This is a genomic window from Achromobacter sp. FW305-C-30-7 (assembly GCF_058783105.1).
In genome coordinates this window covers 1-57671 of sequence record NZ_JBYSYI010000016.1, presented here as the reverse complement: position 1 = coordinate 57671, position 57671 = coordinate 1, and the positions used below count along the sequence as shown (strand labels likewise).

The following is a 57671-nucleotide window of genomic DNA, read 5'->3' as shown; positions in this document are numbered from 1 at the left end:
GCGCCGCTTCACCGGCTTGAGCTGCGTGAATTCCTGTTCCCAATACCGCAAGACATGGGGCTTGACGCCACACAGGTCGCTGACTTCACCGATGGTGAAGTAACGCTTGGCGGGAATGGGCGGTAAGGTAACGGTGGATTCGGTACGTGTCATAAGGGGATTTTATGCCGCGATGCGTCAGGTGCCGATAACAATTGCCGACAAAGCGTATCACTCCTCGGCGTCGGATGCTTCGGGTGCTGCGGGCGTTGCCTGCTCCACCACGCTCTTGAGCTTCTGGCTCGCATGGAAGGTAACCACGCGGCGCGCGGCGATGGGGATGGTCTCGCCGGTCTTGGGGTTGCGGCCAGGGCGCGGCGGTTTGTCGCGCACCTGGAAATTGCCAAAACCGGAGAGCTTGACGGAATCACCGCGCGCCAGGGCGTCGCGGATTTCCTCGAAGAAGGTATCGACGATGTCCTTGGCTTCGCGCTTGTTCAGGCCGACCCGCTCGAAGAGCAGTTCGGCCAGTTCAGCCTTGGTCAACGTGCGCGGCTCGGCAGCAAGCATACTGTTCCCCATGGTTCATGCGCGTTGGCGAGCGCCATGCGCAGCCACCAAGGCTTCCTTGATGCGTGCCAGGCAATCGGCCACGCGGGCTTCGTCCAGAGTGACCTCAGTGTCCTGTAGCCAGAATCGGAAAGCAAGGCTTTTCTCGGTGACGGGCTCGCTGCCTTGGGACTTCTCGCGCCACACGTCGAACAGGCGCGCGTCCTGCACCACGGCCAGTTGAGGATCTGCCTTGACGGTCGCGAAGACGGTGTCGAGCATCGACTGCGCAGACACGTCGGCATCAACCCACAGCGCCAGATCGCGCACCACCACGGGCTGGCGCGAGAGCTCGCGCACTTGCGGCAGTTCGCCTTCGGACAAGGCTGCGGCGTCCAGTTCGAACACGACCGGCGCATGCGCCAGGTCGGCTTGCTGGGCCCAACGCGGATGCAGTTCACCGACCCAGCCTACGTGCTTGCCGTCCAGTTCGATGCGCGCGCCGCGGCCCGGATGCAGTGCGGGATGCGTTGCGGCCTCGAAACGCAGACGGCTGCCGCGCGCGCCGAACAGCGCCTCGACATCCATCTTCACGTCGTAGAAGTCCACCTGGCGCGTCGCCACGCCCCACTGCTCTTCCACGGCCGGCCCCCAGGCCGCGCCCGCCAGTTTCATGGGCTGGCGCACGCCCGCCACTTCCAGCGGACCGTCCTGAACAGACGCATCGCGCGTGAACACGCGGCCCAATTCGAACAGGCGCACGCGCGTCTGCTTGCGATTGGCGTTGTGACGGATATTGGCGACGAGGCTGGCGATCAGGCTGGAGCGCATCACCGACAAATGGCTGGCGATGGGGTTGACCAGACGCACGGGCGTTTCGTTGCCGGCGTAGTCGCGTTCCCACTCGGCTTCGACGAAGCTGTAGTTCACGACTTCCTGGTAGTCCTGCGCAGCGGCCAGGCGGCGCAGCGCATGCGCGCCGCGGCGGATTTCCGGCTGCGAGAACATCTTGGCGCGCGCCATGGGCGGCTCCACGGGGATGTTCTCGAAACCGTAGATGCGGGCCACTTCTTCGATCAGGTCTTCTTCAAGCTCCAGGTCGAAGCGATAGGAAGGCGGCGTGACGATGAAGTCATCGCCTTCGATCCTGAAGTCCAGGCCCAGGCTGCCGAAGATCTTGGCGACCTCGGCCTGCGTGACCGGCACGCCCAGCACGCGATGGCAGCGCGGCAGGCGCATGCGCACGGGTTCGCGCTTGGGCAAGTTGACGATCTGGTCGTCCAGCGGACCGGCTTCGCCGCCGCAGATGTCGACGATCAGGCGCGTGATGAATTCGATGTGCTCGGGAATGGTGGCGAAGTCCACGCCACGCTCGCCGCGGTGGCTGGCTTCCGAGCTGAACTTGTAGCGGCGCGCGCGGCCAGCGAGCGACTGCGGCCACCAGAATGCGGCTTCCAGATAGATGTTGCGGGTGTCGAGCGTGACCGAGGTCGCTTCGCCGCCCATGATGCCGGCCAGGCTTTCCACCTGATCGCCCGCAACCACCACGCCTACCGTGGAATCCAGCGTCACGGTCTGGCCGTTCAGCAGCTCGAGCGTTTCGCCTTCGCGGGCCCAACGCACGCTGAGATCGCCGCGGATCTTGTCCAGGTCGAACACGTGCGACGGACGGCCCAGTTCGAGCATGACGTAGTTGGAGATGTCCACCAGCGCCGATACCGAGCGTTGGCCGGCGCGCTCCAGACGCGTCTTCATCCAGTCGGGCGTCGCGGCGCGAGCGTTGACGCCGCGAATCACGCGGCCGCCGAAACGGCCGCACAGATCGGGCGCCTCGACCTTGACCGGCAGGCGCTCGTCCAGCGTGACGGGCACGGCAACGGCGGTGGGCACGGACAACGGCGCGCCAGTCAGGGCAGCCACTTCGCGCGCCACGCCCAGGATGGACAGGCAGTCGGCGCGGTTGGGCGTCATCTTCAGGGTGAAGAGCGTGTCGTCCAGGTCCAGCACTTCGCGGATCGACTGGCCGGGCGTCATGCCGGCGGGCAGTTCCAGCAAGCCGGCGTGATCCTGCGACAGGCCCAGTTCGCGGGCCGAGCACAACATGCCCGACGATTGCACGCCGCGCATCTTGGCCACGCCGATCTTCATGCCGCCAGGCAGCTCGGCGCCGACGCGCGCGAGCGGCACCGTCAGGCCGGCGGCAGCGTTGGGCGCGCCGCACACGATCTGCAGCAGCTCGCCGGAGCCATCATCCACCTTGCAGACGCGCAGCTTGTCGGCGTCCGGGTGCGGCGCGATTTCGACGATGTGGCCCACGACCACGCCGCTGAAGGCGGGCGCGGCAGGCACGGTGTCTTCGACTTCCAGGCCGGCCATGGTGAGCCGGTGCGCAAGTTCATCGGTGGCGATCGCGGGGTTGACCAGCGTACGCAGCCAGGATTCGGGAAATTGCATGATCAGCCGTCTGTTATTCGTTGAACTGGCGCAGGAAGCGCAAATCGCCTTCGTAGAACTGGCGCAGATCGTTGACGCCGTAGCGCAACATGGTCAGGCGCTCGAGCCCGGAACCGAAGGCGAAGCCGATGTAGCGCTCGGGATCGAGGCCGAAGTTGCGCACCACTTGCGGGTGCACCTGGCCCGAGCCGGAGATCTCCAGCCAGCGGCCGCGGTTCGGACCCGAGGTGAACATCATGTCGATTTCGGCGGACGGTTCCGTGAACGGGAAGAACGACGGGCGGAAACGCACGGCCAGGTCGTCGGTTTCAAAGAAGCAGCGCAGGAAATCGGTGTACACGCCCTTCAGGTCGGCGAACGAGATGTCCTCGGCGATCCAGAGCCCTTCCACTTGGTGGAACATGGGCGAGTGCGTGGCGTCGCTGTCGACGCGGTAGGTGCGCCCAGGCGCGATGACCTTGATGGGCGGCTTGTGCATGCGCGCGTAACGCACCTGCATGGGGCTGGTGTGCGTGCGCAGCAACAGCGGCTGACCGTCGGCGTCGTTCATGTCGACGTAGAACGTGTCGTGCATGGAACGCGCGGGATGGTCCAGCGGGCTGTTCAAAGCGGTGAAATTGGTCCAGTCGTTTTCCACTTCGGGGCCGTCGGCCACGTCGAAGCCTATGGAACGGAAAATCTCTTCCACGCGTTCCCAGGTCCGGATCACCGGATGGATGCCGCCCGGCGCGCGGCCGCGGCCCGGGAGGGTGACGTCAATGGTTTCGGATGCCAGGCGGGCGTCCAGTTCGGCCTGTGCCAGCGCGGCGCGGCGCAGGTTCAGAAGCTCTTCGACCTTTTGCTTGGCCTGATTGATCCGGGCGCCCATCTCGCGCTTCTGCTCGGGTTCGAGCTTGCCTAGGGCTTTGAGCAGCACCGTCAGTGCGCCTTCCTTGCCCAGGAACCGAGCCTTTGCATTTTCCAGCGCAGCAGCATCCGTGGCGGCGGCGAAGCGTTCTTGCGCCTGGGAGACCAGGTCGTCAACCGTTTGAGTCATGAAATCCAGCCTTCAAAACGCAAACGGGGCCATTACAGCCCCGTTTGCAGCGATGCGCGATGAGTTAAAGCGCGATCAGGCAGCCAAGGCAGCCTTGGCTTGCTGCACGATGGCGGCAAAGCCGGCCTTGTCGCGCACGGCCAGGTCGGCCAGAACCTTGCGGTCGAGTTCGATCGAAGCCTTCTTCAGGCCAGCGATGAACACGCTGTAGCTGACGCCATGTTCGCGGACGGCGGCGTTGATACGCGTGATCCACAGAGCACGGAACGTGCGCTTCTTGTTACGACGGTCGCGGTAGGCGTATTGGCCAGCGCGCATGACTGCTTGCTTGGCAATACGGAACACATTACCGCGGCGGCCACGGTAACCCTTGGCGGCGGCAATGACTTTCTTGTGACGTGCGCGGGCAGTTACGCCGCGTTTGACGCGAGGCATAGTAGATCTCCCTTAGATCAAGCGAAAGGCATCATGGCCTTGACGGAGGCCACGTTGGATTCATGAACCGCCGTCGAGCCGCGCAGTTGACGCTTGGCCTTGGTGGTCTTCTTGGTCAGGATGTGACGCTTGAACGCCTGACCACGCTTGATGGAGCCGCTGCCGCGAACCTTAAAGCGCTTGGAGGCGCTTTTCTTGGTTTTCATCTTGGGCATGTTGATTCCCTAAACTAAACACTCATTGTTGATTTACATGACGCCAGGTGCTTGACGCATGAAGGGCCGATGTAGCCTTCCATGGCGGCAAAACTTGGGGACCTGTTGCCACTTCTGGGGGTACTTCTTGGGGGTACATCTTGGGTACTTCCCGCCAGCATTGCTGCCCGGCGGCTTCTCCCCTGGACGGGTCAAATCTGACTCGGATCCAGGAAAGCCTTTGATTATATGGTGATTTCCCGTATTTTGTCGAGTCGACCGGCATGGCGTGCGCCTGACCCACATGGGATAGATGCCGGCAATCATACGCCCGGCCGCCGGTACTGCACCGCCTGGGCAATGTGGCGGGCGCCGAGGGCGTCCTCCCCCTCTAGGTCGGCGACCGTGCGCGCCACCCGCAGCGCCCGGTGCATGGCCCGGGCCGAGCCAGCCAGACGGCGCATGGCCTGCAGCAGCAAGGCCTGACCCTCGTTATCCAGACGGCAATGCTCGTCCAGTTCCGCCCCCGCCAACGCGGCATTGGGCTTGCCCTGGCGGGCCAACTGGCGCTCGCGGCAGCGCGCCACGCGCTCCCGGACCGGGCCGGACGCCTCTCCCGGCGGCTTGCCCATCCACTCGGGGTCGGATGGCGGCAAAGCCACATGCAGATCGATGCGGTCCAGCAAGGGGCCCGATATCTTGCCCGCGTAACGCGCCACCTGGTCCGGCGTGCAGGCGCAGGCGCGCCCGGGATGCCCGCGCCAGCCGCAGGGGCACGGGTTCATGGCCGCCACCAGCTGGAAGCGGGCGGGAAATTGCGCCGCCCGCAGGGCGCGCGCGATGACCACCCTGCCCGTCTCCAGCGGCTCGCGAAGGGCCTCCAGCGTGCGCCGGCTGAATTCCGGCAGCTCATCCAGGAACAGCACGCCATGATGCGCCAGGCTGATCTCGCCCGGACGTGGACGGCTGCCCCCGCCCACCAGGGCCGCCGCCGTGGCGGAATGGTGCGGCGCCCGGAACGGCGGCTGCCCCGCTGGCACGTCCGACAGGCCTGCCAGCGCAGCCACCGCAGCCACTTCCAGCGCCTGGCTGCGCGCCAGCGGCGGCAGCAGGCCCGGCAAGCGCGCAGCCAGCATGCTCTTGCCCGCCCCCGGCGGCCCTATCATCAAGAGGCTATGGCCGCCCGCCGCAGCCACCTCCAAGGCCCGCCGCGCGCCCGGCTGCCCGCGGACGTCCGACAGGCACGGCCCGGGCGCCGCGGCCGGCCAGGGCCTGGGCACGGCATCGGGCAGCAGGCAGGCGCCGGTCGCGTGCGCTGCCACGTCGGCCAGGGTGCGAGCCGACAGCGCCCGCAAGCCCGGTACCCAGGCGGCCTCCTCGGCGCTGCCCGCGGGCAGGATGAGCGTGGCGCCGGGCGCTTCCCGGGCAACGCTCAGCGCGATGACCAGCGGGGCCGCGACAGGCACCAGCGCGCCGGTCAGGGACAGCTCCCCGGCCAGCACCAGGCCGGCCAGGGATGGTTCCTGGACCGGCGATTCCGGGTCGCGGGCATCGACCGGCGCGGCCAACTGGCCAGAGGCCAACAGCAGCCCCAGGGCGATGGGCAGATCGAAGCGCCCGGACTCCTTGGGGATGTCGGCGGGCGAAAGATTGACGGTGATCCTGCCCGGTGGAAACTCGAAACCACTGTTGAGGATGGCCGCGCGCACGCGCTCGCGGCTTTCGCGCACCTCGGTGTCCGGCAGGCCGACCACGTTGAAACTGGGCAGGCCCGGACCCAGATGCGTTTCCACGCGCACCGCATGGGCGTCCAGGCCGCACAGGGCCCGGCTGGCAAGAACGGCTAGCGTCACGGCGGTCTCCGAGAAAAGGCGGGACCCGCCAGTATCCGTAAACGCGAGGCCGCCGCGGCGCGGCCGTGACAAAAGCATCCTGCCAGCCTGCCTCAAGCCCACGCCCAAAATGCAAACGGCCGCGGAATCGCGGCCGTTCGAGGGCAATATCCAGGCCGGCCGCGGCGCGGCCGCCGCGAGCTTACTTGTCCAGTGCGGACAGGCGCGACTCCAGCTGCTGCACCTGCGCAGCCAATTGATCCACCCGGGCGCGAGTGCGCGCCAGTAAATCGGATTGGACGTCGAATTCCTCGCGCGTGACAAGATCCAGCTTCGAGAACGCCTGCGTCATCATCGCGCGCACGTTGCGTTCGACATCCGCGGCCGGACTGCGGGCGATCAGGTCGGAGATATTCTTCTGGATGTCTTCCATCCACTGGGTGCGATTGTTCATGACGGCCTCACTGTGTTCTTGATACCTCAAGTGTAGTGCGTCGGCGCACGGTTTCCGGGCCAGCGGCGAAAAAAGGGCCACCCTCACCCCAAAAAAAGAGGGCGGGCCGCATGCGGTGACCGCCCTTCAAAGCACAGGAGAAAACCGGGCTGCCATGGCGGCAACCCCCTACCAACATCGTTACGGGCAACCCATCTGGCTTGCCGACTGCGTGAACGTATCCGACGACTGCTTGCATTGCGTCGCCAACTGCGTCTTGTCGCTGACCGCCCCCCATTGCGCCCTGGCCGCGTCCAGCTGCTCCTTGATCGCGGCGGCAGCCGGATTGCCGCTGCCCAGCTTGTCCATGCAAGCATTGACCTTGGCGATGTAGGCCTCGCACTCGGCCGGAATGGACGCCGCAGCGCCCGCTGCGGGGGCAGCCGTGGAAGGTGTGGTCGCGGGTGGAGGCGGCGCCGCAGGAGTCGTAGCAGCAGGCGCAGGAGCGGAGGCGGCCGGCGCGGCGGCCTTGTCTTCCTTGTTGCAGCCGGCCAGCGCGGCGAGCGACGCGGCCAGGACCAGAGTGTAGAAAGCCTTGCGGTGGATCTTCATGACTGCCCCTTCCCGTTCCTGCTTTCTTTTGGGAGATCCTTCAATACAGAACTCCGCCTGCGGCACAGCCTGTTCGGGGACAGGCTTGAACTGATATTGATTCTTCTGCAGGCGCCCCTGGACAACAAGCTGGCCGGTGTAAACCCTCGTATCACGAACCTGCGTCCATTTCGCCGATTTCGGCATCTTCCCGCATTGCTTCAATGCCTCCGCCAATTTGAGCCAGAGGCCCGCTCCGCATGGCTTTGCGGGGAGCGCCAGGCTCGCTGACGGCTCGACAAAATCATTCATATGCCAACATAAAACGCAATAAAACTCGCATCAATTTGCTACAAATATCGGGCTGAAAACATATTTGGTTGCTTGCCCCAAGGACTGGCGCTGCGCACCAACTTGAAGCCGTCCATCGGTGCGCGAAGCACCAGATTGGTGCATCTCGGCACAACTTGGGCGCCCCCGCCTTCTCTGCGTGGCGATCCCCGACATGGCATGGAATTTGCTTGATAGACGAAGCCAACGTGCAACCATGAGAGGAAATGCCATGAAACTCATCATCGCCATCATCAAGCCCTTCAAGCTCGACGAAGTGCGGGTGGCTCTATCCGGGATCGGCGTCCAGGGCCTGACTGTCACCGAAGTAAAGGGATTTGGCCGCCAGAAAGGCCATACCGAGCTGTATCGCGGCGCCGAGTACGCCGTCGATTTCCTGCCCAAGCTGCGCGTCGAGGCCGCGGTGCCCGATCACCTGGTCGATCAGGTCATCGAAGCGATCGAACAGGCGGCCCGCACCGGCAAGATCGGCGACGGCAAGATCTTCGCCGCGCCGCTGGAACAAGTGATCCGCATCAGGACGGGTGAAGCCGGCGAAGCCGCGCTGTAAATAAATAAAGACTCAATGGAGCCTGAAAATGGATAAAGCGGATATTTCCTGGTTGCTCGTCTCTACCCTGCTTGTATTGATGATGGCCGTACCTGGTCTGGCGATGTTCTATGGCGGCCTGGTACGCAGCAAGAACGTGCTGTCCGTGTTGCTGCAAGTGCTGTGCACGTTCGTGCTGGGCCTGGTGCTCTGGTTCATCTACGGATATTCCCTCGCGTTCACCGAGGGCAACGCCTTCTTCGGCGGCCTGTCGCGCGCCTTCTTCTCCGGCATGTTCACCCCGTCCGACGGCAAGTACGCCATGTCGAACTCGCTGACCGAACTGCTGTTCGCCTCGTTCCAGGCCACCTTCGCCGGCATTACCTGCGCGCTGATCGTCGGCAGCTTTGCCGAACGCGCCCGCTTCTCGGCAGTGCTGGTGTTCACGGTGATCTGGTTCACGTTCGCCTACGTGCCGATCGCCCATATGGTCTGGTTCGCGTCTGAAACGGCGCCGGGCCTGCTCAACGCCAAGGGCGCGCTGGACTTCGCCGGCGGCACCGTGGTGCACATCAATGCCGGCGTGGCTGGCCTGGTGGGCGCCTATGTGGTGGGCAAGCGCGTGGGCTACGGCCGCGAAGCCATGCAGCCGCACAACCTGCCGATGACCTTCGTGGGCGCGGCGCTGCTGTGGGTGGGCTGGTTCGGGTTCAACGCCGGTTCGGCGCTAGCCGCCAATGAAAATGCCACGCTGGCCTTTTTCAACACGATGATCGCAACTGCGGGCGCCGTGCTGTCCTGGCTGTTCACCGAGTGGGCCGTCAAGGGCAAGCCCTCGATGCTGGGCGCCGCTTCAGGCGCCGTCGCCGGCCTGGTCGGTATCACCCCGGCCGCCGGCCTGGTGGGTCCGGTGGGCGCGCTGGTCATCGGTGTCATCGCCGGCATCGTCTGCGTCTGGGGCGTCAATGGCCTGAAGCGCCTGCTGCGCGCCGATGACGCGCTGGACGTATTCGGCGTGCACGGCGTAGGCGGCATCGTCGGCGCCCTGCTGACGGGCGTGTTCAATGCGCAGATCCTGGGCGGACCCGGCCTGGCCGAGCCCGGCATGATCGGCCACCAACTGTGGGTCCAGCTGGAAGGCGTGTTGCTGACCATCGTATGGTCCGGCGTAGTGGCTTGGATCGCCTACAAGATCGCCAACGCCCTGTGCGGCATGCGGGTGCCGGAAGACCAGGAGCGCGAAGGCCTGGACGTCACCAGCCACGGCGAATCCGCCTACCACAGCTAAACGCGAGTCTCATGCCCGCCGCACGACAGCGGCGAGCATGAACGAAAAAATGGCGCCGGGGCGTATCGCCCCGGCGCCATTTTTCTTGTAGCGGCGAACCGCCTAGGCCAGGTCCAGCGTATCCAGGTCTACCGGCAAGGCGCGGTTCAAGGCGCTAGCCACCTTCACGCGCAAGGCGTTGGAGTGCGCGCGCCGGACCTCGCGCTTGACGTCCAGCAATTGCTGCGGATGCATGGAGAACTCGGTCAGCCCCAGGCCCAGCAACAGCCGGGTCATGCGCGAATCCCCTGCCATCTCGCCGCACACCGCAACAGGTTTGCCGGCCCGCTCGCCGGCGTTGATGGTGTGCGCGACCAGGCGCAGCACCGCCGGATGCAACGGATCGTACAGGGATGCCACGTCGTGGTCGCCGCGATCGATCGCCAGCGTGTACTGGATCAGGTCATTGGTGCCGATGGACAGGAAATCCAGCGCCTGCGCGAAAGGTTCGATGGCGATGGCGATGGCGGGCACCTCGACCATCGCGCCCACTTCCATATGGGGCGCGTAGGCCTGGCCACGCGCATCGAGCTCGCGGCGGGCGGATTCGATGGCTGCCTTGGTCGCCACCACCTCGTGCATATGGGCGATCATGGGAATCAGCAGGCGTACCGGCCCATGGGCCGACGCCCGCAAAATGGCGCGCAGCTGCGTCGCGAACATCTCCGGGCGCGCCAGGCAATAGCGGATGGCGCGCTGCCCCAGCGCGGGATTGGTGGCCACGGTGGCCTCGCCGTCCAGCGTCTTGTCCGAGCCTATGTCCAGCGTGCGGATGGTGACGGGCCGGCCGGCCATCACCCTGACCACCGACGAGTAGGCTTCGTACTGCTCTTCCTCGCCCGGCAGGTCCGGACGTCCCATGAAGAGGAACTCGCTGCGGAACAAGCCGATGCCATGCGCACCGGACGCCAGCGCCAGCGCGGCTTCCTCCGGCAGTTCGATATTGGCGTGCAGCACCACGTCGATGCCGTCCAGCGTGACCGAGGGCTCGTCGCGCAGCAGGCTCAACTCGGCGCGCTCGTCGGCATAGGCCGATTGGCGGCGCCGGTATTCCTCGAGGATGCGGTTGGACGGGTTGACGATCACCGCGCCGGCCGCGCCGTCGATGATCAGCATGTCGCCGTCGCGGACCAGTTCGCGCACATTGCCCATGGCCACCACGGCGGGCACGGCCATGCTGCGCGCCACGATGGCGGTATGCGAAGTGGGGCCGCCCAGGTCCGTCACGAAGGCGGCGAATCGGCCGCCGCGCAGACGCAGCATGTCGGCGGGCGAAATGTCGTGAGCCACCACCACCAGCGCGTCGTCGCCGCCCATGTGGGACATGTCGGGCAGGATGGCCGAGGTGCCGGCCAGCACATGCAGCACCCGTTCGATGACCTGACGCACGTCGGCCCCGCGCTCGCGCAGGTACTCGTCTTCCATGGCGTCGAACTGCTGGCCCAGGATCTGCCCCTGCGTCGTCAAGGCCCATTCGGCGTTGTAGTGACGCTCGGCGATCAGCGCCAGGGTCTGTTCGGCCAGCAGCGGATCGCCCAGCAGCAGGCTGTGCACGTTGAGCATGGCGCCGAGCTCGCGCGGCGCATCTGCCGGCAAGGTGTCGGCCAGCTGCAGCAGTTCCTGCTGCGCCGAAGCCAGCGCATCGGTGAGCCGGCTGCTTTCCGCAGGCACGTCTTCGGGCGAAATGCGGTAGTGCGCGACTTCCAGCGCCGCCGCGCCCATGACGACCGCGCGACCAATCGCATAGCCCTTGGCGACGCCTTTGCCGTACAGACACACAACGGGGCTGGCAAAGCCAGCCCCGTTGTTGGGTGCATCATTGAGGGTCGTAGACGAGCCGGCCCGAGCAGCGCTCAGGCCGGCGGATCCGGAAGAAATTCTATTCCTGCTCACCGAATTTACTGTCGAACAATGATTGAATTTCAGAAAGGGCCTGATCGGCGTCGTTGCCGGAGGCCTCCAGCTTAACCGTCACGCCCAGCCCGGCCGCCAGCATCATGACGCCCATGATGCTCTTGGCGTTCACGCGCTGCGCGCCGCGCGAGATAAAAATCTCGCTGGAAAACTTGCTGGCCAGCTGCGTCAGCTTGGCAGCCGCCCGGGCATGCAAGCCCAGTTTATTGCTGATGACGATGTCTGTATTAGGCATAGGAAATATGGTGGCTGCGGCATGACGCCGCAGTGTTGTTCACAGCAAAACGTCGAACCGCCCTTCGGCCAGAATCGATAGCCGACATAATAGGGCAAATTTCCGCCCGTCAGTCTACACGCAAGACACCCTGAAGCCCCCCGGCCAACGCCTTCTCGCGGGTTTCGGCCAAAGGCAGATTGCGATAGGTCAGGGCCCGCAGCAGCATCGGCGTGTTCAAGCCGGCCAGCACGCAGCACTGGATGCCCTGGGCCTGGGCATCGGAGACGGCGCGCTTGGCAATGTTGGCAGGCGTGGCGCCGATCAGGTCGGTCAGCACCAGCACGCCCGCGCCGTGCTCCTGCTCCAGAATGTCCTTGAGGACTTCCGGCGCCAGGTCGTCCGGGCGGTCTTCAGGCTGGATGTCGTGTATGGCCAGCATGCCGTCCAGGTTGCCCATGACGTGGCTGGCGCAATCGCGTATCGCCGCGCCCAGGGGCGCGTGCACGACGATGACTATACCTGTGGTCATGACGGAAATCCCGGCGGGTCAAACTGCCGCGGCAGAGGTCGCCACGGCCTTTTCCAGCGCCTGGACGAACATGCCCGCGACATCGAAACCGGTTTGCTCCGCGATTTCCACGAAACAGGTGGGACTGGTGACGTTGACTTCAGTGACGTAATCGCCAATGACGTCCAGGCCGACCAGCAGCAGGCCGCGGGCGGCGAGCTTGGGAGCCACGGCCTCGGCGATCTCGCGGTCGCGCGGGGAGAGTTCCTGCGCCACCCCGCGGCCGCCGGCCGCCAGATTGCCGCGAGTTTCGCCGGCCAGCGGAATACGGGCCAGGGAATACGGCACCGGCACGCCGCCGATCAGCAGGATGCGCTTGTCGCCCTTGACGATGTCGGGAATGTAGCGCTGCGCCATGATGGTGCGCGCGCCATTGTCCGTCAGCGTTTCCAGAATGGCGTTGAGGTTGGGATCCTTGGGCTGCAGCCGGAACACGCCGGTGCCGCCCATGCCGTCCAGCGGCTTGACGATGACATCGTGATGCTCGTCGTGGAACGCCTTCAGGCGCGCCATGCTGCGGGTCACCAGCGTGGGCGCGGTGAACTCGCTGATTTCGGTAATGGCCAGCTTTTCGGGATGGTTGCGGATCGACGCGCCGGTGTTGAACACACGGGCGCCCTGCGCCTCGGCGTATTCCAGCAGATGCGTGGAATACACGTATTCCATGTCGAACGGCGGGTCCTTGCGCATGACCACCGCGCCGAATTCCGCCAGCGGCAGATCCTGGGCGGAAGATTCGCGCCACCAGTCATGGCCATGCAGATCGGCGTCCGCGACCAGTTCGATGGGGGTGGCCGCGGCCTTGACCGTGCCCGCCTCGATATAAAGATCGCCCTGCATGGCCACGCTGAGCGTATGGCCGCGCGCCACCAGGGCGCGCATCATGGCGACAGAGCTGTCCTTGTACGCCTTAAGCAGCGGCAAGGGATCCAAAACGAACAATACATGCATCGCGACACCCTGAACGGACGCCGCCTTCCCTCGCGGGAAGGCGGCTTTATGACATCGTAGCGCAGAGCCGCCCAATTAGCGAACCCGCCGGCGCAACAGCAGACGGCGGGCTGCAAAAGCGGCGTAGCCTCCCTGGAGAGGCTACGGCAGGAGCTCAGGCAGCCGATTCAGGCTTGCCCGCAGGCACGGCCTTTTTCTTCGGCGCCAGCACCATGACCATCTGACGGCCTTCGAGCTTCGGCATGGCTTCGACCTGGGCAAGTTCCAGCAGATCGTCGCGCACACGTTCAAGCACCCGCATACCGAGTTCCTGGTGGGCCATTTCGCGGCCACGGAAACGCAGCGTCACCTTGGCCTTGTCGCCTTCTTCGAGGAAGCGGCGCAGATTGCGCAGCTTGACCTGGTAGTCGCCCTCGTCGGTGGCCGGACGGAATTTGACTTCCTTGACCTGGATGACCTTCTGCTTGGAACGAGCTTCGGCTTGGCGCTTCTGCTCTTGGTACTTGAATTTGCCGTAGTCCATCAAACGGCAGACCGGCGGCTCGGCGTTCGGCGCGATTTCCACCAGATCCACGTCGCTTTGCTCGGAAAGACGGAACGCGTCGGCGATCTTGACGATGCCCAGCTGTTCTCCGTCCAGACCTATCAGGCGCACCTCGGGGACGCGGATTTCACCGTTGATGCGATTGGCTTTTTCAGTGGCGATGTTGAAAGCTCCTAGAAATGTTAAGCAGCGCTGCTACCAGGTTGGTTGACGTCGCGACGGGTGGACACGTCCTCGGACAAGCGCGCGACGAATTCGTCGTATGCGATGGCCCCGAGGTCCAGTCCGCCCAGTCCGCGTACGGCTACGGTGCCGTTTTGCTTTTCCTTGTCGCCGACGACGAGGATGTACGGCACCTTTTGCAGGCTGTGCTCCCGAATTTTACGAGTGATTTTTTCACCGCGCAAATCGGACTCTACTCTAAAGCCTTGTTTTTTCAGGCTTTGCGTGATTTCAGCCGCATAATCGGCCGAAGGTTCGGAAATGCAGCATACGACAGCCTGCACCGGAGCCAGCCAGGGAGGCATCGCGCCGGCGTGGTTTTCGATCAGCATGCCGATAAAACGCTCCAGCGAACCGAGGATTGCACGGTGCAGCATGACCGGCGGGCGGCGCTGGTCGTTCTGGTCCACGTACTCGGCGCCCAGGCGCACGGGCATGGAAAAGTCGACCTGGATCGTGCCGCACTGCCAGTGGCGACCGATGGCGTCCTTCAGGGTGTATTCCACCTTGGGACCGTAAAAGGCACCCTCGCCCGGCGACACTTCGAACTCGCAGCCGGTGCGGCGCAGGCTCTCCATCAGGGCCGCTTCGGCCGTATCCCAGACTTCGTCCGAGCCGATGCGCTTTTCAGGACGCGTGGCGACCTTGTACAACACCTCGGTGAAGCCGAAATCGCGGTAAACCTTTTGCAGCAACGCCGTGAAGTCGGCGCACTCGTCCTGCAGCTGTTCTTCGGTACAGAAGATGTGGCCGTCGTCCTGCGTAAAGCCGCGCACGCGCATCATGCCATGCAGCGAACCCGAGGGTTCGTTGCGGTGGCACTGGCCGAATTCGCCGTAGCGCAGGGGCAGTTCGCGATAGGAATGCAGGCCGGCATTGAAGATCTGCACGTGGCCCGGGCAGTTCATCGGCTTCAGGCCGTAGACGCGGTTTTCGGACTCCGTGGTGAACATGTTTTCACGGTAGTTGTCCCAGTGCCCCGTCTTCTTCCAGAGCGAAATGTCCAGGATCTGCGGCGCCTTCACTTCCTGGTAGCCGTTGTCGCGGTAGACGGAGCGCATGTACTGCTCCACCTGCTGCCACAGCGCCCAACCCTTGGGATGCCAGAAGATCAGCCCGGGAGCCTCGTCCTGGAAATGGAACAGTTCCAGTTCGCGGCCGATCTTGCGATGGTCGCGGCGCTCGGCCTCTTCCAGCATGTGCAGATAGGCTTCCTGCTCTTCCTTGGTCGCCCAGGCAGTGCCGTAGATGCGCTGGAGCATCTCGTTCTTGCTGTCGCCGCGCCAGTAGGCGCCGGCCACCTTCATGAGCTTGAAGACCTTCAGCTTGCCCGTGGACGGCACGTGGGGGCCGCGGCACAGGTCGATGAAGTCGCCTTCGCGGTACAGGCTGAGCGGTTCGTTCGACGGAATCGAGGCGATGATCTCGGCCTTGTACTTTTCGCCGATGCCCTTGAAGAATTCGACCGCGTCGTCGCGCGACCATTCCTCGCGCGTGACGACTTCGTCCTTCTTGGCAAGTTCAGCCATCTTCTTCTCGATGGCGGCCAGGTCTTCCGGCGTGAACGGGCGCTTGTACGAGAAGTCGTAGTAGAAGCCGTTGTCGATCACCGGACCGATGGTGACTTGAGCGTCCGGAAACAGCTCCTTGACGGCATAAGCCAGCAAGTGCGCCGTGGAGTGGCGGATCAGGTCCAGGCCGTCGGCGTCCTTTGCCGTCACGATGGCCAGACGGGCGTCGCCCTCGATGCGGAAGCTGGTATCGACCAGCTTGGAATCCGAGCCCTCGAACGTCACGCGGCCGCCCAAGGCGGCCTTCGCCAGGCCCGTACCGATCGATTGCGCCACTTCGGCAACCGTTACCGGCCCCGGATATTGGCGCTGCGAACCATCGGGCAATGTGATCTGTACCATCGGGAGTGCTTCCTGGGGGGGGTTCTGGGAACTAAAAAAACAAAATACGGAAACGAAAAACGCGGCCTGAGAGCCGCGTTTCCTGGATTGTCTTGCTGAGTCCTACCGCTGACCTGACACGGTGAAACCCGACGCACGAAAACTTAACGCGACATAGGGCGAAAGTTCCGGGTCGTAGTTCGTGCCAGCGGGAAAAACATGGTGTCTGGACCTATTGGTGCGCGCCGCAGCGGCATGGATCAAAACCAGCAAACAATGCACTGCGCAACAGAAGCTGTGCTTATCGTCCACGATTGTATCACTACTTGCGCTCTTTCCGTGGCAAAAGCGCCACAGCGCGTCCGAGCGTTCCAGCCGGTTGCGCCTGCGCTGCGCGCCACTGCGCCATAACCCAAAACCTCACCCGTTGTCACGGCCTAAATCCAGAATGTTGCGGGCGTGCTTCTCGCATATATGACAGGTAGATGGTGCAACAGTCTGATTTTGGCGAGATTCATGTCCCGCAGGGCATGCGAAAACGTAATCTGCCTTCGCAAATTCAGGACTATCCGCGACCTGCGCAATCGACCGCCGGCGTTCCCCCATCCTGCATGTGGAGCATCGATGAAAACTGTCTCAGCGCTCACTCTCAAAGCGCCCCCACACCTCAGCCCCGAGCCCGCCGAAACCGGCGACCGCCCGGGTACACGCCGGCACCTGCTCCTGTCCCGGCCGCCGCCCCTCATCAAGGTGGCCATCCTGGACGACCACCCCGTGGTGGCCGTGGGCGTGGGCGCCTACCTGGAGAGCCGCCCGGGCTTCCGGGTGGTCCACCGCGAAACCTCGGCGCGCTCCTTGCTGGAAAAGCTGTCCCACTCCCCCTGCGAAGTCGCCCTCGTCGATTTCTACCTGCCGCTGGAACCCTGGGACGGCGTGAATTACCTGCGCCGCCTGCGCCGCTATCACCCCGCAATGGCGCTCATTACCTTCTCGGCGGGCAGCCGCCAGGAAACCCAGTACGCCGCGTACCGAGCGGGCGCGAACGGCTACTTCGCCAAGGAATGCGGCATGGTGCTGCTGCCGGAAATGATCCGTGGCGTGCTGGCGGGCAGGGAGGAATTCCTCACGGTGCAGGACGGCAAGATCCGCCCGCAACAGCCGACGCACCCCCACGCGGCCTTGACGACTTCGGAAGTCGAAATACTGCGCCATATCAGCCAGGGCCTGTCCGTCACGCAGATTTCAGCGCGGCTGATGCGCAGCAAGAAGACCATCAGCACCCACAAGCGCCGGGCCATGCGCAAGTTGCAACTGTCCGACGATCTGTCGCTGGCGCTCTACCTGCGCGAGAAGTTCGCCGAATGAACACCGCCCGGCGTCAGGCCCCACCCAAAGCCGCGGCTCAAATGATCCGGGAGTAACTGGCCACGGTGCCTGGCGCCTGCAGGTAGCCGTCGAACGCCATGGCGACGGCCCGCACGAAGTACCAGCCCAGGCCGGTTACCTGCAGCTCGCCCGCGCGCAGGTTGACCAGGCCCAGCTCGGCCAGATTCGCCATCTGCTGCAGTTCCTGGCCAAAACTGTCGGCGAACCTCAAACCGTGGCGCGCCTCGATCTGGCCAAAGTCCACACGGCCCTGGCACATGATGTCCATGATGATCTCGCGCCGCACCAGGTCGTCCGCGCTCAGCGTCAGCCCTCTTTCGATGGCGAAGCGCCCTGCTTCGATCGCCGCGTAGTACTCGTCCAGAACCTTGGCGTTCTGGCTGTAGGTGTTGCCGATGCGGCCGATCGCCGACACGCCCAGGGCAACCAGATCGCGGTCCGGCTGCGTGCTGTAGCCTTGGAAATTGCGGTGCAACTCCCCCTTCTGCTTGGCGACCGCCAGTGCATCGCCTTCCAGCGCGAAATGGTCCATGCCAATGTAGGCGTAGCCCTGCTTCAGGAAACCGTCGATCGCGGCGCTGAGCAGTCCCACCCGCGTTTCCCGGTCGGGCAGGTCCGCCTCGTTGATGCGGCGTTGCGGCTTGAAACGGGTCGGCAGATGCGCATAGGCATAGAGCGCGATGCGGTCCGGCCGCAACGCGATGACCTGGGCGATGGTGCGGGCAAAGGATTCCGTGGTCTGCAGCGGCAGGCCGTAGATGAGGTCCATGTTGACCGAGACATAGCCCAATGCCCGCGCGCTCTGCATCAACGCCCGCACGTCCTCGAATGATTGCACGCGATGCACCGCCGCCTGCACCCGCGGATCGAAATCCTGCACGCCGAAGCTCAGGCGGTTGAAGCCCAGTTCGCGCATGTGGGCCAGGCGCTCGGGCGTGGCGGTGCGGGGGTCCACCTCGATCGAGATTTCCGCATCGGTTTCGAAGCGGAACGCGCGGCGCAGATTCGCCATCAGGCCCGACAGTTCCTCGTCCGACAGGAAGGTCGGCGTGCCGCCTCCGAAATGCAATTGCGACACAGGCACGCCTTCGCCCAGCTCGCGCACATGCAGCTCGATCTCGGCAGCCAGGGCGTCCAGATAACGGGCGGCGCGGCCGTGATGGCGGGTCACCACCTTGTTACAGGCGCAGTAATAACAGACCGACTCGCAGAACGGGATGTGCACGTAGAGCGACAGAGGTTCCGCAGGCGCCGCCGCGCGGCGTTGCTGCAACGCCTGCCGGTAATCCTGCTCGCCGAAGCCGCCGTGATACCGGTCCGCCGTGGGATATGAGGTGTAGCGAGGGCCGTTTTTGTCCAGCCGCGCCAGCAATTGGGGCGGGAACAAGGGGCTGGCGGCGGAGGGCTCGCGGGATTCAGTTTGTAATGGGCGTAGGGCGGCTTGCATACCTGGAATTATTCGCCTGTGCCGGCCTCTGCGGCTTGATCTTGCGCAAACCCCGGCGATCTTCCCGCCGGACCAATCCCCACGTCCCGCATCAACCCGTGGAACGCGCACGCGGCCTCGCCCCCGTAAAATGCGGCCTTGTTAAAGATGCACAACACGGAAACCACCATGGACACTGAACTGGACGGCCGCCTGCTCGCCATGCGCCAGGCGCTGGCGATCGCCATCGCCCTCTCGACCCGCAGCAGCCCCCAGGCCACCGACATGGCGCTGGAACTGCTCAATGACCTGAAGGCGGGCATGGACAGCACACCCTCGGACAGCCCGTTCGAGAAAGCGGAATGGGTGGTGGGAGCGCAAGACGAGCTGGACGGCATCGCGCGCCTGGTGCGCGCCTTCACGCAGACGCCGGAGCCGGACGGCGAGGCGCAGTAGCCTGCCCTAGCCAGGCGGCGCGCCTGCCGCCATGCCGCAAGGCGCGGTGGGCGGCGTCGCGCGCCAGTACAGGCCAGGAAAGTCCCGTCCGACGGCGACGAATCCCGGACCGGGCGCCTGCACTTCCAGTTCCAGCGCGCCGCATGCCTGCACCATGTCCTTCGGCACCCAGGGACTGAAACGGAGTTGCCCGTCTATCAACACCAAAGGCTGCTCCGGCAGGCGTAGCGCCAGCGCCCCTGCTTCGTCGGGCGGCCCCGATATCAGCCTGACCGGCCCGCCCAGCACGACCTTGGCGGGTTCATGCAGGGCATCGGCCAGCGCCTGGGCATCGAAGTAGCGCCAGTCCGACGTCTTGCGCGCCAGTCCTGCCCCGCCCGGCGAGGTCAGCACGACCCGCGCCATCAACAGCGCCTGGACCAGCACAAAGACCAGTACGGCATCGCGCCGCCGCACGGCCCCCCAAGCGCCGCCGCGCATCAGTTCCATCGCCGCTGGCACCACGAACAGCAGATAAGGCGTGCCCCAGTGCAATTGCACCTGCGAGCCGCTGGCAAGCGTCATGACGCTGACGAAGGCGAGCGGCGTGAAGCCGAACGACAGCAGAATGGCGCGGCCCGCATCGCCCGGTTGCGGCTCCGCTTCCACGCTGGCCATGGCTGCGCCGCGGCGTGACAACCACCACAAGACACCCAGCAGGACCCAAGCCGGCATCGCGCGGTTCAGCAACTGGTCGCCCCACCATCGCGCCACCTCCGCCGCGCGGCTGCTCCAAGGCAGACCCGCGGCCAGCGACGAGGCCATCGCGTAATTCAGGGGCTCGAAATCGTTGTAGGCCAGCCAGCACAGATGGGGGGCAAAGACCGCCAACGCCGTCAGCGCCGCCACCTGCAGGCCGAAGCGGTGCATGGGGTCGCGCCAGCCGCGCTGGCTCAACCAGAACACCAGCACGGCGGCGCCCGCCACCGCGCTCTGGTACTTGGACAAGGCTCCCAGGCCCAGGCAGGCGCCCAGCACGATCCACCACCCGATCCGGCGCGTGGTCCAGGCCTTCCAGCACGCGGCGGCGCAGCCCACCGCCAGCGGGATCAACACGATCTCGTGGTTGTAGAAATACAGGCGGCCGTTGTAGAAGGTGACGCACAGGCCCGCCAGCAACGCCGCCCGCGCGTAGCCGCTGCCACGCATGTCCCGCAGCCAGCGCCACAGCAGCGCGAAGGCGCCCAGGGTGCAGAGCGCGCCGACGATGTAGCTCGTCCAGGCCGACCAGCCCAGCAATCGCACCGCGGGCCACAGCAGCCAGGTCGGCAACGGCGGATGCTTGTAGTAACCCCATTCCAGGCTGCGCACCCAGGTGAGCTGCTCGATGTTGTCGGTGGGAGGCGCCAGGGCCGCCCGGTCCAGCAGCGTCAGCCATGCCAGCGCGAACACCGCCATGCCAGCGCCGATCCGCCAGCCCTCGGACCCGGATGCCCGCTCCGCAACTTCCTTCACTTCCCTCTCCCTTGCTGCCGGCGCCGCGCGCTGCTTCATGCCCTTCATGGGGCGGGACGGAGTATGGGATGGCCCCTGCCCGCAACAGAGGCGATTCTGTTCGGGATTTGTCGGGAAACTGTAAAGCGCGCAAGGTCTTCCTAACTGGCCTGACCACTCTAAATAAAGAGGTGAAATCCCTGTGATCGTTTTCCCTTGAAATGGAAAATTCTCCTTCTTATTCAAGGATGAGATGCCTATATTTGGTGGCCTGACCACTAGAGCCGAAGTCCCCGCCTCACGCGCCGATGAACACCTTCCAAGCCGCTGCCGTCACCCGCCTGTACCGCGTCATCGCCGACCAGATCGCCGGCCGGATCCGGGCCGGCGAATTCCCTCGCGGCGGGCGCCTGCCATCTGAGCGGGAACTGGCCGAACAGCTGCAAGTCAGCCGCGCGTCGATCCGCGAAGCCCTGATCGCACTGGAAATCGAAGGCTATGTCGAGGTGCGCGTAGGTACGGGAGTCTTCGTCACCGCCGCCCGGGAAGCGGCCACGCCCGCCGCCGGCTACTCCGCGCCTGGACAGGACGGCATCGGCCCCTTCGACCTGCTGGAAGCGCGCATGCTGATCGAACCCGAATGCGCCGGCATGGCCGCGCAGCATGGGTCGCCCGCCCAGATCGCAGCCATCCGCGATGCTCACGTGGGTATGTCGCTAGGCAATTCGCCCGGCCGCCACGACCGCGAATTCCACAACGCCATCGCCGCCGCTTGCGGCAACGCCGCGGTCGCGGCCTCGGTGGCTCATTTGTGGGAATTGACGCAGACCAGCCCGGTGTACAGCCGCATGGAGGATTACTTCGTCGACACCAAGGTCTGGGCGATCGCCCATGCCGAGCACCAGCGCATCCTGATTGCCATTCAGGCGCGCGACCCGATCCGCGCGCGGCACGCCATGCATGCGCATCTGCTGGGCATCCTGGCACGCCTGCGAGAGGACTTTGGCGACGACAACGGCGCGCCGCAATGGTGCGCGGCACGCTGAAGAGCACCCATACGAAGCATTGTTGTAGCGGCTCCACCCGTAGTACCCCTGAAAACACAGGTGGCATGAGGTTTGCTTGCCAGAGCACGGCATCCGCGACGCGGACACCTGTCAGATCCTTTCCAGCCCGGAGGCTCGCAGTGAAATCGAAAAAATGGTTCTCCCTAAGCATCGGCGCACTGGTCCTCGCGGCCGCGCTGCCCGCCACGCAGGCCCTGGCCCAGACCAAGGGCGGCACGCTGAACATGATCGTCCAGCCCGAACCGCCGGTGATCGTCACGGCCATCAACCAGCAGGGCCCCACGCAATTCGTCGCTGGCAAGATCTACGAGAGCCTGCTGACCTACTCCACCGAATTGAAGCCGCAGCCCGGCCTGGCGAAATCGTGGGACGCCTCGGCCGACGGCCTCACCTACACCTTCCACCTGCAGGACAACGTCAAGTGGCACGACGGCAAGCCCTTCACGTCCGAGGACGTGGTGTTCTCGCTGGCGGACATGCTGCCCAAGACCCATGCGCGCGCCCGCGTGATCCTCAACAAGTTCGTGGAATCGGTGCAGGCACCGGACGCCAAAACGGTGGTCATCAAACTGAAGACCCCCTTCCCCGCCTTCATGCTGATGTTCGAGCCGGGCTTTGCACCCATGATGCCCAAGCACATTTACGCGGGCACCGACTACATGACCAATCCGGCCAACCAGAAGCCAGTCGGCACCGGCCCGTTCATGTTCAAGGAATGGAAGCGCGGCGAATACATCAAGCTGACCCGCAACCCCGACTACTGGAAGCCGGGCAAGCCCTATCTGGATGAGCTGGTGTTCAACGTCATCCCCGATTCGGCCTCGCGCGCGGTGGCCTTCGAGCGCGGCAGCGTGGACGTGCTGCGCGGCGGCGACGTCGACAACGTCGACATCAAGCGCCTGCGCGCCCTGCCCAAGGTCGAATACACCACGGCAGGCTGGGAGATGTTCTCGCCGCAGGCCTACCTGATCTTCAACATGCGCAAGCCGCCCTTCGACAACCTGAAGGTGCGTCAGGCGGTGATGGCGGCGATCAACCGCAACATGGTGGTCAACAACATCTTCTTCGGCCTGGGCAAGGTCTCCACCAGCCCCTTCGTCACCACCGAGATGTTCTACGACAAGAACATGCCGCCGCTGGCGTTCGACATGAAGAAGGCGCGCGCGCTGATCAAGGAATCCGGCATCAAGCCCGAGGACTACACGATCCGCCAGCTGAGCTTCCCCTACGGTTCCACCTGGGATCGCCTGGGCGAGTACACCAAGCAGGCGCTGGAACAGCTGGGCTTCAAGGTCAACCTGGAAGCCACCGACGCGGGCGGCTGGGCCAGCCGCACGGGCAACTGGGACTTCGACATGACCACCACCTTCACCTACCAGTACGGCGACCCCGCGCTGGGCGTGCAGCGGCTCTATGTCTCGTCGAACATCGTCAAAGGATCGCCGTTCGCCAATGTGCAGGGCTACAGCAATCCCGAGACCGACAAGCAGTGGGAAACCGCCGCATCCGAGGTGGATCCCGCCAAGCGCCAGGAGATCTACACCAAGCTGCAGACCACGCTGGTCAATGAGATTGCCAACGGCTTCCTGGTGGACATGGAGTTCCCCACGCTCTACCGCGGCAATGTGAAGAACCTGGTCAAGACCGCCATCGGCCTGAACGAGAGCTTCGACGACGTGTACATCGAGAAATAAGCGCCGCAGGACGCCGCCGCGGCAGGCCTGCCGCGGCGGCGGATGCCGGCCGGACAACGGCTGCCCAAGGCAGGCCGCGCCCGACCAGAGAGGACCCCGAGCATGAAATTCCTGTCTTTCCTCGTTTCCCGCATCGGCAAGGCCCTGGTGGTCGTGCTGGGCGTGGTGATCATCAATTTCTTCCTCATCCGCCTGGCCCCTGGCGACCCCGCCGCCGTGCTGGCGGGCCAGGCCGGCGCGGGCGATGCCGCCTACGTCGAACAACTGCGCGTGGCCTTCGGCCTGGACAAGCCCATCCTGACCCAGCTGATGCTGTACCTGAAGGGCGTGGTGCAGCTGGACCTGGGGTTCTCGTACCGCAACCATGTGCCGGTGCTGGACCTGATCCTGGAGCGCCTGCCGGCCACTTTCCTGCTGATGTCCTGCGCATTCGTGTTCTCCATCGTGCTGGGCGTCTTCCTGGGCGTGGTGGCGGCCAAGGCCCGCTACCGCAACAAGCGCCGCTGGATCGATAGTTCCGTCATGACGGGCGCCCTGGTGCTGTATGCCACGCCGCTGTTCTGGCTGTCGCTGATGGGCATCCTGCTGTTCTCTGTGGTGCTGGGCTGGCTGCCGGCCTTCGGCATGGAGACCGTGGGCGCGAACCTGAGCGGTTGGGCGCGCGCGGGCGACATCGCCCAGCACCTGATCCTGCCCACCGTGACGTTGGGCTGCTTCTTCATGGCGGTCTACGTGCGGCTGACGCGCGCCTCCATGCTGGAAGTGATAGGCATGGATTTCGTCAAGACGGCGCGCGCCAAGGGGGTGAGCCCCAGCCGCGTGATCCGCGCCCACGTGCTGCGCAATGCGCTGCTGCCGGTCATCACCTTCGCCGGCATCCAGCTGGGGCAGATGGCGGGCGGCGCGGTGCTGACCGAAACCGTGTTCGCCTGGCCCGGCATCGGCCGGCTGATGTTCGACGCGCTGCTGCAGCGCGACTACCAGCTGCTGCTGGGCATCTTCCTGGTCACCTCCATCATGGTGGTGGTGTTCAACCTGCTGACCGACGTGCTGTACCGACTCATCGATCCGCGCATCGGCGCGGGCGCGCAGCAAGGAGCCGCCGCATGAAGTCCTTTGCCCGGCGCTACATGCGCAATTACGGAGCGGTGGCCGGACTGGCCATCATGCTGATCGTGGTCCTGGTGGCCCTGGCCGCGCCGCTGCTGTACGAAGAATCGCCCTGGATGATGGTGGCCGACCCCCTGATTCCGCCGTTCACCAACGCCGACTATCCCTTCGGCACGGACATGCTGGGCCGCGACATCACGGCCGGACTGGTCTGGGGCGCCCGGGTTTCGCTGATGGTCGGCCTCCTGTCCACCGCCGTGGCGCTGGTCTTCGGCATCGTGGTCGGCTCGGTGGCGGGCTATTGCGGCGGCCGGGTGGACGATGCGCTGATGCGCTTCACCGAGTTCTTCCAGACCATTCCGCAATTGGCCATGGCCGTGGTGCTGGTGGCGATCCTGAGCCCCTCGGTCTATTCCATCATGGGCGCCATTGCCGTGGTGTCTTGGCCGCCGGCCGCGCGCCTGGTGCGTTCGGAGTTCATGACGCTCAAGCAGCGCGAGTTCGTGCAGGCCGCCATCGTCATCGGACAGACGCCAGCCCGCATCGTCGGCACCCAGATCCTGCCCAATGCCATGTCGCCCATCATCGTGTCGGCGTCCTTCATGGTCGCCACCGCCATCCTGACGGAATCCTCGCTGTCGTTCCTTGGATTGGGCGACCGCAACCTGATGAGCTGGGGCTTCATGATCGGCGCCGCGCGCACCATGATCCGCGAGGCCTGGTGGATGAGCGTCTGGCCCGGCGTGGCGATCCTGCTGACCGTGCTGGCCATCAACCTGATCGGCGAAGGCTTGAACGACGCCCTCAACCCGCAGCTGCGCAAGCGCGGCGAATAGGAGGACGCCATGAACGCATCCCCACCGCTGCTGTCCATCCAGAACCTGAGCATCGCCCTGCCCAAGGGCGGCGACCGCCCCTATGCCGTGCAGGACGTGTCCTACGACATCCGCGCCGGCGAAATCCTGTGCATCGTCGGAGAGTCGGGTTCGGGCAAGTCCATGAGCGCCAACGCCATCATGGGGCTCCTGCCCGATTACCTGACGCCGCAGCAGGGCCGCATCCTGTTCCGCGGCCAGGACCTGCTGCGGCAGGACGAAGCCGCCCTGCAAGCTATGCGCGGCAAGGACATGGCGATGATCTTCCAGGAGCCCCTGTCGGCGCTGAATCCGCTGATGACGGTGGGCGAACAGATCAGCGAAGTCATGCGCGTGCACAACGCCTATCCCGGCGCCCAGCGCCTGGCCCGCACGCTGGAACTGCTGGCTTTCGTGGGCCTGCCCGACCCCGCCACGCTCTACCACGTCTATCCTTTCCGCCTGTCCGGCGGCCAGCGACAGCGCGTGATGATCGCCATGGCCCTGGCGCTCGAGCCCGCGCTCCTGATCGCCGATGAGCCCACCACCGCGCTGGACGTCACCACCCAGGCGCAGATCCTGGCGCTGATCGCCCGCATCCAGAAAGAGAAAGGCATGGGCGTCATGTTCGTCACGCATGACTTCGGCGTGGTGGCCGAGATCGCGCACCGGGTCGCCGTCATGGAAAAAGGCATTCTGGTGGAACAGGGGCCGGCCGAAGAGGTGCTGAACCGCCCCCGCCACCCCTACACGCAGCGCCTGATCGCGGCCGTGCCGCACCGCCGCGGCGAAGAGCGCCCGGCCGCCTCGGACGACCCGCCCGTGCTGGACGTGCGGGACTTGAAGAAGACCTACGTGGTGGGGCGCGGCTGGCTGGGCGGCAAGCGCGAGGTTCATGCCGTGAACGGCGTCAGCTTCAGCGTGCGGCGCGGCGAAACCCTGGGCATCGTGGGCGAGTCGGGCTCCGGCAAGTCCACCATCGGCAAGTGCCTGCTCAAGCTGGTGGGCATCAATGGCGGCCAGCTGATCTTCAACGGCCAGGACATCGCCGCCATGCCGGAATCGCGCTTCCGGCCGCTGCGCCACGACATCCAGATGATCTTCCAGGATCCGTTCGCCTCGCTCAACCCGCGCCATACCGTGGGCCGCATCATCAGCGATGGCCCTGTCGCAAACGGCGTGCCGCGGGCCCAGGCCGAGGCTCGGGTGCGGGAACTGCTGTCGCTGGTCGGGCTGGACCCATCCGCCTTCGACCGCTACCCCAACCAGTTTTCGGGCGGCCAACGCCAACGCATCGGCATCGCGCGCGCGCTGGCGCTGGAGCCCAAGGTGCTGGTGGCCGACGAATCGGTGTCGGCGCTGGACGTGTCCGTCCAGGCTCAGGTGCTGCAGCTATTGCATGACTTGCAGCAACGTCTGAAGATTGCGCTGGTCTTTATCACCCACGATTTGCGCGTAGCGGCCCAGATCTGCAATTCCGTTCTGGTCATGCATCGCGGCAAGGTGGTCGAGTACGGTTCGCCCGCGCAGATCTTCGACAACCCGCAGCACGCCTACACGCGGCAGCTGATCGCCGCGGTCCCCGGCCAGCATTGGGACCCGACCAAGGCGCAAGCGGCCTGAACCGCACAAGAATATCCATACCCACCAAGGAGACACCCCATGCAACGCCCCGCCGCCATACCGACCGTGCAGATCGACAATGACATGGTTACCGTCACCGAATGGCGCTTCCCGCCCGGCGGCGAAACAGGTTGGCACCGCCACGGCATGAATTACGTGGTGGTGCCGCAGACCACCGGCCCGCTACTGCTGGAAACGCCTGACGGCGAGATCGCCAGCCAGCTCACCACAGGCGTGGCCTATTACCGGCCCGTGGGCGTGGAGCACAACGTCATCAATCCCAGCGACACCGAATTCGTGTTCGTCGAAATCGAACTCAAGCACGCCTGACGCTGATCATCGCCTCGGACCTGTCCCTGGCGCTGCGCCGGACCTGAACCTCGTCTTCAGCTGGTTTCGCGCTGCACCAGCCTGAAGCCCAGGTCCACATGGCGTTCTGCGACGGGCTCGCCCGCCAAGTGCCGCATCAGCAAACCCGCTGCCGATACGCCGATCTGGTAGCGCGGCGTGGCGATCGTCGACAGCGGCGGCGTGGTCCAGGCCGTGCCGGCCACGTCGTGGAAGCCGATGATGGCCATGCGCTCGGGTACCGGCACGCCCAGGCGTCCACACTGGAACACCGCGCCCTGGGCCAAATCGTCATTGCAGAAGAAAAGCGCGTCGCAATCGGGATGGCGCGCGCGCAACTGCTCCAGCAGGGACGCCCCCAGGCCGATGGATGATTTCTCGGGCGTCATGATTTCCAGGGCCGGATCGTACAGGCCCGCATCCCGCAAGGCCTGGCGGCAGCCCTCGCAGCGGCGCAGCGAACGCGGATCCAGCTGCGCGCCCACGATGCCGATGCGGCGGTAGCCCCGTTCCACCAGATGGCGGCCGGCGGCATAGCCGGAATCGAATTGCGAAAACCCCACGCTCATGTGTTCGCCGCCGTCCAGCGTCTCGATCGTGTGCACGGTCGGAATGCGCTGCGTGTCCAGCAAATCCCATACGCCCGGATTGTGATCGACGCCCGTCAGGATCAGGCCGTCGGGGGCGTGCTGCAGGTACTTGCGCAGCAGGGCTTCTTCCTCGTCCGGCGAATAGCCGGTCACGCCGATCAGCATGTGATAGCCGTGACGGTCCAGCTCTTCCTTGATCCCCGCGATGATGTCCACGAACACCACGTTGCTCAGCGACGGAATCAGCGCCACGATGGTCTGCGAGCGCGCCGACGCCAAGGCGCTGGCAGCATGGTTGGGCACATAACCCAGTTCCTGGCACACCCGCGCGATGCGGTGGCGCAATTCCTCCGCCACCTTGTCCGGCGTGCGCAGTGCGCGCGATACCGTGATCGCGCTGACGCCCACGCGGCGCGCGACCTCCTGCATGGTAACGCGGCCGGCGCGTGAACTGCGGGGTTTACGGATGGACATCGGTCCTCGGCATGGGTTGGTGAGCGCGTAGTCTGACGCAAAAAACTGGGGCTTGCCAAACGCAAAATGTTAGCGCTAACATTCCTCACAGCATAACCCTAAAAAAATTCCGGGAAACGGATAGGAGACAAGCATGCAAGCTTCCCCACCGGGGCGGCCCGGCGGTACGCCGCTGGCCCGCGCCGCCGATTGGTGCTTTGCGCTGCAGACCTGGCTGATGGTGGCCTGTCTGGCCGTCATGGTGGTGCTGCTGTTCGGCAACGTCGCGCTGCGCTACCTGTTCAACTCCGGCATCAATGTGTCCGACGAGATCTCCCGGCTGGCGTTCGTCTGGATGATCTTCCTGGGCTCGGTGATTGCGCTGCGCTCACACCAGCACATCGGCGTCTCCATGCTGGTCGAACGTTTCGGCCCGGCCGCCCGCCGCGTCTCGCATGTGTTCTGCCAGTTGCTGATTCTGTGGGTGCTGTGGCTGATGGCAGAAGGCAGCTGGACGCAGACCATCATCGGCCTGGACACCGTGCTGCCCGTCACCGGCATGTCGCTGGCGGTGTTCAATGCCGCGGCGCTGTATGCGGCCGCCGCCATGGGCATCCTGACACTGATCGATCTGGTGCGCGTCCTTGCGGGCGGGCCCTTGCCGGCGGAATCCAGCCCCGAAGACCCGCTGGTCTGACGGCTCCGCCCCCAACTTCCTTCCCCCGCCCGGACGCCCGCAATGATCCTGACCGTCTTCCTGCTCGTGCTGCTGGGGCTGATCGCCCTGGGCATGCCTATCGCTTTCGCGCTGCTGCTCAGTGCGATCGCCATGATGTTTCAGCTGGACTTTTTCGATACCCAGATCCTGGCGCAGAACATGCTGTCGGGCGCCAACAGCTTCACGCTCATGGCGGTGCCGCTGTTCATGCTGGCCGGCGAACTGATGAACGCCGGCGGCATTTCGCGCCGCATCGTGAATCTGGCCAGCACCTTCGTGGGCCACATCCAGGGCGGCCTGGGTTATGTGGCCATCTTCGCCAGCGTGCTGCTGGCGGCGCTATCCGGCTCCGCCGTGGCCGACGCGGCGGCGCTGGGCTCGCTGCTCATCCCCATGCTGCGCGAAAAAGGCTACGACGCGGGCCAGGCCTCCGGGCTGATCGCGGCCGGCGGCATCATCGCGCCCATCATCCCGCCCTCGATCTCATTCATCATTTTCGGCGTCGCCACCAATGTGTCGATCACCAAGCTGTTCTTCGCCGGCATCGCGCCGGGCCTGATGATGGGCCTGACGCTGGTCGCGGTGTGGACCTGGGTGGCGCGCAAGCACGGCAGCATCAAGCCCTCGCCGCGCGTGCCCTGGAGCAAGCGCTGGAAGGCGCTGCGCGAATCGCTGTGGGCCCTGATGCTGCCGGTCATCATCATCGGCGGCTTGCGCGGCGGCATCTTCACGCCCACCGAGGCGGCCGTCGTCGCCGCGGTCTACGCGCTGCTGGTCAGCCTGTTCGTCTACCGCGAAATCAGCGTGCGCGACCTGGGGCCGCTCTTCATCAACGCCGCCAGCACCACCGCCATCGTCATGTTCCTGGTGGCCGCCGCCATGGTCTCGTCCTACATGATCACCCTGGCCGACATGCCGCAGGACCTGATCGCGCTGCTTGAGCCGGTCCTGGACCAGCCCAAGCTGCTGATGTTCGCCTTGCTGGTGCTGCTGACCCTGGTAGGCACGGTGATGGACCTGACCCCCACCATCCTGATCCTGGCGCCGGTGCTGATGCCGGTGGTCACCAAGGCTGGCATCGACCCCGTCTACTTCGGCGTGATGTTCGTCATGGTGGGCTGCGTCGGCCTGCTGACGCCGCCGGTGGGAACCGTCCTCAATGTGGTCTGCGGCGTCGCCCGCATCAATATGGAAACCATCTGCAGAGGCGTGTGGCGCTACGTCGTCGCCTACACCCTGCTGCTGGTCCTGCTGGTGATCTTCCCCGAGCTGATCACCGTACCCGCACGCTGGATGCATTAGAAAAACCCCAAGGAGGAGCACCATGATGAACCGTTTCAAGACCCGCATTCTCGTCCTGGCGACGGCGCTGTCCTGCGCCGTCGCTGGCGTCGCGTCCGCCGCCGACCTCAAACCGCGCCTGATCCGTTTCGGCTACGGCCTGAACGAGGAAAGCGTCCAGGGCCGCGCCGCGCGCCATCTGGCGCAGGAGCTGGAAAAGATCAGCGGCGGCAAGCTCAAGATGAAGACCTTCGGCTCGGCCAACCTGGGCTCGGACGAACAGATGCAAAGCGCGCTGGTGGGCGGCGTGCAGGAAATGATGGTGGGCTCCACCGCGCCGCTGGCCGGCATGGTCAAGGAGTTCGGCGTATTCGACCTGCCCTTCCTCTTCAATAGCGAAAAGGAAGCGGACGCCGTGCTGGACGGTCCCGTGGGACAGGACATGCTGAAGAAGCTGGAAGCCAAGGGCATCATCGGCCTGGTCTACTGGGAAAACGGCTTTCGCAACATGACCAACTCCAAGCGTCCCATCGCGCGCGCGGAAGACCTGCAGGGCATCAAGCTGCGCGTCATGCAGAACCAGATCGCGCTAGGCGTCTTCAACACGCTGGGCGCGAATGCCGTGCCCATGCCGTTCTCGGAGTTATTCACCGCGCTGGAGACGCGCACCGTGGACGGCCAGGAGAACCCCATCACCACCATCCAGAGCAGCAAGTTCTACGAGGTGCAGCCCTACCTGACCATCACCCGGCACGTCTACACGCCCTGGGTCGTGCTGGCGTCCAAGAAATGGTGGGACACCCTGTCGCCCGAAGAACAAAAACTCATCCGCCAGGCAGCCGCGGCCTCGCGCGACTTTGAGCGCCAGGACAGCCGGGCCGATTCCCAGAAGGCCATGACCACGCTGGAGAAGGCCGGCATGAAGATCAACACGGTCTCGCCCGAAGAGGTCGCGCGCATGCGCCAGAAGGTGCAGCCGGTGGTCGACAAGTACACGCAGGAGCTCGGCCCCGACCTGGTCAAGCAACTCAACGACGAAATCCAGAAGGCCCGCAACTAGCCTTCGCGGCCCGGACGCGCGCCGGGCCGCCACGCAACCGCTGTAAACGAGAATCCCATGTCACAGACTCCCCACAAGCTGCGCAGCCAGAAATGGTTCGACGACCCGGCGCACGCCGACATGACGGCCATCTATGTCGAACGCTATCTCAACTACGGCCTGACGCGCCAGGAACTGCAATCGGGTAGGCCGATCATCGGCATCGCCCAGACAGGCAGCGACTTGGCACCCTGCAACCGCCATCACCTGGCGCTGGCCGAGCGCATCAAGGCCGGCATCCGCGATGCGGGCGGCATCCCCATGGAGTTTCCCGTGCACCCGCTGGCCGAACAAGGCCGGCGGCCCACCGCCGCGCTGGACCGCAACCTGGCCTACCTGGGCCTGGTCGAGATCCTGCATGGCTATCCGCTGGACGGCGTGGTGCTCACCACCGGTTGCGACAAGACCACGCCCGCCTGCCTCATGGCCGCGGCCACCGTCGATATCCCCGCCATCGTCTTGTCCGGCGGGCCGATGCTGGACGGCTGGCACGACGGCCAACGCGTCGGCTCGGGCACGGTCATCTGGCATGCGCGCAACCTGATGGCCGCGGGCAAGCTGGACTACGAAGGCTTCATGACGCTGGCCACGGCATCGTCGCCATCCATCGGCCACTGCAACACCATGGGCACGGCGCTGTCGATGAACTCGCTGGCCGAGGCGCTGGGCATGTCGCTGCCCACCTGCGCCAGCATCCCCGCGCCCTACCGCGAACGCGGCCAGATGGCCTATGCCACCGGCCTGCGCATCTGCGACATGGTGCGCGAGGACTTGCGGCCGTCGCACATCCTGACCCGTGAGGCCTTCGAAAACGCCATCGTGGTGGCCTCGGCGCTAGGCGCCTCCAGCAACTGTCCGCCCCACCTCATCGCCATGGCGCGCCATGCCGGCATCGACCTGAGCCTGGACGACTGGCAGCGCTTGGGCGAAGACGTGCCGCTGCTGGTCAACTGCGTGCCCGCGGGCGAACATCTGGGCGAAGGCTTCCACCGCGCGGGCGGCGTCCCTGCCGTGCTGCATGAACTGGCGGCAGCCGGCCGCCTGCACACGGACTGCGCCACCGTATCCGGCAAGACCATCGGCGAGATCGCGGCCGCGGCCAAGACCAACAACGCCGACGTCATCCGCAGTTGCGAGGCGCCGCTCAAGCACCGCGCGGGATTCATCGTCCTGTCGGGCAATTTCTTCGACAGCGCGATCATCAAGATGTCGGTGGTGGGCGAGGCCTTCCGCCGCGCCTATCTGTCGGAGCCTGGATCGGAGAATGCCTTCGAGGCGCGCGCCATCGTGTTCGAAGGTCCGGAGGACTACCATGCCCGCATCGAAGACCCCACCCTGAACATCGACGAGCATTGCATCCTGGTGATCCGCGGCGCCGGCACCGTGGGCTACCCGGGCAGCGCGGAGGTGGTCAACATGGCGCCGCCCTCGCACCTGCTCAAGCGCGGCATAGACTCGCTGCCCTGCCTGGGCGACGGCCGCCAGAGCGGAACCTCGGCCAGCCCGTCCATCTTGAACATGTCGCCGGAGGCGGCGGTGGGCGGCGGCTTGGCGCTGCTACGCACGGGCGACCGCATCCGCGTCGACCTGAACCAGCGCTCGGTCATCGCCCTGGTGGACCAAACCGAAATGGAACGCCGCAAGCTGGAGCCTCCTTACCAGGCACCCGAATCGCAGACGCCCTGGCAGGAGCTGTACCGGCAGCTGGTCGGCCAGCTTTCAACCGGCGGCTGCCTGGAACCCGCCACCTTGTACCTGAAGGTCGTGGAAACACGGGGCGATCCCCGGCATTCGCATTGACGGCGACAGCTATCGGGAGGCTTGGCCATCGCCAGCGCCCGGCTCCTGCGGCGCCGGGCGCGTGACGACATAGGCGGCGCTGGCCACGAAAAACACGGCAACGGCCGCGGCCAGCAGCCACGACGGGTGCGCGCCCCACCAGAACAGCACGTAGCCGACGGCCATGCCCAGGCAGGCATAGGTCTTGCCCTTGCGCGACACGGCCCCCTGGTCCCGCCAGGCACGCAGCGCGGGACCGTAGGTCGGACTATCCAGCAGCCATTTTTCCAGCCGCGGCGAAGAGCGCGAAAAACAGGCCACCGCCAGGATCAGGAATATGGTCGTCGGCATGACGGGCAGAAACGCGCCAATCACACCCAACGCCAGCATCAGGCAACCCAGGCAGAGCCACAGTACTCTCATCATGATGGGCAGCAGGATATCCCAGGTTTTCCAGTCGCTTCAAACGCGCCGCGCCAAGCACCCATTTCCAGGTCCACAGCTACCGGACGGACCGCCTGGTAGCGTCGCAGCAACAGGAAAGAATAATTTGGAATATATATTCACAAATTGGAATTATTGAATAAAAATCGAGCGTGCGCGGGGTTCCGCGCTTCCGTCGCAAGGAAATGCCATGCGCAACGCAAGCGATTTGCTGGAAGACTCGTACCGCCGGACCGACCGGGCGATGCTACCTCTGCTCTGGCTGCTGTTTGCGGTCGGGCTGTGCATGGCTCCTCAATACGGACGATGGGGCGCCGCCATCGGCGTCGGCCTGGCCGGCGCAGGCATACCCTCGCTGCTGATCCTCTGGCGGCCTGGCCGGCTGAGCACCCGCCTGACCGTGGCCTGTGGCCTGATGGTGCTGGCCGCGCTCCATATCCATCTGATGTCCGGCATGGCCGAAATCCATTTCGGCATCTTCGTTCTGCTCTCACTGCTGCTGGCTTATCGAGACTGGCGCACCATCCTGTGCGCGGCCGTAGTCATCGCGCTGCATCACCTCTCCTTCAATTTCCTGCAGCAATGGGGCTACGGCACGATTTGCTTCACGGAGCCCAGCTTGCCCATGGTTCTGCTACATGCGGCCTATGTCGTGGTGCAGGCTGCCGCCCTGGGCTGGCTGGCCTGGAAAATGGAAAGGGCCGCAGTGGCGGCCGAGGAACTGGCCCAGCTCAGCGCCCACATCGGCCGCGAGGCCGGCGTGTTCGACCTGCGCTTTGCCGGCCTGGACCTGGACAGCAGCCTGGGCCGCAGCTTCAAGGCCACCATGGACGCCGTGCACCGGACCATGAGCGGCGTCCGGACCACGGCCACCGCCCTGTCGGCCGCAACGCGCGACATCATGCAGGACAACCAACAGCTGGAGGAGCGCACCCGGACTCAGGCCGATTCGCTGGAGCGGACAGTCACATCGATGCGCGACCTGGCCGCAAACGTCCACGACAACGCCACCAACGCGCTGCGCGCCCAGGAACTGGCTGACGAAACGCGGCGCATCGTGGATACAGGCAGCACGGCGGTGGCAGGCGTCGCCGCCGTGATGGGAGAAATCCAGCAGGAGTCCAGAAAGATCTCCGAGATCACCGGCTTGATCGACAGCATCGCCTTCCAGACCAACATCCTTGCATTGAACGCCGCGGTGGAAGCGGCCCGGGCCGGCGAAAGCGGACGCGGCTTCGCGGTCGTGGCCACCGAGGTCCGCGCGCTGGCGCAACGCAGCGCCAGCGCCGCGCGCGAAATCCGCGGCCTGATCGACGGTTCGCTGGAAAAAACCGACGACGGCTTCCGCCAGGCCGACCATGCCGCCAACGTGATCCGCGACGTGGTGGCCAGCATCGAACGCGTGGCCGGCCTCGTCAGCCAGATCGGCGATGCGGGGCGGGCGCAGGCCACGGACATCGACGAGGTCAACCAGGCGGTGACCCAGATGGACGAATTGACCCGCCAGAATGCGGCCCGGGTAGCGCAAGCCGCGGGCGCGTCGACGGCCTTGCAAACGCAGGCGGCCGAACTGCTGCAAGCCGTGGGCGTATTCCGCCTGCAGGATGAACGACAACCGGAAACCCAGTCCGCCCCAAATGTGGCCGCTCCAAGGCGCGCCGCGCCGCTGGCGCTGGCGGGCGGTTGAGACCGGAACTGCGCGAAACGCCTGCCGCCGGCGGGCGATTCACCGTCCTTTGCAGGGCCAGTTTTTCATGGAAGAATCAAAGCCTTCCATGGCCCCGCCCCCAACAACCATGACTCCCTTTGCATCCATACTCGCTATCCTCGGTGCGCTGTGGCTCGGAGCCATGCTGCCGGGGCCCAGTTTCATCATCGTCGCGCGCAAGGCCATCGGCCAGTCCCGGTGGGACGGCTTGGCCTCGGCCTTCGGCATGGGTGTGGGCGGCATGCTGTTCGCCGGCCTGGCGCTGGCGGGTTTGTATTCGGTACTGCAAAGCGTGGAATGGCTGTACGTCGCGCTGAAAATCGCCGGCGGCGCCTATCTGCTTTACGTGGCTGTCGGTATCTGGCGCAATGCCAGGCAGCCTTTTGCCATGCCCGGCAGCGGCGCGCCGGCTTCGCGCAATGGACGCCGTTCCTTCTGGATCGGTCTCACGACCCAGTTGAGCAACCCCAAGACGGCCATCTGGTATGGCAGCATCTTCGCCGCCCTGCTACCCCAGCATCCGCCGGCATGGACCTATTTCACGCTGCCGCCCCTGGTATTTCTGATCGAATTCGGTTGGTATGCGATCGTGGCGCTCTGTTTTTCCACCAAGGGCCCCCGCGAGATCTATTTGCGGGCGAAGAAATGGATAGACCGGACCGCGGCGAGCGTGATTGCGGCGCTAGGCTTGCGGCTTATTCTCAATGCGCCCAAGAGCGGACTTTGAATACAGCTGGCACGGTATCAACCAGATTGCGCTGTTAAATGGCGCCGCAATAGGTCGCGACGCATTCGCGAATCCGGCCCGTTCCGTGACCAGAGCATTGCGGCGCTACTGGCCTGCAAAAATAGGGCCACGCGCTCAGGCCGACAGGGCGCTTGCCATCTGCATCTCGCGCCGCGCCTGTTTGTCCGCGTACATCAATTGGTCTGCTTCCTTGAGTACGGCTTGTAGAACGCTGACCGATGGATCCGCGCTCACGATGCCAAAGCTGGCGCCTGTATAGTGGAAACTGCATCCCTCGAAGGTATAGGTGCCGCTGAGCAGCGGGGCGAGCCGCATCCGCATCGATTCAACGATGTTGTCCGTGTCGGATCCCGGCCTCACGCCCAATCCGACCACGACGAACTCATCGCCTCCCCAACGACCTAGGGTGTCTCCCGCGAGCAGACCTGCCGACAGGCGTCGACCTACCTCGACCAGGAATTTGTCGCCGATGTCGTGGCCATAAGTGTCGTTGATCGTCTTGAATCCATCCAGATCGATAAATGCCACCAGCACGGATTGCTGCGTCCGTTTTGCCAAAGAGAAATACCGCTCCAGTTCGGCCATGACGGCCCGCCGGTTCGGCAAGCCGGTCAGCGCGTCATGGTTGGCGGCATGCCGTTCATCTTGGCGTCGTCTCACCATTTGCCCGACCACTCGGCCAAAAAGAAGAATCAGGGTCAGGCCGAGCACTGCCACCGCCACTGCCGCCCATATGTGCTGTTTACGCATGGGCGCCAAATAATCGAGCGATGCCAGCGTAATCAATTGGTATTGGGTATTCGGCAATGGCTGAAACCGCGCCAGGTACGGCCTGCCGTCAATGAGCCACTGGTCTGCATGGCGCGTACCGGCAATTGCCTTTATCTCCAAGGGTTCGCCCAGATCTTCATCGCCGTCGGAAGGCAATACCAAACCAGGGGGCAATAGCGCGGCAACGTTACGCAGCATGAATGGCGCGGACGAAGCCGTGGTTACCCGGCCCTGGCGATTCACGATCAGCGCAATATGCCTGCCAGCCAGGTAAAGCGCTACGTCGGGCGCGTCGAACTTTACGGTCACCGAGCCCTGCGGCACGTCATTCGTATCCTCGATACGGCTCGCGACGAAGTAGGATGGACTCTTGTTCAGTCGCGCAATACCGAAATAACTCCCGGTGCCGTCGCGTAATGCATCGGCAAGATAAGCCCGGCCCGCATAAATCATGCCGACAATGCTGTCCGGTTCCGCCCAGTTGCTCGCGGTCACCGTATCGTCCGACATATTGTTCATGTAAATGCGCGCGTATTGCAGATCGCCAGCCAGCGCATTCATGAAGTCCCCCACTCTGCGCACCAGCGGATCGCGCGTAAACACGGCGGCTCGCTGCTCTCGGGTCAGCTCGGCCACGCCGGGAGGATCCGTGCGGTATCGAATAGCCAGTTCGATCACTTGGCCCTGGCGCGCAACCATATTGGCCACGCTTACCATCTCAGTGAACAACCGGCCCATGACGCGCGCGGTAATTCTGGACTCGTATTCAGCGCTGGCAGTCAGGCTGTCGAGCCGCGATGTCTCGATCTCCTGAGACATCCAGCGCGCAAGAACCGCCACCGACACAACCCACGCCACAACGAACCCAAGCGTCACGCGGCGCACGATGGAGTGCCCTTGTCGTCCGCGTCCATATTGCCATGGCGATTCCGCGCTCACACCGTCACCTGATCCAAATCAGCTTCCTTTGGCAATTATCAGCCCGGTCTATTATCTTTTTGAGGCGATCGGGCTGGTTAACGGAAGGTGGCTGAACAAATGCCAGCCACGCCGAGTGAACCGCTATCTTTCCATTCTGTGCGGCCTATTTCAACATAGGTATGGTCGCTAGACGCACGGACTTTGCCGATTCCAGCTTTCGAGCCGCCAAACTGGGTACGGCCCGGCATCCTTTCTCATCATCCGATGACGGCTCCCGCCAAGGCATCAGTGTTTTTTCCTGCCTCGGGTACTGTGCACAAGCACTACACGATAAGTTGCTTGCAACAAGCCACGCTTGGAACAGAAAACAAAAAAGCCGCCAAGTCATCGACTTGGCGGCTTTTTCTTTTGCCGTGCTTGACAGCACTTTGCAGGAATTTGGTAGGCGGTATTGGAATCGAACCAACGACCTCCACGATGTCAACGTGGCGCTCTAACCAGCTGAGCTAACCGCCTGCAAAGAAGAAGAATTATATAGTGCTTTTTTAAACTATGCAAATCGTCTCGGAAGATTTTTTGCACTATTTATTGCGTTTCGAAGTTTGCGGCGTTTGCTTTTGCATATGCCTTCAGACTTCTCACGCAACGCATTTTGAAGAGCTCCGTGGCGCAGCTTTTCAGCTTTGCCGCACTGCTTCAAACCGCCTGCACTGCACTACTAATTTCCCTTCAGCTTCGCGTCTGCGGCTTGCGCTGCAGCAACGAAGAACGAGATTCTATCAGAACTTTTGATCCCTTGCTCAAGCTCCACGCCGCTGCTCACATCGACTGCCCAAGGCCGGATCAATTGCACCGCCTCGCCGACGTTTTCCGCATTCAAGCCGCCGGACAGGATCAGAGGCCGGGACACCGGATCAGCCCTTACCTCGTCGAGCAAGGCGTAGTCGAAGCCGTGGCCGCTGCCGCCGTAGCCCGCGCTGTAGCTGTCGAACAGCCAGCCCGCGGCCTCGCCGTAGGCACGGCACGTGGAGGCCAGGTTTTCCGCGGTATCCAGGCCGGGCGCGCCGGCGCGGAATGCGCGTAGAAAACGGTGGCCATAGCGGGCGCAGTCCTGCGGCGTTTCATCGCCATGGAATTGCAGCAGCTCCGGTTTGACCTGGTCCAGCACAGCCTGCACCTCGGCCTCTTCTGGATTCACGAACAAGGCCACCACGTCGACAAAGGCCGGCACCATGCGCCGCAACTGCGCCGCGCGGGTCGGCGTCAGGCAACGCTTGCTCTTGGCGTAGAACACAAAGCCGATCGCATCGACGCCTGCCGAGACGGCGGCGTCGATGTCCTGTTCGCGGGTCAATCCACAGATCTTGATGCGTGTGCGCATGAAACTCTTCGCTTGCCTGGCCGCCCTGCGCGGCCGATCAAGTCAGTATATCCGGCGTGCAGACCGGCCTACCCGGCGGGCTGGCCCAAGGTGGCCACGAGATTGTCGAAGCTGCCCTCGGCCAGGCGGAACCACGGGGTCTCCTTGTCGCGGAACGCCGTCATGCTTTCATAGAGCTTCTTGAACATGGCGTCCTTGGCGCTCATTTCCTGGTAGGCGGCAAGCGAGGCCTCGTAGCTCGCCTGCAGGACCGGCTTGGGAAACGCCTTCAACTGCGCGCCGCGCGACACCAGGCGGCGCAGCGCGTCCGGGTTGCCGGCGTCGTACTTGGCGATCATGTTGCCCGTGGCCATGCGGCATGCCAGCGCCAGGGCGGACTGGTACTGCTTGGGCAATTCATCGTAGGCGTCCTGGTTCACATACAGGGACAATTGCAGCGTGCCTGCCCACCAGCCCGGGAAATAGTAGTTCCGGGCCACCTTGTAGAGCGCCAGGTTTTCATCGTCATAAGGACCGATCCAGGCGACGGCGTCCACGACACCCTGCTCCAGGGCAGCATAGGTTTCGGCCACCGGCACCTCGACGGGCGTGGCGCCCATGCGCGCCAGCACATGGCGCGCGAAGCCGCCAGCCTTCACCTTCAACCCGCGCAGATCGTCCACGGTCTTGATTTCCCCGCGAAACCAGCCCCCCATCTGCGCGCCGGTATAGCCGCAGGGAAAGTTCAGGATGTTGTACTTGTCGAACAGCACGCGCGTAAGCGCCAGTCCTTCGCCCTGCGTCATCCAGGCGTTCATCTGCCGCGTATTCAGGCCGAACGGCACACCGGCGTCAAAGCACAGCGCCGGGTCGATATCGAAGTAACGGGTCGACGCGGTATGGCCGCAATCGACGACACGGTGCTGCACGGCTTCCAGCACTTGGCCGGGTTGCACCAGGTCGCCTGCCGGAAAAATCTCGATGCTGAAGCGCCCGTCCGTCACCTCGCTCACATAGCGCGCCACATCCTCGGCGCCGGCGAACAGGGTCGGCGACTCATTGGGAAAGCTGGAGGCCAGCCGCCATGCAACTTTGGGAGGGGCGGCCACCACCGCCGGCGCTTCGGGCGCGGCGGCTGGGACTTGCGGCGCGGTGACCGGAGCCTCTTGCACTTCCGCTGGCGTTACTGGCGGGTTTGGGCTGGCGTTTTCCTCGGCCAGCGGGACTTCCTGCGCGAACGCCGGAGCGACCAGAGCGGCGCCGCCCAGGGCGGTCTGCTTCAAAAACGCGCGGCGTTGCATGGCAAAGGCCTCCATCGGACTTGGGCAGGCGTCGCCGTTGCCGGCGGCATCCCTAATAGGTTTGAGTAAACGGCGACAGCAACTGCGATCCCCCGTCGAGTTCATCCAGTCCGAACTCTTCCGGATAATCGATGGCGGACAGGTACAGCCCATCGGGCGCGAATGTCGGCGCACCCAGCTTGCGGTCGCGCCAGGACAGCAATTGCGCCATCCAGTCCACCGGCTCGCGCCCCTGGCCGATCTGCAACAGCGCGCCCATGATGTTGCGCACCATATGATGCAGGAAAGCATTGGCCTTCAGCGTGAACACCAGGAACGGCCCGCGCTCATCGATGTCCAGCCGGTACAGATGGCGCACGGGATGCTTGGCCTGGCACTGCGAAGAACGGAAGCTGGAAAAGTCGTGCTCGCCCAGCAAGGCGTTCGCCGCGGTCCGCATCGCATCGACGTCCAGCGGCTGGAAACACCAGCCCGCCCGGCCCGCCCACAACGCGGGCCGAACCCGGCCGCGCCACAGCAAATAGACGTAGGTGCGGGCACGTGCGGAAAACCGTGCGTGGAATTCGTCAGACACCGGCTGCGCCCACTGCACAGAAATGCTGGGCGGCAGGAAGGCGTTCACCCCCCGCACCCAGGATTCCATCCGCCGGTCGAGTTCGGTGTCCAGATGGACCACCTGCATCGCGCCGTGCACCCCGGTATCCGTGCGGCCGGCGCAGATCGTCGCCACCGGCCCTTTCACACCGCAAAAACTGCCGAGGGCGGCCTCCAGCGTGTCCTGCACCGTTTGCCGGTGCGGCTGTGTCTGCCAACCCTGCCAGGCGGAGCCGTCATACGCCAGCCCCAATGCAACTCTAGACATGTATCAAACCCGTGGCCCGCCGACACGGTGCGGTTCGTCCGTGGGCGGTTCGTCCAGGTCGAGATTGATGCTGCCGAGCTTGCGGTTCAGCGCCGCCGTATCCAGCGCTGGCTCGTTGAATTCATAGGTTTCCTCATCATCGTCCCCGCGCCGCGCGCCGGCCCGGCGCAAGAGCCACGCGATGGCGAATGCGATCAGCGCCAGCACCGCAGTGACAATGACGAGCAGATTATCGGCCAGCCACGCGGGCATGTCCGAAGTGAGATCCTTATCTGCCGGCTTGCCGGCGGCCTGCTCCGACGAGGGCGTGCTCGACGCGCCTGCTGCGGAAGGCGTGCCGGCGGCGCCCGGAGTGCCTGCCGCGCCCGGAGTGCCTGCCGCACCCGAAGCGCCTGCTGCACCCGAAGTGCCTGCTGCACCCGAAGCGCCTGCCGGGCCCGAAGTCCCTGCCGCTCCCGAAGCGCCTGCTGCACCCGAAGCGCCTGCCGCACCCGAAGCGCCTGCCGCACCCGAAGCGCCTGCCGCACCCGAAGCGCCTGCCAGGCCCGAAGTCCCAGCTGCACCCGAAGTCCCTGCCGCTCCCGAAGCGCCTGTTGCGCCCGAAATACCTGCGGCGCCCGAAGTACCTGTAGCGCCAGAAGCGCCTGGGGCACCCGAAGTACCTGCCGCACCTGGCGCTCCAGCCGCGCCCGGGGATCCCGCCGCGCCAGACGCTCCGCCTGCAGCGCCCTGCTGTCCCACCGCCTTGTTCAAATCATCGACGTTGCTTTGCAGCTGGCTCACGCGTCCCTGGACATCGGCCATGGCGCGCTCGGTCGACGTCCGGGCGTCGGCCTGCGCCTCGGCTTGCGCCGGCGCGCTGTCTTGCGCCTGTCCGGAGGACAGGCGCACGCGATCCTGCGGCTGCGAGGCGCTCGCCACCCCCGCATCAGCGGGAGGAGCGACGCTGCCCGAAGCCGCGCCCTGCCCCTGAACCACGGACGGGTTCGCGCCCGCAGCCGCGCCAATGCGCGCGCGATACTTCGCGAACGCCTCGGCATGTTCGTTGAAGATGCGGCGCGCCTCGGCCGGATCCACGGCACGCACGGTCGCCGCATCGGGAATCGTCAGTCTCTGCCCGGCCTTCACCAGATTCATATTGCTCTGGATGAACGCCTCGGGATTGGCACGCCACAAGGCCACCAGCATCTGATAGACCGATGCGTTGGGCACGGCATTGCGTTGGGCGATGGCGAAAAGATTGTCGCCCGACTTCACATTGACCGAACGCGACCCGGCCGCGCGGCTCGGCGTGCCCACCGCTGCCGGCGTCACATCCGCGCTGGTGCCGCGCAGAGGCACCAGGATGCTGACTTGCACCTGGCGCTGCCCCGAACTGGAGCTGATATCCAACAGCAGGTCCACCGCGCCGCTAGTCGGCGGCTGCGAGGCCCGCACACGGAGATTCTTGCGTGTCGCGTCCAGTCCGTCTTCGACCCGGACCACCATGCTTGCCAGCGGAACCGGCGGCTTCAGACCCGCACGTTGCCAGGCGGCCTCGTCCGCCACCGACACTTTGAGCGAGGCGATCTCGTCAGGCGTCAGTTCCTGCAATCCCACCACTGCCTGCAACGGCGCGCCCGGCACCGAAACCACCCGCGAATGCCCCACGCGCATGGCCATGGCGGTACTACACACGCTTGAGCCAATCGCCAGCGCAATCGCCCACTGCAGGGCTTTTAAACGGCGGGCATGCTTCACTTGGCGCGAACGCTGGGTCATAAGCTGGAATTCCGTTCTTGTAGTCGACTTGCGGGCTGGAGCCGGCTCACGCCATATAGGTGAGAACAGGCATCAATTCACGGGAAAAGTGTAATGGATCATGCGCATTTCACAAACCTGAAAGGCCCGGCTGCATTTGTTGGCGAGCCCGTCTGGCGCCGCAACGCGGACGCCGCGCGAACGACAAGGGCACCCTGAGGTGCCCTTGCTTGCCTTGCGTACTTGATCAGGTGGCGCCAAACGCCGCCTGCAAGGGCATCAGGCTTCAGCCAGCGCGATACGCAGCATGCGGCGCAGCGGCTCGGCGGCGCCCCACAGCAACTGGTCGCCCACGGTGAAGGCGCCCAAATACTGCGAGCCCATCGACAGCTTGCGCAGACGGCCCACCGGAATATCCAGGGTACCGGTGACGGCAACCGGGGTCAGCGCGGAAACCGTGGCTTCCTTGGTGTTGGGCACGACCTTGGCCCATTGCGTGCCTTCGGCGATCAGCGCCTCGATCTCGTCCAGCGGCACATCGCGCTTGAGCTTGATGGTCAGCGCCTGGCTGTGGCAGCGCATCGCGCCGATGCGCACGCACAGGCCGTCGATCGGCGTGGCGGGCGTGCCGAAAGCGGCGCCGCGGCCCAGGATCTTATTGGTCTCGACTTCGCCCTTCCACTCTTCCTTGGACATGCCGTCGCCCAGATCCTTGTCGATCCAGGGAATCAGGTTGCCGCCCAGCGGCACGCCGAAGTGCTCGTGGGGCAGCGCCGGATCCTTTTGCTTGGCCAGCACGCCGCGGTCGATTTCCAGGATGGCCGACGCCGGATCGTCCAGCAGCGACTTGACCGACTGGTTGATTTCGCCGAACTGGGTCAGCAGTTCGCGCATGTGCTGCGCGCCGCCGCCGGAAGCGGCCTGGTAGGTCATGGAGGTCATCCACTCGACCAGGTCGTTGTTGAACAGGCCGGCCAGGCCCATCAGCATGCAGCTGACGGTGCAATTGCCGCCGATGAAGTTGCGCACACCGCGCTTGAGCGCCGCGTCGATGACCGGACGGTTGACCGGATCCAGCACGATGATGGCGTCTTCAGCCATGCGCAGGGTGCTGGCGGCATCGATCCAGATGCCGTTCCAACCCGCGCCGCGCAGCTTCGGGTAGACCTCGGAGGTGTAGTCGCCGCCTTGCGCCGTCACGATGATCGGCAGTTTTTTCAGAGCGTCAATGTTGTAGGCGTCTTGCAGCGGACCTGCGCCAGTGGCCCAAGTGGGCGCGGCGCCGCCAGCGTTGCTGGTGGAGAAAAACACCGGTTCGATCAGTGCGAAGTCGTTCTCGTCGCGCATGCGTTGCATGAGCACCGAGCCGACCATACCGCGCCAGCCGACAAGGCCTACTGCTTGATTCATTTCAATCGCTCTTTAAAGGTGTGGAGACTAGGGTCCAGGGGGAAAAAGCCGTGCAATTCAACAATTTATCAGAATGCACGGCCTGATGTTGCGGCGCAACCATAAAAAATAGGGGCCGCAATGGATGCAAGTGCTTTCGAGGCGATGCCACAACAGCAAAAACAAGGGGCGGCCTGACGCGACCGCCCCTTGTCTTGCGCCGCCCCGGTCGCCGGACGCGGGCGTCCGGCGGCAGGATCAGGCCAGCGCCTTCAGCACCGCATCGCCCATCTGCGCCGTGCCGACCTTGGTGGTGCCCGGTTCGAAGATGTCGGCCGTGCGCAGGCCCTCGGCCAGCACGCGGCGCACGGCGGCCTCGATGCGGTCAGCCTGCGGCGCCAGGTTCAGCGAATAGCGCAGCAGCATGGCGGCGGACAGAATGGTCGCCAGCGGATTGGCGATGCCCTGGCCGGCGATATCGGGCGCGGAGCCGTGGCTGGGTTCGTACAAGCCTTGGCCGCCAGCGTTCAGCGAAGCCGAGGGCAGCATGCCGATCGAGCCGGTCAGCATGGCCGCCTCATCCGACAGGATGTCGCCGAACAGGTTTCCAGTCACGATGACGTCGAACTGGCGCGGGTTGCGCACCAGCTGCATGGCGGCGTTGTCGACATACATGTGCGACAGTTCCACGTCGGGATACTCGCGCGCGATCTCGATGACGATGTCGCGCCAGAACTGCGAGGTCTCCAGCACGTTGGCCTTGTCCACGCTGCACAGCTTCTTGCCGCGCTTGCGGGCCGATTCGAAGCCGATACGCGCGATCCGGCGCACTTCGGATTCCGCGTAGCGCATGGTGTCGTAGCCTTCGCGCTCGCCCGTGAAGGCGCCGTCGGGCGACGAACGCACGCCGCGCGGCGTGCCGAAATAGATGTCGCCAGTCAGTTCGCGGATGATCAGGATGTCCAGGCCGGACACGATCTCGGGCTTGAGCGACGAAGCGCTGGCCAGTTCCGGATACAGAATGGCCGGACGCAGGTTGGCGAACAGGCCGAGCGCCTTGCGCAGGCCCAGGATGGCCTGCTCGGGGCGGAACTCGCGCGGCAGGCTGTCGTACTTCCAGTCGCCCACGGCGCCGAACAGCACGGCGTCCGATTCCTTGGCCAGGTTCAGCGTGGCCGGCGGCAGCGGATGTTCGAACGCATCGAAGGCGGCGCCGCCCACCGGCGCTTGCTTGATCTCAAAGGAAACGTCCAGCGCCTTCAGGACGCGCACGGCCTGCTCGACGATTTCCGGGCCGATGCCGTCACCCGGCAAGACTGCGATGTTGTGAGTCATACGAAAACAATCCTGTAATCAGAATAAGAGTGGCGTCAGGCGATCGGGCGGCTTTCCAGCCACGGATGACGGGCCAAGCGCTCGGCCTCGAAGGCGCGGATCTTGTCCGACTGGCGCAAGGTCAGCCCGATATCGTCGAAACCATTGAACAGACAGTACTTGCGGAAGGGCTCAATATCGAAGCCCATCTCCCGCCCGTCCGCCGCCACCACGACCTGGCGTTCAAGATCGACACGCAGCTTGTAGCCCGGGAAGGCCTTCACTTCGTCGAACAGGCGCGCGACTTCCAATTCGGAGAGGATGATCGGCAGCAGGCCGTTCTTGAAGCTGTTGTTAAAGAAAATATCGGCATAGGACGGCGCGATGATGGCGCGGAAACCGAACTGCGTCAGCGCCCAGGGCGCGTGCTCGCGGCTGGAGCCGCAGCCGAAGTTCTTGCGCGCCAGCAGCACCGAGGCGCCCTGGTAGCGCGGCTGGTTCAGCACGAAATCCGGATTCAACGGACGCTTGCTGTTGTCCATGCCGGGCTCGCCGTGGTCCAGATAGCGCAGCTCGTCGAACAGGTTCGGGCCGAAGCCGGTGCGCTTGATCGACTTGAGGAACTGCTTGGGGATGATGAGGTCCGTGTCGACGTTTTCGCGATCGAGCGGAGCCACCAGGCCTTCGTGAGTGGTAAATGCTTGCATGATGTCGGTACTCGGTGCTTGACGCTTAACGGAAAGTGCGGACGTCGACGAAATGACCGGCGACGGCAGCGGCGGCGGCCATGGCGGGGCTGACCAGATGGGTGCGTCCGCCCTGCCCTTGCCGGCCCTCGAAGTTGCGGTTCGAGGTGGAAGCGCAACGTTCGCCAGGTTCGAGACGGTCGGCGTTCATGGCCAGGCACATGGAGCAGCCCGGCTCGCGCCATTCAAAACCGGCTTCAATGAAGATCTTGTCCAGCCCTTCGCGCTCGGCTTGTTGCTTGACCAGGCCCGAACCCGGCACCACCATGGCCTGACGCACATTGGACGCCACATGCTTGCCGCGCGCGACAGCGGCGGCTGCGCGCAGGTCTTCGATGCGCGAGTTGGTGCACGAGCCGATGAACACGCGATCCACACGGATATCGGTCAGCGGCGTGTTGGGCTTCAGGCCCATGTACTGCAGGGCGCGCTCCATGCCGCTGCGGCGCACGTCGTCTTTTTCGCGGTCGGGGTCCGGCACGCGGGAATCCACCGGCAACACCATTTCAGGAGACGTGCCCCAGGTGACTTGCGGCTTGATGTCGCGGGCGTTGATTTCCACCACGGCGTCGAACTTGGCGCCCTCATCGGTATGCAGAGTGCGCCAGTAACCCACCGCCTGGTCCCACAGCACGCCGGTGGGCGCAAAGGGACGGCCGCGGAAATACTCGACGGTCTTGTCGTCCACCGCCACCATGCCGGAACGGGCGCCGGCTTCGATGGCCATGTTGCAGACGGTCATGCGGCCTTCGACGGACAGGGCGCGCATCGTGCTGCCGGCAAACTCGATCGCGTAGCCGGTGCCGCCCGCGGTGCCGATGATGCCGATGATGTGCAGGACCACGTCCTTGGCCGTACAGCCGAAGGGCAGCTCGCCATCGACCTTGATCAGCATGCTCTTGGCTTTCTTCATGAGCAGCGTCTGGGTGGCCAGGACGTGCTCGACCTCGGAGGTGCCGATGCCGAAGGCAAGCGCGCCCACCGCGCCGTGCGTGCTGGTGTGCGAATCGCCGCAGACCACGGTCATGCCGGGCAGGGTCGCGCCCTGTTCCGGGCCGATCACGTGCACGATGCCCTGGCGCAGGTCATTCATGCGGAATTCGGTGATGCCGTACTTGTCGCAGTTGGCGTCCAGCGTATCCACCTGCAAGCGGGAAATCGGGTCGTCGATACCCTGGGCTCGATTCAAGGTGGGCACGTTGTGGTCCGCGACCGCCAGATTGGCGCCCGTGCGCCACGGCTTGCGGCCGGCCATCGCCAGGCCCTCGAACGCCTGGGGGCTGGTGACTTCATGCACCAGGTGGCGGTCGATATAGAGCAGACAGGTGCCGTCTGATTCCTGGTGGACGACGTGGGCGTCCCAGAGTTTGTCGTAAAGAGTTTGGGCCATGGATGCGCTCTGCAAGTAGACAGTCCGGCTCGTGCCGCACGCGGTTGAAAACGACCTCCGCGCGCCGGCCACTGCGGCATGAACGAATTATGCACAGGGTCTCAACCTAGTACAATTGCACCTTATATACCAGTATCAAGACTACCATGCTAGGAAATGACGGGGGTCACTTTGTCCTATTTCCATGCCCCAACCGCTCCGCAACCAAACAGTTACAGATACAAATTCGGGTATTTAAAACAGATACAAAATTATCAAACCGATATAATCGTTGTTCAGCGCGGACGCCTAAACTGCGAAACAAAGCGCAATAAACCGCATTTATCCTGCATTAAACTGGACCACAAATCCGGAATATAGCGAAATTAGTGCAAATTCAAGCTAATTAAGAGATGATGCGCGAAGAAACTCAAACTGCCGACCGGAAAACTTCGTCAAGAATTAACAAATATTGACTCGTCAAAACTGACATTTCCACACAATATGGCGGCCATTAATTCCTAACTCGACTCGCGAATAATCACTATGGCTTCGTTTTTGCTCAAAAGCACGACTTCGGTCCTTGCCCTGGCATTCGTTCCTGCGGCATTTGCACAGTCATCGGCTCCCGCCTCCGGGCAAGCTGGGGTCACGCTGAACCAGGTGGTCGAACAGACCCTGCTCAGCAACCCGGAAATCCAGGCTAAATACCATGACTTCCAGGCTTCGCTGGAGGGCCAGGCCGTCGCTCGCGGCGCCTTCTTTCCGCAGATCAATGCGCAAGGCTATGTAGGCCGCGAGTACCGCAACAACGTGCCCGGAGTCGGGTCGCAAAGCTGGAACCGTCCCGGCTACAGCGTGGAACTGCGCCAGTTGATTTTCGACGGCTTCCGCACGAGCAACGACGTCAAGCAAGCTGGCTTCGACAAGCTGGCTCGTTTCTATGACCTGCTGGCCACTAGCGACAACACCGCCTTCAGCGCCGTGCAGGCCTACGTCGACTTGCAGCGCTACCGCGACATGGAACTGCTGGCCCGCCAGAACTACACCCTGCATGAAGAAACGCTCAAGCAGATCGGCGAACGCGCTGACTCCGGCGTGGGCCGCCGCGTCGACCTGGAACAGGCCGGCGGGCGCCTGGCGCTGGCCCAGACCAACCTGATGACCGAGACCGCCAACCTGCTGGACGTGCAGCAGCGCTTCCAGCGTGTTACCGGCGCCCTGCCCCCTGACTCGCTGCAACCTACGCCCGACATCAGCGGCAAGCTGCCGGTCAAGCCGGCCGACTTCAACGAGTCCTTGCGCCGCAACCCCAGCTTCCTGTCCAAGCAGGCCGGGCTGCAGGCCGCGCAAGCCGGTGTCGCCTCGTCCAAGGGCGCCTTCTCGCCCAAGTTCGAGTTCGTGGCAGCGACCGGCCGCGACCAGAACGACCCGACGCCGCAAAACCGCGACATCCAGAACTCCAGCGTCCAGGTTGTCATGAGCTACAACCTGTATCGCGGCGGCGCCGACTCCGCCCGCGTGCGCCAGACCTCCGCGCAGTCCTACGCCGCGCGCGACATCCGCGACTACACCTGCCGCAACGTGCAGCAGGACCTGGCCGTGGCCTGGAACAACGTGGCCAGCCTGAACCAGAAGCTGCCCTTCCTGCGTGACCACGAAGTCGCCACCACGAAGGTACGCGAAGCCTACCGCCAGCAGTTCCAGATCGGCCAGCGTTCGCTGCTGGACTTGCTGGACACGGAAAACGAACTGTTCGAATCGCGCCGCGCCCTGACCAACGCCCTGTATGACCTGCAGATCGCGCAGTACCGCTGGCTGGCGCTGTCGCACGCACTGCTGCCGGCGCTGTCGCTGCAGCCCGCGCGCAACGAAATGCCCGAGGAGAACGGCAAGCTGGAAGTCTCCGACGACGTGATCAAGCTCTGCAACTCGACGATCCCCGACTCGGCCCGCCTGGCGCCCGTGCGCGTGCAATACAACGAGGGCAATCTGCCGCCCACGTTCATCCCGGTAAACTCGCCCAAGGCCAAACCCTAGGCGAAGCAAGCGCAAGGAGACCATATGCAGAAACAGGGCAACGACTTCTCACAACTGGACGCGGATTTTGTCCGCGTCCTGGAAGACCTGATCGACGCGCTGATAGCCAATGGCACCTTGCGTATGACCGACCTGCCTGTGCAGGCTCAACAAAAGCTGACCCAGCGCAAGCAACAGCGCGCGCGCCTCTCCGAACACCTCGACCTGCTGGATGACGAAGATGGACAAGTTATCTGAAACGGCGGCCCGGGAGTGGCGCGCTGACGCGCGCGCGGCGCACGACGACCCTCTGCTGGACTGCCTGGTGGAAATCACCCGGCTGCATGGCGTGACGGCGACGGGACAGGCTTTGTCCGCGGGCCTGCCTCTGGAAGAACACAAGCTGACTCCCGCATTGCTGCCGCGCGCTGCCGCGCGCGCGCAGCTCTCCGCCCGCGTGGTCAAACGCACGCTGGACAGCATCTCGCAGGACCTGTTGCCCGCGATCCTGCTGCTCAACGGCGAGCGCGCCTGCCTGTTGCTGAAAAGGGACGGCGATAAGTATGTTGTCAGCCACCCCGAATTAGGTGGCAGCTCGATGGAAATGAGCGCTGCGGAACTGTCTGCGCAATACACCGGGCTGGTGTGCTTTGTGCGTCCGCAGTTCCGCTTCGACGCGCGCGCGCCCGAAGTCGCCAAGGTACGCGAGCGCCATTGGTTCTGGGCTGCCATCATGGAAAACCGGCGCATGTACCGCGATGCGCTGATCGCCGCCCTGCTGATCAATATCTTCGCAATGGCGATGCCGCTGTTCACCATGAACGTGTATGACCGCGTCGTGCCAAACAACGCCGTCGAGACACTCTGGGTGCTGGCTATCGGCATCACCCTGGTCGTGATCTTCAACATGATCCTGAGCACCGCGCGCTCCCATGTGGTGGACAGCGCCAGCAAGCGGGTCGATGTGCGCCTGTCGGCGCAGATCATGGAACGGGTGCTGGACCTGCGCATGGAAGGCCGGCCGGTATCGGTGGGTTCCTTCGCCGCCAACCTGCGTTCATTCGAATCCATCCGCGACTTCATCGCGTCGGCCACCATCACCACCCTGGTCGACCTGCCCTTCATTCTGCTGTTCCTGTTGGCGCTGGCCTGGATCTCGCCCTGGATGATTCTTCCGCCCCTGGTCGCGATCGTGCTGATCCTGCTGGTATCGCTGGCCGCGCAGGCCCGCATGGAATCGCTGACCATGGCATCGTTCCAGGCCTCGTCGCAACGCAATGCAACCCTGGTCGAGGCCCTGACCGGCCTGGAGTCTGTCAAGACTCTCAATGCCCAGGGCTCGATCCAGCGCAACTGGGAACGCGCCACCGAATTTATCGCCCTGACTGGCGGCAAGCTGAAGCTGATTTCGTCTTCGACGGTCGGCTTCGTACAGGCCGTCCAGCAACTGGTATCGATCTCCGTCGTCATTATCGGTGTCTACCAGGCGCAGGAATCCGCCATCTCAATGGGCGGCATCATCGCCGCTTCCATGATCGCCGGCCGCTGCCTGGCCCCGCTCGGCCAGGTTGCCGGGCTGCTCATGCAGTACCAGAACGCGCGCACCTCGCTCGGCTCGATCGACAACTATATGAAGCTGCCGATTGAACGTCCGGCAGAAGCCGAATTCCTGCATCGTCCGGTCTTCCACGGCGGCATTGAATTCCGCGACGTTACCTTCAGCTATCCCGGCAGCAAGCAGCCGGTGCTGAAGAAGGTGTCCTTCAAACTGCAGCCGGGTGAAAAAGTCGGCATCATCGGCCGCATCGGTTCTGGCAAGACCACGCTGGAAAAACTGGCGTTGGCACTGTATCAGCCCACCGAGGGCGCCGTGCTGCTGGACGGCGTAGACGTGCGCCAGATCGATCCCGCCGACGTGCGCCGCGCCATCGGCCACGTGCCGCAGGACCCGCTGCTGTTCTATGGCAGCCTGAAACACAACCTCGCGATGGGCGCGCCCTACGCCGACGACGCCAGCATCCTGGCGGCCGCCAATATGGCCGGCGTCACCGATTTCGCCAACCTGCATCCCGACGGCTTCGACATGGTCATCGGCGAACGCGGCGAGTCCCTCTCCGGCGGCCAGCGCCAGTCGGTGGCGGTGGCACGTGCCCTGATCAACGATCCGCCCATCCTGCTGCTGGACGAGCCTAGCAGCAACATGGACCACCAGAGCGAAGCGCAACTGCGCAAGCGCCTGGGCGAAGCCAGCGCCACCAAGACGATCCTGCTGGTCACACACCGCACTGCCCTGCTGGACCTGGTCGACCGCCTGATCGTGATCGACAACGGTCACATCGTGGCCGACGGTCCCAAGGAACAGGTTGTCGAAGCACTGCGTCAAGGACGCGTCGGACGCGGAAGCTGAGGAAACCATGCTGAACAATCCCGGCGAATCCCGGCACGGCCTGTTTGGAAGCTTGTGGCGCATGCTGCGCGGCGTCTTCGTGTTCTTCTTCGACCGCCTGCTGGACGGAGCCGAAAAAGGCAAACCCCAACAACGCTCCGACTACGTCGGCAACGCGGAATGGGTCATCCATGAATCCCAGGCGCGTGGCTCGCGCATCCTGCTGTGGGTCAGCCTGCTGGCCACCGGCGGACTGCTGCTGTGGGCGGGTACCGGCAGTATCGACGAAGTCGTCCGGGGCGAAGGCAAGGTCGTGCCGTCGCGCCAGGTCCAGATCATCCAGAGCCTGGACGGCGGTATCGTCGAGGAAATCCTGGTGCGTCCGGGGCAAGAAGTCGAGGCCGGGGAAGTGCTGCTGAAGATCGACTCCACCCGGTTCGCTTCGTCCCTGGGCGAAAATAACGCGGAATACATGTCCCTGCTCGCCAAGGCCGCCCGACTGCAGGCCCTGGCCACCGGCGAGCCCTTCGTGGCCCCCGAGGAAGTACTGACGCAGGCGCCTGGACTGGTGGAAATGGAGCGTAATGTCTGGCAAGCCCGCACCACGGAGCTGAACGCCACGGTCAACGTCGCCCGCGAGCAACTCAAGCAGCGCCAGGAAGACCTGCGCGAAACCATCGCCAAGCGTGACCAGGCCGCAGCCAGCTGCAGCCTGACCTCGCGCGAGCTGCAGGTGACCCGTCCCCTGCTCAAGAGCGGGGCCGTATCCGAAGTAGATCTGCTGCGCCTGCAACGCGACGTGGCCCGCTATTGCGGCGAACAGAAAGGCGCCGAAGCCCAGATCGACCGCTTCCAGGCTTCCATCAAGGAAGCGGAAAGCAAGCTGCAGGAAGCCGAGCTGAACATCCGCAACCAGGCCCGCAGCGAACTGTCTGAAACCAACACCAAGCTGGCCACCCTGCGCCAGGGCAAACTGGCGCTGGCTGACCGCGTGAAACTGGCCGAAGTGCGCGCCCCGGTGCGCGGCACGGTCAAGACGCTGTTCAACAACACGGTCGGCGGCGTGGTCCAGCCCGGCAAGGACATCATCGAAATCGTGCCCAAGGACGACACGCTGCTGCTCGAAGTCCGCATCCAACCGCGCGACATCGGCTTCCTGCATGCCGACCAGAAGGCGGAAGTGAAATTCACGGCGTACGACTTCGCCATCTACGGCGGCCTGGAAGGCAAGGTGGAACAGATCGGCGCGGACACCGTGACCGATGAGAAAGGCAATTCCTACTATGTAGTACGGGTCCGCACGGACCGCAGCACGGTAGGCGACAAACTGTTGCCCATCATCCCCGGGATGGTGGCGGAGGTTCATATCCTGACTGGCAAGCGCACGGTGCTGCAGTACCTGCTCAAGCCCATACTGCGCGCCAAGGCGAATGCCTTTACCGAACGTTAAAGGAGGGCTGTAAGGCTTTATGAAACCCGTTCCTGTTCTGTTGATTACGCACGACGACCTGTTGTGGCAGCACTGGCGTGGCCTGAACCCGGCCCGCTGGCTGGCGGCCCGCGGGCGCGGCCTGGCCGACCTGCAGCGCTGGCGCGAACAGGGCCGTACGCTGGCGGTCTTGGACGCGGACCTGCCTCGCCTGCCGTCCTGGCAGGCCCCCAGCTGGGCCACGACCTTGGCAGACATGCACGTGGTTGTCGCCAGCCCCAGTCCGAACGACGAGCAAGGCACCCGGGTCCTGGGCGCCGGCGCGCACGGATACTGCCACGGCTATGCGTCGGCAGCTTCGCTGTCCCAGGCGCTGGAAGTCGTCGCATCCGGCGGCATCTGGATGGGCCGTTCCCTGGTGTCGCGGCTGCTCAAACTGGTCGCCGAACGCGCCCAGGATGCGCACTCCTGGGACGGCGGCGTGCTGACCGAACGTGAAATCACCGTCGCCCGCTATGCCTCCAGCGGCCAGGCCAATGCGCAGATCGCCGAAGCCCTGGGCATTACCGAACGCACGGTCAAGGCCCACCTGTCAGCCGTTTTCGAAAAGCTGGGCGTAACCGACCGCCTGCAGCTCGCCCTGCTCGTTCACGGCATTTCAGCCCCCGCCGACGCCAAAATCAAAATTACTTCCTGATACTGTCCTTGAGGACAATATCCCGCGCCGGCGGCGCAATCTAGTATCTGGCCATCTTGGATAACTCCCTGAAACGGAACCAACATGGCCAACACCTCCCCCGCAGTCGTCAACGAAATCTCCGGTCGCGCGTGGATACGCAATAGCGACGGTTCTCTGACCGAACTGCATCAAGGCAGCAAGGTCCCCGCCGGCAGCGACGTCGTCACTGCCTCGGGCGCCACGGTTTCGCTTCAGGTTGAAAACGGCATGCCTATCGTCATCGGCGAAGGCCGCGAGGTCGCGGTAACCGGCGACATGACCGGCCCGCTGGCCGACCCGTCCGAAGCGGCGGTGGCCCCGCCCTCCGGCACCGATTCCGACCGTCTCCTGGCCGCCCTGCGCGACGGCCGCGATCCGTTCGACGAACTGGATCCCACCGCAGCCGTCTTGACCGGCGGCGGCCCTGACGGCGGCAGCAGCTTCGTGCGCTTGGCCCGCATTCTGGAAACGACCACGCCGCTCGACCTGGCTTACCCGAACCCCAGCCGCGGCCAGGAAATCCTGCCCCGCCTGTCCGGTACCGGCGCCGGCGCCGGCGGTGACGATGACGCAACCCCAGCCACCGTCAATACTCCCCCCAACGCGCTGAACGACGCTGCCAGCGGAGACCAGAACAGCCTGGTGCGCGGCAACCTGCTGCTGAACGACTCGGACCCCGACGGCGACCCGCTGGCGATCGTCTCGGTCAGCGGCCGCCCCATGTCCCCGGCCGGCATCACGGTCAACGGCAGCAACGGCGGCACCTTCACGGTCCTGCCCGACGGCAGCTACGTCTTCACCCCGGGTAACGAGTACGGCCATCTGGCCGTGGGCGAAACTGCCACCAGCACCATTTCGTACACCATCACGGATCCCAGCGGCGCCACCTCCACGGCGACCGTCGTCGTGACGATCACCGGCACCAACGATGGCCCGGTCTCCACCGCCATTGCCGACACGTCGGGCATCGACGCCCAGACGGGTGTGAGCTACAACGTCTCCAGCCATTTCTCGGACCCGGACACCAGCGACAAGCTCACCTTTACGGCCACCGGCCTGCCGCCCGGCCTCACCATTGATCCGAACACCGGCATCATCACCGGCACCATCGACCACTCCGCCTCGCAAGGCGGCAACAACGGCGTCTACACGGTAACGGTGACCGCCACCGACCCGTCCGGCGCCACGACTTCCCAGGACTTCAACTGGGACGTCACCAATCCCGCACCGACGGCAGCCAACGACAACGGCACCACGGATGAGGACACCACGCTCAACGTCGACGCCCAAAACGGCGTCCTGGCCAACGACGTTGATCCGGATGGCGATACCCTGACCGTCTCGCAAGTCAACGGCGCTACCGGCAACGTCGGCACGCCGACGGCCGGCTCCAACGGCGGCACGTTCACCCTGAACCCCGACGGCTCGTACTCGTTCAACCCCGGCAACGCCTTCCAGCATCTGGCGGTTGGCCAGACGGCGACCAGCTCGATCACCTATACCGTCACGGACGGCCAAGGCGGCACCAGCTCCGCCACGCTGACGGTCGAAATCACCGGCACCAACGACGCGCCGACCGCAGTTGCCCTGCAGAACCAGGACAACATGGACGGCGATGTCGTCAACTACAACCTGTCCGGCTTCTTCAGCGACCTCGATGACGGCGATTCCCTGGTCTACTCGGTGGACCATATCCCCGGCGGCCTGAAGTTCGACCCCACCACCGGCACTTTTACCGGCCAGTTCGCCAACTGGGCGTCCGACCACACCAACACGGGCGTCAAGGGCGAGTACCTCATCACCGTGACCGCCACCGACAAGTCGGGGGCGACCGTCTCCCAGACCTTCGTCTGGACCGTGGGCAACCCCGTCCCGGTCGCGACCAATGACGAAGGCACCACCGGTGAAGACAAGCCCCTGGTCGTTGACCACGTCACCGAAGGCGTGCTGGGCAACGACAGCGATCCGGACGGCGACAAGATCCACGTCTCGCAGGTCAACGGCGTCGACGCCGACGTCGGCAAGCCTGTCGTAGGTTCCAATGGCGGCACGTTCACACTGAACGCCGACGGCACGTACACGTTCAATCCCGGCACCGCGTTCCAGTACTTGAATGACGGCCAGACGGCGACCACGTCGATCACGTACACCGTGTCCGACGCGCAGGGCGCGACCAGCACGGCCACCCTGACCATTACGGTCACAGGGCAGACCGACGCTCCTCCGGTGATCACGCCTGAGAACAGCGACGGCGATGTCACGGCGGGCCATAACAGCGTGGTCGAAGCCTCTGGCGACACCGTCACAGGTTCCGTGACTGTCTCTGCCGAAGCCGGCATCGCTGGCGTCACCGTGGCCGGCCAGGACGTCACCAAGGCCAGCACCACCCCGGTTGTCATCACCACCGACAAGGGCGTCTTGACCATCACGGGTTACGACGCCGCCACCGGCAAGATCACCTACTCCTACCAGGAGACCGGCGGCGCCGACGACCACTCCAACGGCGACGACTCGGTCCGCGATCTCTTCGAAGTTGCCGTCACCGACTTTGCTGGCCAGACCCAGCGCAACGATCTGGACATCCAGATCATCGACACCGCGCCTGATGCCAAGGACGACACCGCTTCCGTCACCGAAGACGCGACCGCCCCGGTCACCGGCAGCGTGCTGACCAACGACAAGCTCGGCGCCGACGCGGTCACAACCGTCATCAACACCGCCGACGCCAAGTACGGCACGCTGGTGGACAACGGCGACGGCACCTGGTCCTATCAGCTCAATAACGGCCTGCAGGCTGTCCAGGCCCTCAACAACGGTCAGACGCTGACCGAGACCATCCGCTACACCATCACCGACGCCGATGGCGACATCAGCGAAGCCGAACTGACCATCACCATCAATGGCCAGACCGACGCTCCGCCTGTCGTCACTCCTGAGGACGCCGACGGCACCGTCACCGGCGCCCACAACAGCGTGGTCGAAGGCACGGGCAATACCGTCACCGGTTCCGTGACCGTCACCGCCGAGGCCGGCATCGCCGGCGTCACCGTCGGCGGCAAGGACGTCACCGG

The 57671-nt window shown here is 64.5% G+C and carries 49 protein-coding genes, 1 tRNA gene and 1 pseudogene (1 of these 51 running past the window's edge); 22 read left to right on the top strand and 29 right to left on the bottom strand.

All coding sequences use genetic code 11. The features are described 5' to 3' along the window. The 9 genes from AC3WOB_RS30725 to AC3WOB_RS30685 all read right to left on the bottom strand — a co-directional run. Positions 1-153, bottom strand: partial view of a MerR family transcriptional regulator gene (locus tag AC3WOB_RS30725; RefSeq protein ID WP_013392922.1) — the beginning only. It extends 279 nt beyond the left edge of the window; 153 of the gene's 432 nt are visible here — the first part of the coding sequence; its start codon is at positions 151-153; the stop codon falls past the left edge of the window. Positions 154-210: 57 nt separating this feature from the next. Next, positions 211-561 carry an integration host factor subunit alpha gene (locus AC3WOB_RS30720; protein WP_041653270.1) on the bottom strand — a complete coding sequence of 117 codons (351 nt, stop codon included), beginning with the start codon at positions 559-561 and terminating at the stop codon, positions 211-213. A gap of 3 nt (positions 562-564) precedes the next feature. Next, a complete protein-coding gene (gene pheT / locus AC3WOB_RS30715; RefSeq protein ID WP_492277141.1) occupies positions 565-2982 on the bottom strand; it encodes a phenylalanine--tRNA ligase subunit beta in 2418 nt (805 codons plus the stop codon). Between the two features lie 13 nt (positions 2983-2995). Beyond that, positions 2996-4018, bottom strand: a complete 1023-nt coding sequence (pheS, locus tag AC3WOB_RS30710) for a phenylalanine--tRNA ligase subunit alpha (protein WP_013392919.1) — start codon at positions 4016-4018, stop codon at positions 2996-2998. Positions 4019-4093: 75 nt separating this feature from the next. Beyond that, complete coding sequence (rplT, locus tag AC3WOB_RS30705; RefSeq protein ID WP_006218741.1) at positions 4094-4453, bottom strand: 50S ribosomal protein L20; 360 nt, start codon at positions 4451-4453, stop codon at positions 4094-4096. Positions 4454-4470: 17 nt separating this feature from the next. Then, complete coding sequence (rpmI, locus tag AC3WOB_RS30700; RefSeq protein WP_006218740.1) at positions 4471-4668, bottom strand: 50S ribosomal protein L35; 198 nt, start codon at positions 4666-4668, stop codon at positions 4471-4473. Positions 4669-4970: 302 nt separating this feature from the next. Next, entirely contained in the window at positions 4971-6500 is a 1530-nt protein-coding gene (locus AC3WOB_RS30695) for a YifB family Mg chelatase-like AAA ATPase (protein WP_492277140.1), read from the bottom strand. 181 nt (positions 6501-6681) lie between these two features. Continuing rightward, positions 6682-6933 carry an accessory factor UbiK family protein gene (locus AC3WOB_RS30690; protein ID WP_013392917.1) on the bottom strand — a complete coding sequence of 84 codons (252 nt, stop codon included), beginning with the start codon at positions 6931-6933 and terminating at the stop codon, positions 6682-6684. 180 nt (positions 6934-7113) lie between these two features. After that, entirely contained in the window at positions 7114-7815 is a 702-nt protein-coding gene (locus AC3WOB_RS30685; protein WP_492277139.1) for a DUF5339 family protein, read from the bottom strand. 250 nt (positions 7816-8065) lie between these two features. Between AC3WOB_RS30685 and AC3WOB_RS30680 the strand changes: the two genes are divergently transcribed. Beyond that, positions 8066-8404: a P-II family nitrogen regulator gene (locus AC3WOB_RS30680; RefSeq protein WP_006218735.1), complete on the top strand. Its 339-nt coding sequence runs from the start codon at positions 8066-8068 to the stop codon at positions 8402-8404. A gap of 28 nt (positions 8405-8432) precedes the next feature. After that, positions 8433-9671 carry an ammonium transporter gene (gene amt, locus AC3WOB_RS30675; protein WP_013392915.1) on the top strand — a complete coding sequence of 413 codons (1239 nt, stop codon included), beginning with the start codon at positions 8433-8435 and terminating at the stop codon, positions 9669-9671. Between the two features lie 102 nt (positions 9672-9773). On the opposite strand, the gene ptsP is transcribed toward amt, so the two are convergent. From ptsP to thrS, 6 genes are all read right to left on the bottom strand, one after another. Next, positions 9774-11483 carry a phosphoenolpyruvate--protein phosphotransferase gene (ptsP, locus tag AC3WOB_RS30670; protein WP_041655407.1) on the bottom strand — a complete coding sequence of 570 codons (1710 nt, stop codon included), beginning with the start codon at positions 11481-11483 and terminating at the stop codon, positions 9774-9776. A 106-nt stretch (positions 11484-11589) separates the two neighbouring features. Next, positions 11590-11859, bottom strand: coding sequence for an HPr family phosphocarrier protein (locus AC3WOB_RS30665; RefSeq protein WP_013392913.1), 270 nt, complete (start codon positions 11857-11859; stop codon positions 11590-11592). Positions 11860-11968: 109 nt separating this feature from the next. Beyond that, the gene (locus AC3WOB_RS30660) at positions 11969-12370 is read right to left on the bottom strand and encodes a PTS sugar transporter subunit IIA (protein WP_013392912.1); all 402 of its coding nucleotides are present in this window, start codon (positions 12368-12370) and stop codon (positions 11969-11971) included. An 18-nt stretch (positions 12371-12388) separates the two neighbouring features. Next, a complete protein-coding gene (gshB, locus tag AC3WOB_RS30655; RefSeq protein WP_492277138.1) occupies positions 12389-13360 on the bottom strand; it encodes a glutathione synthase in 972 nt (323 codons plus the stop codon). A 154-nt stretch (positions 13361-13514) separates the two neighbouring features. After that, positions 13515-14066, bottom strand: coding sequence for a translation initiation factor IF-3 (gene infC / locus AC3WOB_RS30650; protein WP_080551054.1), 552 nt, complete (start codon positions 14064-14066; stop codon positions 13515-13517). Positions 14067-14086: 20 nt separating this feature from the next. After that, a complete protein-coding gene (gene thrS, locus AC3WOB_RS30645) occupies positions 14087-16039 on the bottom strand; it encodes a threonine--tRNA ligase (RefSeq protein WP_013392910.1) in 1953 nt (650 codons plus the stop codon). A gap of 603 nt (positions 16040-16642) precedes the next feature. Here thrS and AC3WOB_RS30640 point away from each other — a divergent pair. Next, entirely contained in the window at positions 16643-17383 is a 741-nt protein-coding gene (locus AC3WOB_RS30640; protein WP_041653256.1) for a response regulator, read from the top strand. Between the two features lie 37 nt (positions 17384-17420). Here the strand turns inward: AC3WOB_RS30640 and hemN are convergent, their stop codons facing one another. After that, entirely contained in the window at positions 17421-18851 is a 1431-nt protein-coding gene (gene hemN / locus AC3WOB_RS30635) for an oxygen-independent coproporphyrinogen III oxidase (protein WP_013392908.1), read from the bottom strand. A gap of 168 nt (positions 18852-19019) precedes the next feature. Between hemN and AC3WOB_RS30630 the strand changes: the two genes are divergently transcribed. Beyond that, positions 19020-19286 carry a hypothetical protein gene (locus AC3WOB_RS30630; RefSeq protein ID WP_041653252.1) on the top strand — a complete coding sequence of 89 codons (267 nt, stop codon included), beginning with the start codon at positions 19020-19022 and terminating at the stop codon, positions 19284-19286. A 6-nt stretch (positions 19287-19292) separates the two neighbouring features. Here AC3WOB_RS30630 and AC3WOB_RS30625 read toward each other — a convergent pair whose 3' ends face one another. Continuing rightward, positions 19293-20780 carry a glycosyltransferase family 39 protein gene (locus tag AC3WOB_RS30625; protein ID WP_492277137.1) on the bottom strand — a complete coding sequence of 496 codons (1488 nt, stop codon included), beginning with the start codon at positions 20778-20780 and terminating at the stop codon, positions 19293-19295. A 287-nt stretch (positions 20781-21067) separates the two neighbouring features. On the opposite strand from AC3WOB_RS30625, the gene AC3WOB_RS30620 reads away from it, so the two are divergent. From AC3WOB_RS30620 to AC3WOB_RS30595, 6 genes are all read left to right on the top strand, one after another. Beyond that, entirely contained in the window at positions 21068-21805 is a 738-nt protein-coding gene (locus tag AC3WOB_RS30620; RefSeq protein WP_492277136.1) for a FadR/GntR family transcriptional regulator, read from the top strand. A gap of 140 nt (positions 21806-21945) precedes the next feature. Further along, positions 21946-23520 carry an ABC transporter substrate-binding protein gene (locus AC3WOB_RS30615; protein WP_492277135.1) on the top strand — a complete coding sequence of 525 codons (1575 nt, stop codon included), beginning with the start codon at positions 21946-21948 and terminating at the stop codon, positions 23518-23520. 102 nt (positions 23521-23622) lie between these two features. Beyond that, the gene (locus AC3WOB_RS30610) at positions 23623-24630 is read left to right on the top strand and encodes an ABC transporter permease (protein ID WP_492277134.1); all 1008 of its coding nucleotides are present in this window, start codon (positions 23623-23625) and stop codon (positions 24628-24630) included. After that, positions 24627-25466: an ABC transporter permease gene (locus AC3WOB_RS30605; protein ID WP_013392902.1), complete on the top strand. Its 840-nt coding sequence runs from the start codon at positions 24627-24629 to the stop codon at positions 25464-25466. Before AC3WOB_RS30610 ends, AC3WOB_RS30605 begins: the two co-directional genes overlap by 4 nt. Positions 25467-25475: 9 nt before the next feature. Next, positions 25476-27107: an ABC transporter ATP-binding protein gene (locus tag AC3WOB_RS30600; protein ID WP_492277133.1), complete on the top strand. Its 1632-nt coding sequence runs from the start codon at positions 25476-25478 to the stop codon at positions 27105-27107. Positions 27108-27146: 39 nt separating this feature from the next. Continuing rightward, positions 27147-27437: a cupin domain-containing protein gene (locus AC3WOB_RS30595; RefSeq protein ID WP_492277132.1), complete on the top strand. Its 291-nt coding sequence runs from the start codon at positions 27147-27149 to the stop codon at positions 27435-27437. 56 nt (positions 27438-27493) lie between these two features. On the opposite strand, the gene gntR is transcribed toward AC3WOB_RS30595, so the two are convergent. Then, entirely contained in the window at positions 27494-28519 is a 1026-nt protein-coding gene (gntR, locus tag AC3WOB_RS30590) for an HTH-type transcriptional regulator GntR (RefSeq protein ID WP_492277131.1), read from the bottom strand. 133 nt (positions 28520-28652) lie between these two features. Between gntR and AC3WOB_RS30585 the strand changes: the two genes are divergently transcribed. From AC3WOB_RS30585 to AC3WOB_RS30570, 4 genes are read left to right on the top strand one after another with little or no spacing between them, the layout of a single operon-like run. Further along, positions 28653-29195 carry a TRAP transporter small permease gene (locus tag AC3WOB_RS30585; RefSeq protein ID WP_013392898.1) on the top strand — a complete coding sequence of 181 codons (543 nt, stop codon included), beginning with the start codon at positions 28653-28655 and terminating at the stop codon, positions 29193-29195. Between the two features lie 42 nt (positions 29196-29237). Then, positions 29238-30518 (top strand): TRAP transporter large permease, encoded by a 1281-nt coding sequence (locus AC3WOB_RS30580; protein ID WP_492277130.1) that lies wholly within the window; start codon positions 29238-29240, stop codon positions 30516-30518. Positions 30519-30540: 22 nt separating this feature from the next. After that, the gene (locus AC3WOB_RS30575; RefSeq protein WP_492277129.1) at positions 30541-31557 is read left to right on the top strand and encodes a TRAP transporter substrate-binding protein; all 1017 of its coding nucleotides are present in this window, start codon (positions 30541-30543) and stop codon (positions 31555-31557) included. A 57-nt stretch (positions 31558-31614) separates the two neighbouring features. After that, positions 31615-33396, top strand: a complete 1782-nt coding sequence (locus AC3WOB_RS30570; RefSeq protein ID WP_492277128.1) for an IlvD/Edd family dehydratase — start codon at positions 31615-31617, stop codon at positions 33394-33396. Positions 33397-33405: 9 nt separating this feature from the next. On the opposite strand, the gene AC3WOB_RS30565 is transcribed toward AC3WOB_RS30570, so the two are convergent. Beyond that, positions 33406-33801, bottom strand: a complete 396-nt coding sequence (locus tag AC3WOB_RS30565) for a YbaN family protein (RefSeq protein WP_013392894.1) — start codon at positions 33799-33801, stop codon at positions 33406-33408. Positions 33802-34009: 208 nt separating this feature from the next. Between AC3WOB_RS30565 and AC3WOB_RS30560 the strand changes: the two genes are divergently transcribed. Beyond that, positions 34010-35506 (top strand): methyl-accepting chemotaxis protein, encoded by a 1497-nt coding sequence (locus AC3WOB_RS30560; protein ID WP_492277127.1) that lies wholly within the window; start codon positions 34010-34012, stop codon positions 35504-35506. A gap of 109 nt (positions 35507-35615) precedes the next feature. Next, a complete protein-coding gene (locus tag AC3WOB_RS30555) occupies positions 35616-36254 on the top strand; it encodes a LysE family translocator (RefSeq protein ID WP_492277150.1) in 639 nt (212 codons plus the stop codon). A gap of 135 nt (positions 36255-36389) precedes the next feature. Here the strand turns inward: AC3WOB_RS30555 and AC3WOB_RS30550 are convergent, their stop codons facing one another. The 10 genes and pseudogenes from AC3WOB_RS30550 to leuC all read right to left on the bottom strand — a co-directional run bounded on the left by AC3WOB_RS30550 (position 36390) and on the right by leuC (position 48069). Further along, entirely contained in the window at positions 36390-37985 is a 1596-nt protein-coding gene (locus AC3WOB_RS30550; protein WP_492277126.1) for a sensor domain-containing diguanylate cyclase, read from the bottom strand. Positions 37986-38406: 421 nt separating this feature from the next. Continuing rightward, positions 38407-38483: transfer RNA gene (locus AC3WOB_RS30545), tRNA-Val, on the bottom strand. A 202-nt stretch (positions 38484-38685) separates the two neighbouring features. Beyond that, positions 38686-39357 (bottom strand): annotated as a pseudogene (locus AC3WOB_RS30540) (phosphoribosylanthranilate isomerase); the annotation flags it as partial. Between the two features lie 59 nt (positions 39358-39416). Further along, the gene (locus AC3WOB_RS30535) at positions 39417-40628 is read right to left on the bottom strand and encodes a TRAP transporter substrate-binding protein (RefSeq protein ID WP_013392889.1); all 1212 of its coding nucleotides are present in this window, start codon (positions 40626-40628) and stop codon (positions 39417-39419) included. Between the two features lie 52 nt (positions 40629-40680). Then, a complete protein-coding gene (truA, locus tag AC3WOB_RS30530; protein WP_492277125.1) occupies positions 40681-41490 on the bottom strand; it encodes a tRNA pseudouridine(38-40) synthase TruA in 810 nt (269 codons plus the stop codon). 3 nt (positions 41491-41493) lie between these two features. Beyond that, positions 41494-43167, bottom strand: coding sequence for a type IV pilus assembly protein FimV (locus AC3WOB_RS30525; protein ID WP_492277124.1), 1674 nt, complete (start codon positions 43165-43167; stop codon positions 41494-41496). A 342-nt stretch (positions 43168-43509) separates the two neighbouring features. Further along, on the bottom strand, positions 43510-44640 hold the full coding sequence (gene asd / locus AC3WOB_RS30520; protein WP_013392886.1) for an aspartate-semialdehyde dehydrogenase: 1131 nt from the start codon (positions 44638-44640) through the stop codon (positions 43510-43512). 237 nt (positions 44641-44877) lie between these two features. Further along, positions 44878-45954: a 3-isopropylmalate dehydrogenase gene (leuB, locus tag AC3WOB_RS30515; protein ID WP_013392885.1), complete on the bottom strand. Its 1077-nt coding sequence runs from the start codon at positions 45952-45954 to the stop codon at positions 44878-44880. A 35-nt stretch (positions 45955-45989) separates the two neighbouring features. After that, entirely contained in the window at positions 45990-46640 is a 651-nt protein-coding gene (gene leuD / locus AC3WOB_RS30510; RefSeq protein WP_013392884.1) for a 3-isopropylmalate dehydratase small subunit, read from the bottom strand. A 25-nt stretch (positions 46641-46665) separates the two neighbouring features. After that, positions 46666-48069: a 3-isopropylmalate dehydratase large subunit gene (gene leuC, locus AC3WOB_RS30505; protein ID WP_013392883.1), complete on the bottom strand. Its 1404-nt coding sequence runs from the start codon at positions 48067-48069 to the stop codon at positions 46666-46668. Positions 48070-48594: 525 nt separating this feature from the next. Between leuC and AC3WOB_RS30500 the strand changes: the two genes are divergently transcribed. From AC3WOB_RS30500 to AC3WOB_RS30475, 6 genes are all read left to right on the top strand, one after another. Then, positions 48595-50088 (top strand): TolC family outer membrane protein, encoded by a 1494-nt coding sequence (locus AC3WOB_RS30500; RefSeq protein ID WP_013392882.1) that lies wholly within the window; start codon positions 48595-48597, stop codon positions 50086-50088. A 24-nt stretch (positions 50089-50112) separates the two neighbouring features. Then, on the top strand, positions 50113-50325 hold the full coding sequence (locus tag AC3WOB_RS30495) for a hypothetical protein (protein ID WP_013392881.1): 213 nt from the start codon (positions 50113-50115) through the stop codon (positions 50323-50325). Then, positions 50309-52474 (top strand): type I secretion system permease/ATPase, encoded by a 2166-nt coding sequence (locus AC3WOB_RS30490; protein ID WP_424239121.1) that lies wholly within the window; start codon positions 50309-50311, stop codon positions 52472-52474. Before AC3WOB_RS30495 ends, AC3WOB_RS30490 begins: the two co-directional genes overlap by 17 nt. Before the next feature lie 7 nt (positions 52475-52481). After that, positions 52482-53903 carry an HlyD family type I secretion periplasmic adaptor subunit gene (locus tag AC3WOB_RS30485; protein ID WP_492277123.1) on the top strand — a complete coding sequence of 474 codons (1422 nt, stop codon included), beginning with the start codon at positions 52482-52484 and terminating at the stop codon, positions 53901-53903. A 19-nt stretch (positions 53904-53922) separates the two neighbouring features. Beyond that, a complete protein-coding gene (locus AC3WOB_RS30480; RefSeq protein WP_492277122.1) occupies positions 53923-54579 on the top strand; it encodes a helix-turn-helix transcriptional regulator in 657 nt (218 codons plus the stop codon). 84 nt (positions 54580-54663) lie between these two features. Next, a partial coding sequence (locus AC3WOB_RS30475; protein WP_492277121.1) for a retention module-containing protein occupies positions 54664-57671 on the top strand: 3008 nt, incomplete at its 3' end.

Excerpts from the sequence above, each read along its gene's own strand:
- AC3WOB_RS30720 (WP_041653270.1), bottom strand. The coding sequence starts at position 561 with ATGGGGAACAGTATGCTTGCTGCCGAGCCGCGCACGTTGACCAAGGCT.
- pheT (WP_492277141.1), bottom strand. The coding sequence starts at position 2,982 with ATGCAATTTCCCGAATCCTGGCTGCGTACGCTGGTCAACCCCGCGATC.
- pheS (WP_013392919.1), bottom strand. The coding sequence starts at position 4,018 with ATGACTCAAACGGTTGACGACCTGGTCTCCCAGGCGCAAGAACGCTTC.
- rplT (WP_006218741.1), bottom strand. The coding sequence starts at position 4,453 with ATGCCTCGCGTCAAACGCGGCGTAACTGCCCGCGCACGTCACAAGAAA.
- rpmI (WP_006218740.1), bottom strand. The coding sequence starts at position 4,668 with ATGCCCAAGATGAAAACCAAGAAAAGCGCCTCCAAGCGCTTTAAGGTT.
- AC3WOB_RS30690 (WP_013392917.1), bottom strand. The coding sequence starts at position 6,933 with ATGAACAATCGCACCCAGTGGATGGAAGACATCCAGAAGAATATCTCC.
- AC3WOB_RS30685 (WP_492277139.1), bottom strand. The coding sequence starts at position 7,815 with ATGAATGATTTTGTCGAGCCGTCAGCGAGCCTGGCGCTCCCCGCAAAG.
- AC3WOB_RS30680 (WP_006218735.1), top strand. The coding sequence starts at position 8,066 with ATGAAACTCATCATCGCCATCATCAAGCCCTTCAAGCTCGACGAAGTG.
- amt (WP_013392915.1), top strand. The coding sequence starts at position 8,433 with ATGGATAAAGCGGATATTTCCTGGTTGCTCGTCTCTACCCTGCTTGTA.
- AC3WOB_RS30665 (WP_013392913.1), bottom strand. The coding sequence starts at position 11,859 with ATGCCTAATACAGACATCGTCATCAGCAATAAACTGGGCTTGCATGCC.
- AC3WOB_RS30660 (WP_013392912.1), bottom strand. The coding sequence starts at position 12,370 with ATGACCACAGGTATAGTCATCGTCGTGCACGCGCCCCTGGGCGCGGCG.
- gshB (WP_492277138.1), bottom strand. The coding sequence starts at position 13,360 with ATGCATGTATTGTTCGTTTTGGATCCCTTGCCGCTGCTTAAGGCGTAC.
- thrS (WP_013392910.1), bottom strand. The coding sequence starts at position 16,039 with ATGGTACAGATCACATTGCCCGATGGTTCGCAGCGCCAATATCCGGGG.
- AC3WOB_RS30640 (WP_041653256.1), top strand. The coding sequence starts at position 16,643 with ATGAAAACTGTCTCAGCGCTCACTCTCAAAGCGCCCCCACACCTCAGC.
- hemN (WP_013392908.1), bottom strand. The coding sequence starts at position 18,851 with ATGCAAGCCGCCCTACGCCCATTACAAACTGAATCCCGCGAGCCCTCC.
- AC3WOB_RS30630 (WP_041653252.1), top strand. The coding sequence starts at position 19,020 with ATGGACACTGAACTGGACGGCCGCCTGCTCGCCATGCGCCAGGCGCTG.
- AC3WOB_RS30620 (WP_492277136.1), top strand. The coding sequence starts at position 21,068 with ATGAACACCTTCCAAGCCGCTGCCGTCACCCGCCTGTACCGCGTCATC.
- AC3WOB_RS30610 (WP_492277134.1), top strand. The coding sequence starts at position 23,623 with ATGAAATTCCTGTCTTTCCTCGTTTCCCGCATCGGCAAGGCCCTGGTG.
- AC3WOB_RS30605 (WP_013392902.1), top strand. The coding sequence starts at position 24,627 with ATGAAGTCCTTTGCCCGGCGCTACATGCGCAATTACGGAGCGGTGGCC.
- AC3WOB_RS30600 (WP_492277133.1), top strand. The coding sequence starts at position 25,476 with ATGAACGCATCCCCACCGCTGCTGTCCATCCAGAACCTGAGCATCGCC.
- AC3WOB_RS30595 (WP_492277132.1), top strand. The coding sequence starts at position 27,147 with ATGCAACGCCCCGCCGCCATACCGACCGTGCAGATCGACAATGACATG.
- gntR (WP_492277131.1), bottom strand. The coding sequence starts at position 28,519 with ATGTCCATCCGTAAACCCCGCAGTTCACGCGCCGGCCGCGTTACCATG.
- AC3WOB_RS30585 (WP_013392898.1), top strand. The coding sequence starts at position 28,653 with ATGCAAGCTTCCCCACCGGGGCGGCCCGGCGGTACGCCGCTGGCCCGC.
- AC3WOB_RS30580 (WP_492277130.1), top strand. The coding sequence starts at position 29,238 with ATGATCCTGACCGTCTTCCTGCTCGTGCTGCTGGGGCTGATCGCCCTG.
- AC3WOB_RS30575 (WP_492277129.1), top strand. The coding sequence starts at position 30,541 with ATGATGAACCGTTTCAAGACCCGCATTCTCGTCCTGGCGACGGCGCTG.
- AC3WOB_RS30570 (WP_492277128.1), top strand. The coding sequence starts at position 31,615 with ATGTCACAGACTCCCCACAAGCTGCGCAGCCAGAAATGGTTCGACGAC.
- AC3WOB_RS30565 (WP_013392894.1), bottom strand. The coding sequence starts at position 33,801 with ATGATGAGAGTACTGTGGCTCTGCCTGGGTTGCCTGATGCTGGCGTTG.
- AC3WOB_RS30560 (WP_492277127.1), top strand. The coding sequence starts at position 34,010 with ATGCGCAACGCAAGCGATTTGCTGGAAGACTCGTACCGCCGGACCGAC.
- AC3WOB_RS30555 (WP_492277150.1), top strand. The coding sequence starts at position 35,616 with ATGACTCCCTTTGCATCCATACTCGCTATCCTCGGTGCGCTGTGGCTC.
- AC3WOB_RS30535 (WP_013392889.1), bottom strand. The coding sequence starts at position 40,628 with ATGCAACGCCGCGCGTTTTTGAAGCAGACCGCCCTGGGCGGCGCCGCT.
- truA (WP_492277125.1), bottom strand. The coding sequence starts at position 41,490 with ATGTCTAGAGTTGCATTGGGGCTGGCGTATGACGGCTCCGCCTGGCAG.
- asd (WP_013392886.1), bottom strand. The coding sequence starts at position 44,640 with ATGAATCAAGCAGTAGGCCTTGTCGGCTGGCGCGGTATGGTCGGCTCG.
- leuB (WP_013392885.1), bottom strand. The coding sequence starts at position 45,954 with ATGACTCACAACATCGCAGTCTTGCCGGGTGACGGCATCGGCCCGGAA.
- leuD (WP_013392884.1), bottom strand. The coding sequence starts at position 46,640 with ATGCAAGCATTTACCACTCACGAAGGCCTGGTGGCTCCGCTCGATCGC.
- leuC (WP_013392883.1), bottom strand. The coding sequence starts at position 48,069 with ATGGCCCAAACTCTTTACGACAAACTCTGGGACGCCCACGTCGTCCAC.
- AC3WOB_RS30500 (WP_013392882.1), top strand. The coding sequence starts at position 48,595 with ATGGCTTCGTTTTTGCTCAAAAGCACGACTTCGGTCCTTGCCCTGGCA.
- AC3WOB_RS30495 (WP_013392881.1), top strand. The coding sequence starts at position 50,113 with ATGCAGAAACAGGGCAACGACTTCTCACAACTGGACGCGGATTTTGTC.
- AC3WOB_RS30490 (WP_424239121.1), top strand. The coding sequence starts at position 50,309 with ATGGACAAGTTATCTGAAACGGCGGCCCGGGAGTGGCGCGCTGACGCG.
- AC3WOB_RS30485 (WP_492277123.1), top strand. The coding sequence starts at position 52,482 with ATGCTGAACAATCCCGGCGAATCCCGGCACGGCCTGTTTGGAAGCTTG.
- AC3WOB_RS30480 (WP_492277122.1), top strand. The coding sequence starts at position 53,923 with ATGAAACCCGTTCCTGTTCTGTTGATTACGCACGACGACCTGTTGTGG.